At 65.7% G+C, this 57193-nt stretch carries 50 protein-coding genes (2 of these 50 running past the window's edge); 29 read left to right on the forward strand and 21 right to left on the reverse strand.

What is annotated here, in order from left to right; translation table 11 throughout:
- A protein-coding gene (locus ACODS2_RS13500) for an ATP-dependent DNA helicase (RefSeq protein ID WP_488999285.1) crosses the window boundary here: on the reverse strand, window positions 1–873 show its beginning. Its footprint begins 1914 nt before the window's first position; the window shows 873 of its 2787 coding nt (coding positions 1–873); its start codon is at window positions 871–873; its stop codon lies off the left edge, out of view.
- A gap of 181 nt (window positions 874–1054) precedes the next feature.
- Here ACODS2_RS13500 and ACODS2_RS13505 point away from each other — a divergent pair, with 181 nt between their 5' ends.
- Window positions 1055–1936, forward strand: coding sequence for a flagellin N-terminal helical domain-containing protein (locus tag ACODS2_RS13505; protein ID WP_488999286.1), 882 nt, complete (start codon window positions 1055–1057; stop codon window positions 1934–1936).
- Between the two features lie 68 nt (window positions 1937–2004).
- Here the strand turns inward: ACODS2_RS13505 and ACODS2_RS13510 are convergent, their stop codons facing one another.
- Complete coding sequence (locus tag ACODS2_RS13510) at window positions 2005–2589, reverse strand: hypothetical protein (protein ID WP_488999287.1); 585 nt, start codon at window positions 2587–2589, stop codon at window positions 2005–2007.
- A gap of 43 nt (window positions 2590–2632) precedes the next feature.
- Window positions 2633–3307, reverse strand: a complete 675-nt coding sequence (locus ACODS2_RS13515) for a nitroreductase (protein WP_488999288.1) — start codon at window positions 3305–3307, stop codon at window positions 2633–2635.
- A gap of 103 nt (window positions 3308–3410) precedes the next feature.
- On the opposite strand from ACODS2_RS13515, the gene ACODS2_RS13520 reads away from it, so the two are divergent.
- Together ACODS2_RS13520 and ACODS2_RS13525 are read left to right on the forward strand one after the other, a co-directional pair.
- Window positions 3411–5054 carry a lysine--tRNA ligase gene (locus ACODS2_RS13520; protein WP_488999289.1) on the forward strand — a complete coding sequence of 548 codons (1644 nt, stop codon included), beginning with the start codon at window positions 3411–3413 and terminating at the stop codon, window positions 5052–5054.
- Between the two features lie 52 nt (window positions 5055–5106).
- Entirely contained in the window at window positions 5107–5835 is a 729-nt protein-coding gene (locus ACODS2_RS13525) for an energy transducer TonB (protein WP_488999290.1), read from the forward strand.
- A 74-nt stretch (window positions 5836–5909) separates the two neighbouring features.
- On the opposite strand, the gene ACODS2_RS13530 is transcribed toward ACODS2_RS13525, so the two are convergent.
- Entirely contained in the window at window positions 5910–6587 is a 678-nt protein-coding gene (locus tag ACODS2_RS13530; RefSeq protein ID WP_488999291.1) for a prolyl hydroxylase family protein, read from the reverse strand.
- A gap of 322 nt (window positions 6588–6909) precedes the next feature.
- Here ACODS2_RS13530 and ACODS2_RS13535 point away from each other — a divergent pair, with 322 nt between their 5' ends.
- Window positions 6910–7272 (forward strand): winged helix DNA-binding protein, encoded by a 363-nt coding sequence (locus ACODS2_RS13535; RefSeq protein WP_488999292.1) that lies wholly within the window; start codon window positions 6910–6912, stop codon window positions 7270–7272.
- 4 nt (window positions 7273–7276) lie between these two features.
- On the opposite strand, the gene ACODS2_RS13540 is transcribed toward ACODS2_RS13535, so the two are convergent.
- Window positions 7277–8719: a glutamate ligase domain-containing protein gene (locus ACODS2_RS13540; RefSeq protein WP_488999293.1), complete on the reverse strand. Its 1443-nt coding sequence runs from the start codon at window positions 8717–8719 to the stop codon at window positions 7277–7279.
- 54 nt (window positions 8720–8773) lie between these two features.
- Here ACODS2_RS13540 and ACODS2_RS13545 point away from each other — a divergent pair, with 54 nt between their 5' ends.
- The 7 genes from ACODS2_RS13545 to ACODS2_RS13575 all read left to right on the forward strand — a co-directional run bounded on the left by ACODS2_RS13545 (window position 8774) and on the right by ACODS2_RS13575 (window position 15369).
- Window positions 8774–9598 carry an LD-carboxypeptidase gene (locus ACODS2_RS13545; protein ID WP_488999294.1) on the forward strand — a complete coding sequence of 275 codons (825 nt, stop codon included), beginning with the start codon at window positions 8774–8776 and terminating at the stop codon, window positions 9596–9598.
- Window positions 9599–9627: 29 nt separating this feature from the next.
- Complete coding sequence (fabD, locus tag ACODS2_RS13550) at window positions 9628–10563, forward strand: ACP S-malonyltransferase (protein WP_488999295.1); 936 nt, start codon at window positions 9628–9630, stop codon at window positions 10561–10563.
- Between the two features lie 44 nt (window positions 10564–10607).
- On the forward strand, window positions 10608–11000 hold the full coding sequence (locus ACODS2_RS13555; protein ID WP_488999296.1) for a GxxExxY protein: 393 nt from the start codon (window positions 10608–10610) through the stop codon (window positions 10998–11000).
- A 52-nt stretch (window positions 11001–11052) separates the two neighbouring features.
- On the forward strand, window positions 11053–11817 hold the full coding sequence (fabG, locus tag ACODS2_RS13560; RefSeq protein WP_488999297.1) for a 3-oxoacyl-[acyl-carrier-protein] reductase: 765 nt from the start codon (window positions 11053–11055) through the stop codon (window positions 11815–11817).
- A gap of 5 nt (window positions 11818–11822) precedes the next feature.
- A complete protein-coding gene (locus ACODS2_RS13565; protein ID WP_488999298.1) occupies window positions 11823–12359 on the forward strand; it encodes a hypothetical protein in 537 nt (178 codons plus the stop codon).
- A 215-nt stretch (window positions 12360–12574) separates the two neighbouring features.
- Entirely contained in the window at window positions 12575–13702 is a 1128-nt protein-coding gene (gene dnaN, locus ACODS2_RS13570; RefSeq protein ID WP_488999299.1) for a DNA polymerase III subunit beta, read from the forward strand.
- Between the two features lie 251 nt (window positions 13703–13953).
- The gene (locus tag ACODS2_RS13575) at window positions 13954–15369 is read left to right on the forward strand and encodes a methyl-accepting chemotaxis protein (protein WP_488999300.1); all 1416 of its coding nucleotides are present in this window, start codon (window positions 13954–13956) and stop codon (window positions 15367–15369) included.
- Window positions 15370–15374: 5 nt separating this feature from the next.
- Here ACODS2_RS13575 and ACODS2_RS13580 read toward each other — a convergent pair whose 3' ends face one another.
- The 3 genes from ACODS2_RS13580 to ACODS2_RS13590 all read right to left on the reverse strand — a co-directional run bounded on the left by ACODS2_RS13580 (window position 15375) and on the right by ACODS2_RS13590 (window position 19064).
- Window positions 15375–16388, reverse strand: coding sequence for a zinc-dependent alcohol dehydrogenase family protein (locus ACODS2_RS13580; RefSeq protein WP_488999301.1), 1014 nt, complete (start codon window positions 16386–16388; stop codon window positions 15375–15377).
- Window positions 16385–18133 carry an N-acyl-D-amino-acid deacylase family protein gene (locus tag ACODS2_RS13585; RefSeq protein WP_488999302.1) on the reverse strand — a complete coding sequence of 583 codons (1749 nt, stop codon included), beginning with the start codon at window positions 18131–18133 and terminating at the stop codon, window positions 16385–16387. Before ACODS2_RS13585 ends, ACODS2_RS13580 begins: the two co-directional genes overlap by 4 nt.
- 112 nt (window positions 18134–18245) lie before the next feature.
- A complete protein-coding gene (locus tag ACODS2_RS13590) occupies window positions 18246–19064 on the reverse strand; it encodes an alpha/beta fold hydrolase (RefSeq protein WP_488999303.1) in 819 nt (272 codons plus the stop codon).
- Between the two features lie 158 nt (window positions 19065–19222).
- On the opposite strand from ACODS2_RS13590, the gene ACODS2_RS13595 reads away from it, so the two are divergent.
- Window positions 19223–21928, forward strand: a complete 2706-nt coding sequence (locus ACODS2_RS13595; RefSeq protein WP_488999304.1) for an EAL domain-containing protein — start codon at window positions 19223–19225, stop codon at window positions 21926–21928.
- A 9-nt stretch (window positions 21929–21937) separates the two neighbouring features.
- Here the strand turns inward: ACODS2_RS13595 and ACODS2_RS13600 are convergent, their stop codons facing one another.
- Entirely contained in the window at window positions 21938–22705 is a 768-nt protein-coding gene (locus tag ACODS2_RS13600) for a DUF4197 domain-containing protein (protein WP_488999305.1), read from the reverse strand.
- A gap of 122 nt (window positions 22706–22827) precedes the next feature.
- On the opposite strand from ACODS2_RS13600, the gene ACODS2_RS13605 reads away from it, so the two are divergent.
- Complete coding sequence (locus ACODS2_RS13605; protein WP_488999306.1) at window positions 22828–23835, forward strand: NADP-dependent oxidoreductase; 1008 nt, start codon at window positions 22828–22830, stop codon at window positions 23833–23835.
- Window positions 23836–23850: 15 nt separating this feature from the next.
- Here ACODS2_RS13605 and ACODS2_RS13610 read toward each other — a convergent pair whose 3' ends face one another.
- Window positions 23851–25281 carry a M20/M25/M40 family metallo-hydrolase gene (locus ACODS2_RS13610; protein WP_488999307.1) on the reverse strand — a complete coding sequence of 477 codons (1431 nt, stop codon included), beginning with the start codon at window positions 25279–25281 and terminating at the stop codon, window positions 23851–23853.
- 217 nt (window positions 25282–25498) lie between these two features.
- On the opposite strand from ACODS2_RS13610, the gene ACODS2_RS13615 reads away from it, so the two are divergent.
- The gene (locus ACODS2_RS13615) at window positions 25499–27913 is read left to right on the forward strand and encodes a TonB-dependent receptor (protein WP_488999308.1); all 2415 of its coding nucleotides are present in this window, start codon (window positions 25499–25501) and stop codon (window positions 27911–27913) included.
- A 14-nt stretch (window positions 27914–27927) separates the two neighbouring features.
- Window positions 27928–28983, forward strand: a complete 1056-nt coding sequence (locus ACODS2_RS13620) for a hypothetical protein (protein WP_488999309.1) — start codon at window positions 27928–27930, stop codon at window positions 28981–28983.
- Between the two features lie 6 nt (window positions 28984–28989).
- Here the strand turns inward: ACODS2_RS13620 and ACODS2_RS13625 are convergent, their stop codons facing one another.
- Window positions 28990–29517 carry a hypothetical protein gene (locus ACODS2_RS13625; RefSeq protein ID WP_488999310.1) on the reverse strand — a complete coding sequence of 176 codons (528 nt, stop codon included), beginning with the start codon at window positions 29515–29517 and terminating at the stop codon, window positions 28990–28992.
- Window positions 29518–29646: 129 nt separating this feature from the next.
- On the opposite strand from ACODS2_RS13625, the gene ACODS2_RS13630 reads away from it, so the two are divergent.
- Window positions 29647–31533, forward strand: a complete 1887-nt coding sequence (locus tag ACODS2_RS13630; RefSeq protein ID WP_488999311.1) for an NAD(P)-binding protein — start codon at window positions 29647–29649, stop codon at window positions 31531–31533.
- Window positions 31534–31537: 4 nt separating this feature from the next.
- Entirely contained in the window at window positions 31538–32158 is a 621-nt protein-coding gene (locus tag ACODS2_RS13635; protein ID WP_488999312.1) for a glutathione S-transferase family protein, read from the forward strand.
- A 79-nt stretch (window positions 32159–32237) separates the two neighbouring features.
- Here ACODS2_RS13635 and ACODS2_RS13640 read toward each other — a convergent pair whose 3' ends face one another.
- Entirely contained in the window at window positions 32238–34499 is a 2262-nt protein-coding gene (locus ACODS2_RS13640; RefSeq protein ID WP_488999313.1) for a TonB-dependent receptor, read from the reverse strand.
- 365 nt (window positions 34500–34864) lie between these two features.
- On the opposite strand from ACODS2_RS13640, the gene lepA reads away from it, so the two are divergent.
- Window positions 34865–36667 carry a translation elongation factor 4 gene (gene lepA / locus ACODS2_RS13645; RefSeq protein ID WP_488999314.1) on the forward strand — a complete coding sequence of 601 codons (1803 nt, stop codon included), beginning with the start codon at window positions 34865–34867 and terminating at the stop codon, window positions 36665–36667.
- Window positions 36668–36685: 18 nt separating this feature from the next.
- Here the strand turns inward: lepA and ACODS2_RS13650 are convergent, their stop codons facing one another.
- The 5 genes from ACODS2_RS13650 to ACODS2_RS13670 form a co-directional block, all read right to left on the reverse strand.
- Window positions 36686–37459 carry an SDR family NAD(P)-dependent oxidoreductase gene (locus tag ACODS2_RS13650; protein WP_488999315.1) on the reverse strand — a complete coding sequence of 258 codons (774 nt, stop codon included), beginning with the start codon at window positions 37457–37459 and terminating at the stop codon, window positions 36686–36688.
- Between the two features lie 81 nt (window positions 37460–37540).
- A complete protein-coding gene (locus ACODS2_RS13655; protein ID WP_488999316.1) occupies window positions 37541–38890 on the reverse strand; it encodes an MFS transporter in 1350 nt (449 codons plus the stop codon).
- 20 nt (window positions 38891–38910) lie between these two features.
- Complete coding sequence (locus ACODS2_RS13660) at window positions 38911–39903, reverse strand: 5-oxoprolinase subunit C family protein (RefSeq protein ID WP_488999317.1); 993 nt, start codon at window positions 39901–39903, stop codon at window positions 38911–38913.
- Window positions 39904–39906: 3 nt separating this feature from the next.
- Complete coding sequence (gene pxpB / locus ACODS2_RS13665; protein WP_488999318.1) at window positions 39907–40557, reverse strand: 5-oxoprolinase subunit PxpB; 651 nt, start codon at window positions 40555–40557, stop codon at window positions 39907–39909.
- 2 nt (window positions 40558–40559) lie between these two features.
- The gene (locus ACODS2_RS13670; protein ID WP_488999319.1) at window positions 40560–41426 is read right to left on the reverse strand and encodes a LamB/YcsF family protein; all 867 of its coding nucleotides are present in this window, start codon (window positions 41424–41426) and stop codon (window positions 40560–40562) included.
- Window positions 41427–41554: 128 nt separating this feature from the next.
- Between ACODS2_RS13670 and ACODS2_RS13675 the strand changes: the two genes are divergently transcribed.
- The gene (locus ACODS2_RS13675) at window positions 41555–42670 is read left to right on the forward strand and encodes a CaiB/BaiF CoA transferase family protein (RefSeq protein WP_488999320.1); all 1116 of its coding nucleotides are present in this window, start codon (window positions 41555–41557) and stop codon (window positions 42668–42670) included.
- 6 nt (window positions 42671–42676) lie between these two features.
- Here the strand turns inward: ACODS2_RS13675 and ACODS2_RS13680 are convergent, their stop codons facing one another.
- Window positions 42677–43222 (reverse strand): VOC family protein, encoded by a 546-nt coding sequence (locus ACODS2_RS13680; RefSeq protein WP_488999321.1) that lies wholly within the window; start codon window positions 43220–43222, stop codon window positions 42677–42679.
- Entirely contained in the window at window positions 43219–44337 is a 1119-nt protein-coding gene (gene hppD / locus ACODS2_RS13685) for a 4-hydroxyphenylpyruvate dioxygenase (protein ID WP_488999322.1), read from the reverse strand. Before hppD ends, ACODS2_RS13680 begins: the two co-directional genes overlap by 4 nt.
- A gap of 210 nt (window positions 44338–44547) precedes the next feature.
- On the opposite strand from hppD, the gene kynB reads away from it, so the two are divergent.
- The 6 genes from kynB to ACODS2_RS13715 all read left to right on the forward strand — a co-directional run bounded on the left by kynB (window position 44548) and on the right by ACODS2_RS13715 (window position 49967).
- Window positions 44548–45186 (forward strand): arylformamidase, encoded by a 639-nt coding sequence (kynB, locus tag ACODS2_RS13690; RefSeq protein ID WP_488999323.1) that lies wholly within the window; start codon window positions 44548–44550, stop codon window positions 45184–45186.
- Window positions 45183–46424 carry a kynureninase gene (gene kynU / locus ACODS2_RS13695; protein WP_488999324.1) on the forward strand — a complete coding sequence of 414 codons (1242 nt, stop codon included), beginning with the start codon at window positions 45183–45185 and terminating at the stop codon, window positions 46422–46424. The genes kynB and kynU overlap by 4 nt, the downstream gene beginning before the upstream one ends.
- Window positions 46425–46506: 82 nt before the next feature.
- Window positions 46507–47325, forward strand: a complete 819-nt coding sequence (locus ACODS2_RS13700; RefSeq protein WP_488999325.1) for an SDR family NAD(P)-dependent oxidoreductase — start codon at window positions 46507–46509, stop codon at window positions 47323–47325.
- Between the two features lie 65 nt (window positions 47326–47390).
- A complete protein-coding gene (locus ACODS2_RS13705; RefSeq protein ID WP_298171622.1) occupies window positions 47391–47681 on the forward strand; it encodes a DUF1330 domain-containing protein in 291 nt (96 codons plus the stop codon).
- Window positions 47682–47721: 40 nt separating this feature from the next.
- Window positions 47722–49014, forward strand: coding sequence for an MFS transporter (locus ACODS2_RS13710; RefSeq protein WP_488999326.1), 1293 nt, complete (start codon window positions 47722–47724; stop codon window positions 49012–49014).
- A gap of 44 nt (window positions 49015–49058) precedes the next feature.
- Complete coding sequence (locus ACODS2_RS13715; RefSeq protein WP_488999327.1) at window positions 49059–49967, forward strand: CmcJ/NvfI family oxidoreductase; 909 nt, start codon at window positions 49059–49061, stop codon at window positions 49965–49967.
- Between the two features lie 12 nt (window positions 49968–49979).
- On the opposite strand, the gene ACODS2_RS13720 is transcribed toward ACODS2_RS13715, so the two are convergent.
- The gene (locus tag ACODS2_RS13720) at window positions 49980–52049 is read right to left on the reverse strand and encodes a DUF3857 domain-containing protein (protein WP_488999328.1); all 2070 of its coding nucleotides are present in this window, start codon (window positions 52047–52049) and stop codon (window positions 49980–49982) included.
- 140 nt (window positions 52050–52189) lie between these two features.
- Entirely contained in the window at window positions 52190–53278 is a 1089-nt protein-coding gene (locus tag ACODS2_RS13725) for a helix-turn-helix transcriptional regulator (RefSeq protein WP_488999329.1), read from the reverse strand.
- Between the two features lie 65 nt (window positions 53279–53343).
- Here ACODS2_RS13725 and cysD point away from each other — a divergent pair, with 65 nt between their 5' ends.
- The 4 genes in view from cysD to ACODS2_RS13745 are tightly spaced (at most 34 nt apart) and all read left to right on the forward strand, a layout consistent with a single transcriptional unit that may run on beyond the window.
- Complete coding sequence (cysD, locus tag ACODS2_RS13730; protein WP_488999330.1) at window positions 53344–54282, forward strand: sulfate adenylyltransferase subunit CysD; 939 nt, start codon at window positions 53344–53346, stop codon at window positions 54280–54282.
- Window positions 54282–56207, forward strand: a complete 1926-nt coding sequence (gene cysN, locus ACODS2_RS13735) for a sulfate adenylyltransferase subunit CysN (RefSeq protein WP_488999331.1) — start codon at window positions 54282–54284, stop codon at window positions 56205–56207. Before cysD ends, cysN begins: the two co-directional genes overlap by 1 nt.
- 30 nt (window positions 56208–56237) lie before the next feature.
- The gene (locus tag ACODS2_RS13740) at window positions 56238–56972 is read left to right on the forward strand and encodes a 3'(2'),5'-bisphosphate nucleotidase CysQ (protein WP_488999332.1); all 735 of its coding nucleotides are present in this window, start codon (window positions 56238–56240) and stop codon (window positions 56970–56972) included.
- A gap of 34 nt (window positions 56973–57006) precedes the next feature.
- A protein-coding gene (locus ACODS2_RS13745; protein ID WP_298171592.1) for a flavin reductase family protein crosses the window boundary here: on the forward strand, window positions 57007–57193 show its beginning. Its footprint extends 299 nt past the window's final position; the window shows 187 of its 486 coding nt (coding positions 1–187); it begins with the start codon at window positions 57007–57009; the stop codon falls past the right edge of the window.

Genomic DNA, 57193 nt, shown 5'->3' on the forward strand with positions numbered 1-57193 from the left:
CGGGCCGGAGCGTCCGGCCTGCACTGCGCGCTCGGGCGGGAAGGCCGCCCGGCTCTCGCGCCGCAATTGCCGCTGCAGCGCCTTGGTGTAGGTCGAAACCCACACCGTCCCGCCCGATTGCTCGGCCCAGAGCGAGGCGGGCGCGAGATAGCCGAAGGTCTTGCCGGTGCCGGTTCCCGCTTGCGCCAGCACCATGTGTGGCTGGCGCTGGCCCCCACGCGGCGCAAACATCGCGCCCGCCGCCCGTGCATAGGCCTGCTGCGCCGGGCGCGCTTCCGCCCCGCTGCCGGTCAGTTCGGCGAGCCGCGCGGTGATCGCATCCTCATCGAGCGTGATCTGCGCCGGCTGTGGCCGCTCTGGCGCTTCCTCCCATTCCGGCAGGCGCGAGAAGAGCCAGCGTTCGGCGCGCTGCGGCTGCGCAATGCGGGGGCTCAGCAGCCCCGCCCAGGGCCAGCGCAGCCGCACCAGCGATTGCAGCGCGCTCCACGCACCCTCGCGCTCGGGCCAAGCGGGATCCTCGCAGACAGCGAGCAGCGCATCCGCCGCCGCCTGCAGCAACGCGGGCACGCCGTCGTCGCTCGCAGGCTCTGCCAGCCCCAGCGCCTGCGCCAGCCCTTTGGGCGTCGGCACCATGAACCGCGCCGGGTGGATGAAGGCGAACAGCTCCAGCAGATCGAGCCCGGAGAGGTCCGGATAGCCCAGCCGGCTCGCCACCAGCGGCGCATTCAGCAGCAGCAGCGGCGTATCGGCCGCCGCCATGATCGCCTCGCCCTTGCCCACCGGCCGGGTGCCGGCAAAGTCGCGCAGCCAGCAGCCACTGTGGCTGGCGTGGATCGCCGGGACGGGGATCGCGGGGAGGGAAGTGGCAGCCATCGCCCGCGCACTAGAGAGGAAAGCCCGGAGCGGGGCAAGCCGGGGGCTTACGTGCTTTCCCCCATGGACTTCACACCAGCTTGCAGGGCGCTTGCCTTAAACCCGGCAAGGTTCGGCCGTTCTGGCCTATCGGGACATGAACGGAGCCCCACGCTCCGGCCCATAGTGGAGAATGGGAATCATGGCAGTCATCAATACCAATATCAGTGCGATCCGCGCGTCGAACGCCTCGAACAGTGCCTCGAAGATGGCGGGCGTCGCGATGGAGCGTCTCTCGACCGGCAAGCGCATCAACGGCGCCAAGGACGACGCCGCCGGCCTTGCGATCACCACCACCATGACCTCGCAGATCAAGGGCATGAGTCAGGGGATCCGCAATGCCAACGACGGCATCAGCTTCGCGCAGACCGCCGACGGCGCGCTCAACGAAGTGACCGCAATGCTGCAGCGCATCCGCGAGCTTGCCATTCAGGCCAAGTCGGCGACCTACACGGACACTGACCGCACCTCGATGCAGTCGGAAGTCGCCAACCTCACTTCGCAGGTCAGCGAGGTGCTGGAAAAGACCACGTTCAACGGCACCAGACTGTTCACCGTAGTCGGCGCGGCTCCTGCGGCGGATGGCTCGGACGATGCCACGTTCTCGATCCAGACGGGCAGCAACACCACCGACACGGTGGACCTGCGCAGCAAGGCGATCGACGGCACCAAGCTGTTTGGCGGCACCAACACGACTTACGATCCGGCGACGTCCCCGCAGGCCATCGACGTCAGCACCGCCACGGCGGCTGGCACGACCATGGACAACGTCGATGCCTCGCTCACCGCGATCAACGTCGCGCGCGCAGAGTTCGGTTCGGGCCAGAACCGCCTCGAATCGGTAATCAACAACCTCACCGACAACGTGACGAACCTCTCGGACGCGCGCAGCCGGATTCTCGATACCGATTATTCGGCCGAGACGACCGCCATGGCCAAGGCCCAGATCCTCAGCCAGGCCTCGACCGCGATGATTGCGCAGGCCAATCAGGCCCAGCAGAACGTGCTCTCGCTGCTGAAGTAAGCTGCTGCCCTCTCCCCCCTGATCCTGGGCTTGTCGAAGGAATGGGGAGAGGGTGGGAAGAGGGGGGCCTACTGCGCTGACTTCTGCTCCAGCAGCAGGCCTTCGAGCCGGTTCACGCCGGGCACGCCGAGCACCTCGAAGCGTTCGGTCACCTTGTCGCCATCGCTGTCGAGGCGGGTGCCGGTCTGTATGCGCAAGGTCCCATAGCCGTTGGCATCGGCCGTTACGTCGATGGGGCCCATCTGGCCGATCAGCACGCTGGCGCTTTCGCGCTTGGAGCCGGCGGTCACGCGCAGCATTCGCCGATCGGTGAGGCCGTAGATCGTCTGCGCCGCCTTGCGCCGGGCCTTGAAGGGCATCCACAACATGCCAAGGCCGATGCCGATGAAGGGCAGGCCGAACAGCGGGAAGATGATCCCGAAGCTCCACTGGATGCCGAGCGGGGTGTGCGAGCTTGCCATCCACGGCAGCAGGGCCATGGCCTCCCAGAACAGCGCGAAGGCCGTCCACGGCACCGCGAAGAACCAGATCGCGAAGACCGCGCGCAGGCGCGAGGGATCGGGCCTTCCGCTCCACAGCAGGCGTTCACCGGGCAAAAGCTCGCGCCGCAGGATCGAATCGAGCTCGGGCGGCGGCATGGTCTGGGTCTCCATGCGCCCCATTTTGCCACGCGCCGGTTAGGAGTGCGTTACAGCCTCAATCGAACCCCACGAACGTCGCCGCCTCCGCCACGGTCTTGCGCTCGGAAACCACGGCATTGGCGGGGAAGCTCTCGTCCGGCCAGCCGAGTGCGATGCTTTTCATGATCACCTGATCGTCGGCGATCCCGGCATGTTGGCGCACCACTGGCGATTGCATGATGCCCTGGCTGTTGATCACCGTGCCGAGCCCGCGCGACCACGCGGCATTGACCAGCGCGTTGACCACCCCGCCGCAATCGAACGGCGTATCGTCGCTCCCCTGCAGCACTTTGTCATAGGTCACGATCACGCAGACCGGCGCATCGAACTGGCGAAAGCCGCGCAGCACCCAATCCTGCCGCATGGCCGCATCATCGCGCGCGATGCCCATTGCGGAAAACAGCTGCTTCGCCACGCCGATCTGCCGCTCGCGGTGAACGCCCGCAAACGGCTCGCCCTTGCGGAACTCGCGCGAATCCGGCTCCCCGGCAAGAATGCGCTCGGTGTTGCCCTGCCGGATACGCGCCAGCGGTTCGCCGGTGATCACGTAGAAATTCCACGGCTGCGTGTTCATCGAAGTGGGCGCGCGCATCGCGATTGCCAGGATTTCCTCGATCAGCTTCTGCGGCACCGGATCGGGCTTGTAGCCCCGGATGCTGCGGCGCCCGAGCATGACCTCATCGTATTCCATACCGTCTCCCCACATTCTCTTTCCAGTCCGGTAGCGATTGGGCAGCCCAGCGCACAAGCTTTTCCTTGCGCTGGCGGGGGGCATCCGCAAAAGGGACCCCGCTATGGAAACCGCCGAAAACCCCGCACCGCTTGATGTCTTCACCGCCAGCCAGACCTCCAAGGCCTGGCCGTTCGAGGAAGCACGCAAGCTGGTCAAACGCTTCCCCGGCGGCAAGCGCGATGCGAGCGGAGATCTCGTCCCCGTGCTGTTCGAGACGGGCTACGGCCCCTCGGGCCTGCCGCATATCGGCACCTTCCAGGAAGTGCTGCGCACCACGCTGGTCCGCCGCGCCTATGAGACGCTGACTGGCGGCCACCCCACGCGCCTGATCGCCTTCTCCGACGACATGGACGGGTTGCGCAAGGTGCCGGACAACGTCCCCAACAAGCAGGTTCTGGCCGAAAAGCTGGGCCACCCGCTCACCCGCATCCCCGATCCCTTTGGCACGCACGAAAGCTTCGCGCACCACAACAACGGGATGCTGTGCGCGTTTCTAGACCGGTTTGGCTTCGAGTACGAATTCGTCTCGGCGAGCGATCGCTACAACTCCGGCGCGTTTGACGAGGCGTTGAAGAACGTCCTGCGCAAGTTCGATGCGATCATGGGCATCATGCTCCCCACCCTGCGTGAGGAGCGCCGCCGCACTTATTCGCCCGTCCTCCCGATCAGCGACAAGACGGGCGAAGTGCTGCAGGTGCCCGTCGAAGTCGTCGATGCCGAGGCTGGCCTCGTGCGCTTTGAAGATCAGGGCGAGATGGTCGTCCAGTCGATCCTCGGCGGCAAGTCCAAGCTGCAGTGGAAGGTCGATTGGGCCATGCGCTGGACCGCGCTGGGCGTCGATTACGAGATGTGCGGCAAGGATCTGACCGATAGCGTCACCCAGTCTGCCCGCATCACGCAGGTCCTTGGCGGAAAGCGCCCCGAAGGCCTGATCTACGAGCTGTTCCTCGATGAGAACGGCGAGAAGATTTCCAAGTCCAAGGGCAACGGCCTCACCATCGAGCAGTGGCTCGAATACGGCAGCGAGGAAAGCCTCGGCTTCTACCTCTTCCGCGAACCCAAGAGCGCCAAGTCGCTCCACGCCGGGATCATCCCCCGCGCGGTCGATGAATACTGGCAGTTCCGCGAAAAGCTCCTCAGCCAGCCCATCGAACAGCAGCTCGGCAACCCGGTGTGGCACTTGCTACGCGCGAACCGCGGCACCAGCGGGGCAGGGGATACGCTCCCCGTCACCTACGGCCTCCTGCTTAACCTCGTCGGCGTGCTCGGCGCGCAGGCGACGCGGGCGCAGGTCTGGTCCTACCTTGCGAACTACGTCGAAAACGCCGATCCCGCCGCGCACCCCGCGCTCGATACGCTGGTCACCTCGGCGCTCGCCTACAACCGCGATTTCGTCGCCCCGACGCTTAAGCGCCGCAAGCCCGAACCCAATGAGGCCGCCGCCCTCGCCGCGCTCGATGCCGAACTCGCCGCGACCGACGACAGCGCCAGCGCCGAAGACCTCCAGACCATGGTCTACGAGATCGGCAAGGACCCGCACTACGGCATCGGCGCGCTGCGTGATTGGTTCAAGGCGCTCTACGAAACGCTGCTTGGCTCGAGCCAAGGCCCCCGCATGGGCAGCTTCATCGCGCTCTACGGCATTGCGGGGACGCGGCGGTTGATCGCAGAGGCGCTGGAAGGGGTGGAACTGCCGGCGGAGTGACTCAAGCTAAACATGTGCTTAAATTGCGCTCGCTTCTAGATCGAGGTGCTTCATGTCTTTGCGCCACATTTTGGGCTTGGCGGCATGCGTTTCTATCAATTGGATCTTACCCGCAATCGCCGCTGCGAAATCTTGGAATACGACTGAAGGGTATCCAGAAAGAGCGCTAAAGCAAGGTGAACACGGAACGACGATAATTGATCTGACAGTCTCTCTGGATGGCAAGCCAACTAAGTGTGAAGTTTTGCGAAGCTCGCGATCGGCTGAGTTGGACGCAGAAACCTGCGCGAGTTCCATGCAGCGAGCAAAATTTGATCCGGTTTCTCCTGAAAGCATTGGTCGGAATGGACGGCACTCACAGCTTTGGGTTCATTGGATCATGCCGCGCGCTCAACCGACAGACGCTGATTTACCCCTTGTTGGCGGAATACAAATCCGTGTGATCGAAGTTAGCCAAACCCGCCTCGAGTTTCCCGCAAAACCAGCCGGCCTCCCGCAACGACCTTTGAGTGAGCTTACTTCTCCAATCGAAGGGTTGAAATACCCAAAAGCGGCACGGCGCTACGAACTGTCCGGAGTGACGTCCGTAGCGGTCGAGGTCGATGCAGATGGCACTCCAAGGAAATGCAATATTATCCGCACAAGCGGGTACCCAGTGCTTGATGACGCTGTTTGCCCACACATGTTGCAGCAAATGCGTTACCAACCAGCCATCAGCAAAGATGGCCAGTTCGTTGCTGATGTCGATTTAATCTCGGTAAATTGGAAATTCGTTAGATAGGCGGCCTGAAAAAGAAGTGATATTTCCTTGGTGGGTACCAGCAGGCTTTCTCGGCTACAGTCCAGTGTCCCCACCTAACACCAAGGCCGCGCGCGGTACCACTTCGTCACGATATACTTCACGCCCTGCTCCACCGGCCGCCCGGCGTGCAGGGTTAGCGGGTTCGGCTTCCCGTCGCGCCCCATGTTGTTCCACACCAGCAGCGCGCCCTTCTGCGGCGGGACCGAGATCGGCACCTTGGGAAATTCGGTCGCTCCGCCCGCTTCAACGGCTGAGAGATAGCCCATCGCCGTCCACGTCCGCTGCCCGCCGCGGCCTTCCTCGGTCGGCCAGTAGCTCGCCGCAGTATCGAAGTAATCGAAGTGCGCCCGGAACTGCTGGCCGGGTTCATAGCGCTGGCCCTGAATCACCTCGCCATGCGCGTGCTCGATCCCCATGAGATCGTCGATCCTGCGCTCCAGCATGCGGATAAACGGATCATCGGGATCGACATCGCCGGTGTAACTCGTCCGTCCGCTATCGGCATTGCCATGATAGGTGGGGGAGGGCCGCGCGACTGCATCGACCATCCCGATCAGCCGCGCGCATTCTTCCGCAGTGAAGAAATCCGCCACTCCGAAGATCTCGATTGTCTCGACCGGCAGGCGATAGACGCTCGGATCAGCCTCAAGCCGCGCGCGCACCCGCTCGCCCACTTTGGCGAGTGCAGGGGCATCCTGGGTAGCGGGCTTGGGACGGCGAAATCCGATCATGCGCTGCTCATGCCGCAGCGGCCGTTCTCTGCCAAGTGGCAGGTGCTCAAACCCGGTCCGGATTACGTATCACCAACCTGACATCGATGAGTTATGAAAAATAACTAAAGTTGCAACCAATTTGGACCAGATTTCTTGGCGGCAGGCTTACCAATATTGGGCAACATGGTTACATATATAGCCTGATTGATCATAAGAATCCCAAGGGTCGCGTAACGACAAGACTGACCGCGAAAACAGTCAGCGCCATGTTTCCGATAGCCCGGCGGCGGGGGCGAAAGAGCTTGGCGGCGAACGTCCCTTGGCATGCGAGGAGTTGGCATTGGACGGTCATGTCGATTTGGATGCGGAGACACTCCGCATTGCAAAATTGCTTTATGAAGCGCGCCGCCGCCGCGATGCGGCAAGCCCGGTCAAGGGCCTTTTCGGAGAGCCCGGCTGGGATATTCTTCTGGACCTGTTCATTGCCCGCAAGACCCGCACGGCCTTGCAGGTTTCCAGCGTCTGTGCAGGCGCGGGCCTGCCTTCGACCACCATTCTGCGCTGGATAGCCCGGCTTGAGCGTGAGGGGCTGATCGTCCGCGTGGCCGATCAGGAAGATGCCCGCCGCCGCTATGTCAGCCTGACAACGCGGGGCCTCCGGCTCACCACATCGCTGCTCGACGCGGTCGGTCCGCTGGGCTGATGGCCTAGGCCAGTTGCGCCAGCAGGTCGCGGGCGAAGGCCGACAAGGTGTCATCCCGCGCGCCCATGATCACGATGCGGTCACCGGGCGCAGCCAGTTCGGCAATGCGCAGGGCGCAGTCGGCGCGGGCCGGGATGTGCTCGGCAGTGCCGCCGTGGGCGCGGATCATGTCCACGATGCGCTCGCTGCCCACCGATCGGTCCACCGTGCCGCCGAAGTAGACCGGATCGCACAGGATCGCGGTGTCTCCGGCGCCGAGCCGCGTTGCCAGCACTTCCGCCAGTTCCGCCCCCATCTGGCGCAGCGGGCCATAGCCGTGCGGCTGGAAGAACGCGATCACCCGGCCGGGATGTGCTTTCAGCGTGGCCAACGTCGCGGCGATCTTTTCCGGATTATGGCCGAAATCATCGATCACGGTCACACCGGCTGGGCTTGTCCCCACCACGTCGAACCGGCGCGCGAGGCCTGCGTAGGTTCCCAAGGCCTGCACAGCATCGCCCAACGGCACGCCCGCTGCGTGTGCCGCGGCCAGCGCCGCCAGCGCGTTGGAGAGATTGTGCCGGCCCGGTACACCCAGCGCCAGCGCATGGTGTTCGCCGGTGCGGCGCAACTCGATCAAGGCTGAAATCCCGAGGGGCGATTCGGCCACGCTGCCCTCCACCACGCCGAGATCGGCCTCGACCGACCCTATGCCGAAAGTGAGCGCGCCGTCTAACGCCCGGCTGGCCAGTGCGGCGCTTTCCGCGTCGTCGAGATTGACCACTGCCGTACCGGACCGCGCCAGAAAATCGCCAAACAGGCCGCGCAGTTCCTCCAGGCTCTTGTGATCGAGGCTGACGTTGTTCAGCACCGCAATGCTCGGCCGGTATGCGGCGATCGAACCGTCGCTTTCGTCGACCTCCGAGACGAACGGGCCGTCCGAAGCGCCGACCCGCGCGCTGGCAAAGGGCGCGTCGGGCCCCGCGAAGTTCTTCATCACCGCGCCGTTCATGATCGTGGGATCGCGCCCGCAGGCGGTGAGGATCCATCCGAGCATGCCGGTCACGGTCGATTTGCCGCTGGTCCCGCCCACGGCAATGCTCATCGGCGCCGCGTTGAACAGGGTGGAGAGCAGTTCGGCCCGGCGCATGCGGCGGCACCCCAGCTCTGCTGCGCGCACCATTTCCGGCACGGTATCCTCCACCGCGGCGGAGGCGACGAGGATCTGCTCCGCCGACCTGATGCCGCTGCCGTCCTGCGGATGCAGCGTGAAGCCAAGGCTTTCCAGCCAGGCAAACTTTTCCGGCGTGCGCCCCTGATCGCGGCTGCGGTCCGATCCCGCGATCTGCGCGCCCTTGCCTTTCAGGATCAGCGCGAGTGGCAGCATGCCCGAACCGCCAATGCCGCAGAAGAACCAGGGCTGTGCGGTGAGGTTCACACTCTCGTTCGCCGTGTCGTCGATGCTCATGGCGCGAAGCGGTATGCGGCCTTGTGCCCGGGCGCAACCGGGTTAGGAAGCGTCATGCCAAGGATTGCGATCTGCGCGCCGGCCCGGCCGATCACCCATGAAGACGCTGCCGCCGTTTCCGCGCTGGCGGCGGACATTCCGGGCCTTGCGCTTTCGTTTCATCCGCAGTGCTTTCTGGAAGCGGGGCATTTCGCCGGCACCGATGTGCAGCGCCTTGAAGCCTTGCTCGAATGCGCGAACGATCCTTCGTTCGATGCCGTCTGGTTCGCGCGGGGTGGCTATGGCTCCAACCGGATCGCCGCCGCTGCCGTCGCCGGGCTGGGCGAAGCTGCCCGCAGCAAGACGTATCTCGGCTATTCCGATACCGGCTACCTCCTCGCCGCGCTCTATCGTGCGGGGGTGGGACAGTCTGTCCACGCCCCGATGCCCGGTGATATCCGCCGTGAGGGCGGGCATGAGGCCGTGCGGCGCACCTTGCACTGGCTTGCCGGAGACCGCTCCGGCGTCGAGCGGGCGCAGGATGGCCGCCCCCGCGCCGCCTTCAATCTCACCACGCTCGCCATGCTCTGCGGCACGCCGCTGCTGCCCGATCTTTCAGGGCACGTGGTGATGGTCGAGGAAGTCTCCGAGCATCTCTATGCAGTGGACCGGCTGTTCTTCCACGTGACCGCGCAGCTTGGGGGCATAGCCGGGCTGCGGCTTGGCCGCGTCGGCGATGTGCCCGAAAACGATGTCCCCTTCGGCGCCGGCGAGGAGGCGATTGCGCGCGATTGGTGCGCCCGCAGCGGCATTCCCTATCTGGGCCGCGCCGATATCGGGCATGATGTTGATAACAAGATTGTCGCATTCGGGCTTGAGGGCACCCCCGCGAATCACTAGGCGCGCTCCGTCACAGCAGGAGTGTGTTGATGCGGGCATTCGTTTTTCCGGGGCAGGGCAGCCAGAAGCTGGGCATGGGCGCAGACCTCGCCGCCGCCAGCGCCGCCGCGCGTGAAGTTTTCGAGGAAGTCGACGACGCGCTCGGCCAGAAGCTCTTTGCGCTGATGACCGAGGGACCGGAAGACGAGCTGACCCTCACCGCCAATGCCCAGCCTGCGATCATGGCCAATGCCATCGCCGTGCTGCGTGTGCTGGAAAAGGAATGCGGCCTAGTCCTGGCTGACAAGGCGCAGTTCGTCGCCGGCCACAGCCTCGGCGAGTACACCGCGCTCTGCGCCGCCGGAGCCTTCAGCCTCGCCGATACTGCCCGCCTGCTGCGCCTGCGCGGGTCCGCGATGCAGGCCGCCGTGCCGGTGGGCGAGGGTGCGATGTGCGCGCTGCTTGGCGCCGAGATCGATCAGGCCGCCGCGCTGGCTGAAGCCGCCGCGCAAGGTGAGGTTTGCACCGTCGCCAATGACAACGCGCCCGGCCAGGTCGTGCTTTCGGGCCACACTGCCGCGATCGAGCGCGCCATCGGCATGGTCAAGGAGCACGGCATCAAGCGCGGCATGCTTCTCCCCGTTTCCGCGCCCTTCCACTGTCCGCTGATGCAGCCCGCCGCCGATGCCATGGCAGAGGCGCTGGCGCAGACCCCGCCGGGCCCTTTGCGCGTCACCCTCATGGCCAATGTCACCGCTGCCGCCGTGACCGACCCTGAAGAGGTCCGCCGCCTCCTCGTCGAGCAGGTCACCGGCCGCGTCCGCTGGCGCGAGAGCATGGTCGCACTGGGCGCTGCGGGCGTGGAGCACTTCGTCGAGCTTGGCGGCAAGGTCGTCGGCCCGATGATCACCCGCACCGTCAGCGATGTCGCAGTTGCCAGCCTCATCGGCATGGCCGATATCGAAGCCTTCGCGAAGGAGCTTTGAGATTAGGGTTCGCGCAGAGTTCGCAGAGATCGCAGAGGAAAAAGGTGCCAGCGATTGACGACATCAGCGCAAGAGTGGTTGGCGAAGCCATCAAGATTCATCGGGAACTTGGCCCCGGGCTCCTTGAAAGTGTTTACGAAGCAATTCTTGCAGCAAGCCTTGAGCGATCTGGCTACAAGGTGCAGCGTCAGGTACCAGTTTCCATCGAATACGACGGCATGAGGCTTGAGGGAGCGTTCAGGATCGACTTGCTAGTGGAAGAGTGTTTGATCGTCGAAATCAAAGCGGTCGAAACTTTGACCAAGGTGCATGCAAAGCAATTGCTGACCTATCTCAGGTTGATGAAGCAGCCCGTTGGGCTGTTGCTCAATTTTTCAGGGCTCACCATGAAAGAAGGCATCCGGCGGCTCGTGAACAACTACCAGCCCCCGTCCTGACTCTCTGCGATCTCTGCGAACTCTGCGCGAACCAAATTTACCGGAGCAACCCATGGAACACCGCCTCTTCGATCTCACCGGCATGACCGCCCTCGTCACCGGCGCCGCCGGCGGCATTGGCTCGGCGATCAGCCATGCCCTCGCAAAGCAGGGCGCACGCCTCGCGCTTTCGGGAACCAACCCGTCCAAGCTGCGTTCGTTCCGCGAGGAACTGAACGACACCTATGGTCATGACCACGTCGAGATCACCTGCGATCTATCGAACACCGAGCAGGTCGAGCATCTGGTGCCTGCCGCGATCGATACGCTCGGCAAGGTCGATATCCTCGTCAACAACGCCGGCATCACGCGCGATAACCTCGCCATGCGGATGAAGGACGAGGAATGGGACCCCGTGATCCGCGTCAATCTCGAAGCCGCCTTCCGCCTGATGCGCGCGGCGTCCAAGCCGATGATGAAGGCACGCTTCGGGCGCATCATCACCATCACCAGCGTGGTTGGTGCCACTGGCAATCCGGGGCAGGTCAACTACGCCGCGGCCAAGGCGGGGCTTGTCGGCATGTCGAAGAGCCTTGCGCAGGAGCTCGCCACGCGCGGCATCACCGTGAACTGCGTCGCCCCCGGTTTCATCCGCACCGCGATGACCGATGTGCTCCCCGATGCACAGAAGGACGCGCTCAACGCGCGCATCCCGATGGGCCGCATGGGCGAGGGCAGCGATATCGGCGCGGCGGTCGCCTATCTCGCCAGCCGCGATGCAGGCTACATGACCGGGCAGACGTTGCACGTGAATGGCGGCATGGCGATGCTCTCCTGATCGCCATGCGGCGCCCGTTGGCCTTTCTGGCGCCGCTTCTGCTTGCGCTGGCGGCCATGCCCTTTGCAGCGCAGGCCCGCGCGCCCCAGGCGCTCGCCTGCGCGGTGATTGCCGCGCCCGAGGGGCTCGATGCGCAGCTCGCCGACAGCATGCTCACGCTGGATGAGGCGCGCAGCAAGCCCGCGCTCGATGCGCTCCATGCCCTCGTCGATCGCTGCGCGGCAGACCAGTTCCTCGGCGAGAAGGAGCGCGATGCCTATTTCGGCTACGTGCTCGGCCGGATGGCGCGCGATGGGCTCGATTCCCGGCTGAAGGCTGAGGGCATTCCGTCCGACCTCATCGACAAGGCGCTCGATATCGGCCCCGGCAATGCCAACAACCCGGCCACGCAAGTCACGCAGGGAGACCTGCGGCGCGTCTCCACTGCGCTCAGTGAGTCCGGCCGCGATCCGGCCAAGGTAACCCCTGTCGGCTGGGGCCTGATTACCGCGTGGATTGCCGCCACCGCGCAGATGTTCGATGCGTTGCGGGTGCTCGATTGAGGTTGCGGAGCAAGCCCGCCGTTTTCGCTGCATTTATGCACAGCTTCGCCGCTGCGAAGGCGGCTTGCGCTTGCCCGTGGCGGGGCGTGCGTTAAGGAAGATAGTCCAGTAACAACCCGTCTTCGCCCGCGATTCCTTAGGCGCGGAGACGCCAGCTACACAGCCCTCAACGGTCCCCTGCCGGGACTCGCAAGGGCGGGGGACACGAGACGAGAATGAAGGCCACGATCGAACGCGCGACCTTGCTACGCTGCCTGTCCCATGTGCAATCGGTGGTGGAGCGTCGCAATACCATCCCGATCCTCTCGAACGTGCTGATCGAGGCTTCGCCCGATGGCTCGGTCCGCCTCATGGCAACCGACCTTGATCTCCAGATCATCGAGACGATGCCCGCGCGGGAAGTGGAGCGTGGCGGCGCGATCACGGTTTCCGCGCACCTCCTCTTCGATATCGCACGCAAGCTGCCCGATGGCAGCCAGGTCAGCCTTGATGCCGCCGATGGCCGCATGGTCGTAAAGGCCGGACGCAGCCGCTTCCAGCTGCCCACGCTGCCGCGCGATGATTTCCCGGTGATCGTCGAAGGCGACTTGCCGACGAGCTTCGAAGTGCCCGCGCGCGTCCTCGCCGAACTGATCGACCGCACCCGCTTCGCGATCTCGACCGAGGAAACCCGCTACTACCTCAACGGCATCTTCCTCCACGTGGCGGATGAAGCGACGCCGGTACTCAAGGCCGCCGCAACCGACGGCCACCGCCTTGCACGCTACACCATTGCCCGGCCCGACGGCGCTGAGGGCATGCCGGACGTGATCGTGCCGCGCAAATGCGTGGGCGAGCTGCGCAAGCTGCTTGATGATGTGCTCGAAACCGCAGTGCTGCTTGATCTTTCGGCCAGCAAGGTGCGCTTCACGCTGGGCGGTGAACACGGCGTTGTGCTCACCAGCAAGCTGATCGACGGCACCTTCCCGGACTACAGCCGCGTGATCCCCACCGGGAACGACAAGCTGCTCCGCCTCGATCCGCGCAGCTTCTTCGAAGGCGTGGACCGCGTTGCCACGATCGCCACCGAGAAGACCCGCGCGGTCAAGATGGCGCTCGAGAACGACAAGGTCACGCTCTCCGTCACCAGCCCGGAAAACGGCACCGCGGCGGAAGAGATCGCCGCCGAATACCGCGCCGCGGGCTTCGAGATCGGGTTCAACGCCAATTATCTCAAGGACATCCTCAGCCAGATCGACGGGGACATGGTGGAACTCCACCTCGCCGATGCTGGCGCGCCGACGTTGATCCGCAAGGACGACAAGTCGGCCGCGCTTTATGTGCTGATGCCGATGCGGGTGTGATCGCGGGCGGTGCAGGGGCTTCCTCAAGGCTCCCTGCACGGGCCCTGATCACGCGAACCTGCCCCAAAGGGCAGGCCTGGCCGATGGATGTAACTCTTAATCGATAAAATCGCTGAATTTCGCGGGCAATTCGCCGGTCGTCGACTGGCTGCTTCCATGGCCCGCTAGGCATTGGCGCGTAGCTGCCATTTTGGCGTTTCGAAGTGTTGCCAGTTTATCCGAACCGGACACAAACCGGATGGATAACGACGATGGACAACCGCGACATCGCAAAAAAGCTGGCCTTCTTCTCTATCGGCCCGGACGACACGGTCCGTCTTCCAGGAGTGGGTAAAGCCGTCGCCAGCGCGGGACCGGCTGCGCTTGACAAGCTTTACGACCGGATCGCCGCCACGCCCGAGACGGCCGGCTTCTTTGCTTCGAAAGCGGCCATGGGATCGGCCAAGGCCAAGCAGATCGCCCATTGGCAGGCCCTCTTCGCGGGCGGTGCGACGGCCGATTATTTCCAGCGCGCCGAACGGGTCGGCAAAGTCCACGCGCGCATCGGCCTTTCCCCGCAGTGGTACATCGGGGCCTATGCCAGCGTGCTCGAACCCATCATCGGCGCAATGGTCGGCCCGCTCTCGCGCGGCACGGCAAAGCGGATCGCCACCCTTATCAAGATGGCGCTGCTCGACATGGAAATCGCGGTCGAGACCTACTTCGCGGTGGAGGAGGAGCGCCGGCGCGCGGTTATCGATGCCCTAGGTGCGGCACTCCAGCGCATGACCGATGGCAACTTCAGCACGCCGCTCGAAGCGCTGCCGCCCGAATTCGCTGCGATCCAGAATGATTTCGAGACGATGCGCGCCCAGGTTGGCACCGCGCTCGGCGATGTCGCACAGACTTCCCGCGCGGTCGACGTCGGCGCGCAGGAGATCCGGCAGGCGTCGGACGACCTCGCCCGGCGCACCGAGCAGCAGGCCGCAAGCCTCGAGGAAGCCTCTGCCGCGATGACCGCGCTGGCGGCCAGTGTCGGCAGTACGGCGGGCGATGCCGCGCATCTCCACGATTCCGTGCAGGCCGCGCATGGCGACGCGCAGGCTGGCGGCGGCGTGGTCGACGAAGCGGTCCAGGCGATGACCGACATTTCCGTTTCCGCGCAGGAGATCGGCAAGATCATCAGCGTGATCGATGGCATCGCCTTTCAGACCAATCTCCTCGCGCTCAACGCCGGAGTCGAGGCGGCGCGCGCCGGGGATGCCGGGCGCGGGTTCGCGGTCGTCGCGAATGAAGTGCGCGCGCTCGCCCAGCGCTCTGCCGAAGCTGCGCTCGATATCAAGACGCTGATTGGGCAAAGCTCGGTGCAAGTGGAACGCGGCGTCGCGCTTGTCGGCCAGACCGGCGATTCCTTCGCGAGGATCGTGCGCAAAGTCGGCGAAATCGCGCAGCTTGCCAGCAACATCGCCTCAGCCGCCAGCGCGCAGGCCACCAACATCGGCCACGTCCGCGAGACCGTGCGCGAGCTTGACGTCATGACCCAGCAGAACGCCGCGATGGTCGAGGAGGCGACCGCCGCCTCGCGCAATCTGGCGGGCGAGGCGGATCGTATGGCGGCGCTCGTCGGCCGTTTTGCGCTGGCGGATGCCGGTCAGGTCGGCGCGGCGGAGTTTCGCCGCGCCGCTTGAACCCGTCAGATATCGACGACGATCTTGCCGAAGTGGGTGTTGCTCGCCTGATGGCGGAACGCATCGGCGAGGCCCGCCAGCGGGAAGTGGCTGTCGATGATCGGGCGGATGCCATTGGCTTCCACTCCGGCGATCATATCGAGCTGCATCGCCCGGCTGCCCACGGTAAGCCCCTGCACGCGCAGGTTCTTGGCCATCAGCAGCGCGGTCTGCACCGGCCCGGCAAAGCCTGCCAGCACGCCGATCAGTGCGACATGGCCGCCCACGCGAGTCGCCATCATCGATTGGTCGAGCGTGCCAGCGCCGCCGATCTCGACCACGCAATCCACACCCCCGCCGCCGGTCAGTTCCAGCGCCTTGAGGCCCCAGGCGGGCACCTCCTTGTAGTTGATCAGCTCGTCCGCCCCCAGCGCGCGCATCCGCTCCAGCTTGGCGTCCGACGAACTGGTTGCGATCACCCGCGCCCCCGCCGCCTTGGCGAACTGCAGCGCGAAGATCGAAACGCCGCCGCTGCCTTGCACCAGCACGGTCGAACCCGGCTTCACCGCGCCATCGAAAAACAGCGCGCGCCACGCGGTCAGGCCCGCGCATGTCAGCGTCGCCGCTTCGGCAGCGGAATAGCCCTTGGGCACGCGAGTAAACCAGCCCTGCGGCGCGACGATTTCCTCGCGCGCATAGCCGTCGATGCCATCCCCCGGCACCGTGGTGAAGGCGGTTGCGGGCGGAGTGCCGTCATCCCAGTTGGTGAAGAAGGTCGAGACGACAAGATCGCCCGGCGCATAAGCCGTGACGCCATCGCCCACCGCCACAACTTCGCCCGCGCCGTCCGACATCGGAATGCGCCCGGCGGGAGCTGGCAGCATGCCTGTCACCACCGCGAAGTCATGGAAATTGAGCGAGGAGGCGCGCAGGCGCACGCGGATCTCGCCCGGACCGGGATCGCCGCAATCGGGCAGCTGATCGAGGTAGAGGCTGTCGAGCGTCGCCGGGGCGCCGATACGGATCGCTGCATTGCTCATTCTGCGGCCTCCAGCATTTCGGCCTGTTGCGGCCCGCGCACGAGCACACCCGGCACCGCACCCGTCCAGGTGCCCTGCTCGAAGGTCACCTCGCCCGATTTGATCGTGTAGAGATAGCCGTCCGCCTTCTGCAGCAGCCGCTTGCCGCCCGCCGGCAGATCGAACGCCAGCCAAGGCTTGCCCAGCTTCAGCGCGTCCATGTCGATCACGTTGATATCTGCGAGCGCGCCGGGCGCGATCACGCCGCGATCGTTCATGCCATAGAGCCGCGCCGTATCGTGGCACTGGCGCTTCACCGCCTGCTCAAGGCTGAGCCGCCCACCGCGTTTGCGATCACGCACCCAGTGCTGGAGCATGAAGGTGGGCGAAGCCGCATCGCAGATCGTGCCGCAATGCGCGCCGCCGTCCGAAAGCGAGTTCACGCAATCATCGCGCGACTGGAGTTCCTCAAGGAAATCAAGGTTTCCGTCAGCGTAGTTGAGGATCGGCAGATAGATAAACCCGGTGCCGCCATCCGCCAGCATCAGGTCATAGGCATAGCTTTCCGGCGTCACACCAGCCGCCGCCGCGCGTGCCGCAATGCTCGCGTCCGCCTGCGGCTCGTAGTCGAAGCCTTCGTCCATCTCGTACTGGTTCGCCCAGCCTTCGCCGATCACGCGGTAGAGGTGGACGATGTCGCTTTCGGGATAGACGTTGCTTTCCGAAAGGATGATCTTCTTGAACACTGGATCGGCAAGGTGGGTGAGCTGGTCTTCCCACGGCATCGCCGCAAGCGCGGCCCAGGTTGGGCGGAACATGAAGGGATGCACCGTCCCGCGCCAGTTCATCACGATGCCGTTGCCGCGCAGCGCGATCTGCGCAACGATGTTTGCGCCCGCCGCGTTCTGGCGGGTCATTTCCTCGATCTGTTCGGACAGCGGCAGTTCCTTGGCGATCGACTGCAGCGCGGCGAAGGTGACGGGGAGGCCCGTCTCGCGGCTCATCGCGCCCATCCAGCCGAACTCGTCCCATTCGCGCTTCATGTCGCTCGCCATCTCGAACACGCCGTGGCCCACGCGGCCCATGGCGCGGCCGATGCGGATCAGCTCCTCGGCGGTGGCGGTCGTGCCCGGCACCACTTCGCCGTCGATCGACTTGTGGATCACCGTGCGGCTCGTCGAGAAGCCGAGCGCGCCCGCGCGCACGCCTTCTTCGACAATTTTGGCCATGGCGTCGATGTCTTCGTCGGTCGGAATCGCACCCGGCTTTTCGCGGTCACCCAGCACATAGGCGCGCACCGCGCCGTGCGGGACATGCGTCGCCACGTCCACACTGCGCGGCAACCGCTCCAGCGCATCGAGGTATTCGGGGAAGCTCTCCCAGTCCCACTTGAGCCCTTCGGCCAGCGCGGTGCCGGGGATATCCTCCACGCCTTCCATCAACCCGATCAGCCATTCATGCCGGTCCGGTGCGGCAGGTGCAAAGCCCACGCCGCAGTTGCCCATGACCACCGTGGTCACGCCATGCCACGAGCTCGGCGCCATTTCCTGATCCCAGGTTGCCTGCCCGTCATAATGCGTGTGAATGTCGACCCAGCCCGGCGCGACGACCTTGCCGCCCGCGTCGATCTCGCGCTTCGCGGTGCCGGAGACCTTGCCCACGGCGGCGATCAGGCCGCCCTGCACGGCCACATCGCCGGTAAAGCGCGGACGGCCGGTGCCATCAACGATGGTTCCTCCCCGGATGATGAGATCATAGGTCGGCATCAGCAGGCTCCTCTATCCCCGCGCAGCCGACTCATCGCGGAGGGCCGTCGCGTTTAACTGGCCGATTAAGTCAGAGGATCGTGCCGGGGTCAACGCCCGCGGCTATTCGCGGTTACGCGTCGAGAAACCCTGTCAGCTTTTTGATGAAAGCATCGGGGCGGGCCAGCATGAACAGGTGCCCGCCGCCCTCGCTCATCTCCAGCTTGCTGCCGGGGATCGCGTTGTGGAGGAAATGCAGGTTGGCGGGCGGGATGAGCTGGTCGTCTTCATCGCCCATGACCATGACCGGCATGCTCAGCAGCGGCAGGAACGGCGCGCTGCTCCAGCCCGCATAGGCCGCCAGCTGGCAGCTCCAGCCCAGCGGCGAGGGCGCCGTTGCGGCATTGAGCGAGACCCGGTCCGCTCCCCCGCCGTTGTAGAACATCGCAAGGTTGCGGCGCAGTGCCTTCTCGACAGAATATTCCATCGGATCAAGCATCTGGCTAAGCATGGAGGCATTGCCGGGGATCATCGTGCCCCCGGCCGAGGTTGCCGCAAGCACCAGCTTGCCGGTGCGCGCGCGGTGCTGGAAAGCGAACTGCTGCACCACCGCGCCGCCCCAGCTGATGCCGAGCAGATCGACCGAATCGATCCGCAGCCGGTCGAGCAGTGCGGCGAGTGTCAGCGCCATGTGCGGGATCGTGTAGGGGAAGATCGGATCGGGCGACTGGCCGATTCCCGGCATGTCGAAGCTGATGATGCGGCGATCGGGCAGGCGGCTCGCAATCGGCTCGAGCATTTCCATGTTCATGCCGATGCCGCTCAGGATCACGAGCGGGCGCGGCGCGGGGCGCGCGGTCTTGCTCTGGGCCGCAGGCTGGACATGCCATTGCCCCACCCGCAGCCGCCGCCCGGCGACGCCGATCATCGTAAAGCTGGCAGTCGTGGCCACGCGAATTCCTTGGTAATCAGGTAAATCAAAGCGTTGCCAGCGCCCTAGCACCGCACGGTGACGAGCAAAAGCAAACCTAAGGAATTCTGCGGAAAAAAGGTCCGATCTGGGTGGGTGCTTAACGGTTTCTCAAAGCAGTTAAGCGCAATTGACGGATGATGAGCCAATCGCCCGAGGACAATGCCGCATCGCAGGCCGAACCGACGCGCGCCGCGCGCGATTTCGCGCGTACGCAGCGTCGCCGCGAGCGCGTGCCGACCGCGCCCGTCAGCCGGGCCGATGTCGCCGGGGCGGCGTTCCTGTTCGGCACGGGGCCCGGCCGCGGCCTGATCGCCCGTGAATGGCCGCACATGGCGCTGCCGATGGTGCTCGGCGTCTTGGGTCTTGCCCTTGCCAACTTCTCGATCCGCCCGATCATCGCGCCGCTTCTCGCGCTGCTGGCCTCCGCGCTGCTGTTCGTCGCGCGCTTCACCTCGACCTACGAGGAAAGCCGCGATCACTCGACCGCCGTGCGCATGGCGCTGATGGCGGCCTCGATTGGCATTCCGCTGTTCATTTATGGTTATGCCATCGGCATTTGGGCAAGCAGCGGCGTGGTTCCCTGGGTGCAGGCACTGGCGCTGCTGGTCACCATCTCGCTCCTCGCCACAGTGACCGAATCGGGCCGCCTTGCCGGCATGCTTACCGCCCAGGTCGCGATGTGGTCCGGCGTTACCTGGGTCTCCCATTTCGGGGCCGGCATCCTGTCGCTGCTCATTGGCGGCGTGATCGCTGTCGCCGCCTACCTGCGCCAGCGCGAGATCGATCTCAAGGTCCGCCTCGCGGTGGAAGAAGGCGTCCGCATCCAGACCCGCGCCGAGGAGATCCTCGCCGATTATGAGGAGACGGGGCAGGGCTGGTTCTGGGAAACCGACCGCCGCGGCCTCATCACCTACATATCGCGGCCGGTTGCGGACGTGCTCGGCCGCAAGGTCGATGATTTCATCGGCCGCCCCTTTGCGGAGCTGTTCAACCTCTCCGAGAAATCGGGCGAGGGTGAACGCACGTTGGCCTTCCATCTCTCGGCGCGGTCCAGCTTCTCCGAACTGGCGGTGCGCGCTGCGGTCTATGACGAGGAACGCTGGTGGTCGGTCACCGGACGTCCGACCTACGACGCCTTCAACAACTTCCAGGGCTTCCGCGGCTCGGGCACCGATCTCACCGAAAAGCGCCGCTCGCAGGAACATGCTTCGCGCCTCGCGCATTTCGATTCGCTCACCGGCCTCTCGAACCGCTTCCAGATGTCGCAGACGCTGGAGAAGATTCTCACCGCGCCCAACGAGCAGAACCGCGCCTGCGCGGTGTTCCTGCTCGATCTCGACCGGTTCAAGCAGGTCAACGATACGCTCGGCCACCCCGCCGGCGATGCGCTGCTCAAGCAGGTCGCGCAGCGGCTTGAGCGCGTCATCGGCACCGTCGGCCGCGTCGGGCGTCTGGGCGGCGACGAGTTCCAGGTCATCCTTGCCGGCAAGATCGCGCGCGAACAGCTCGCCCATCTGGCCGAACGCATCATCGAACAGCTCAGTCAGGCCTATTCGATCGATGGCAGCCGCGTGATGATCGGCGCCTCCGTCGGCATCGCGCTCGCGCCCGATGATGGCGTCACCAGCGAGGCGCTGATCCGCAACGCGGACCTTGCGCTCTATGCCGCCAAGGATGGTGGACGCGGGCGTTTCCACTTCTACGCCGCAGATCTCCACAGCGATGCGGAAGAACGCCGCCAGCTGGAAGAAGACCTGCGCGATGCGATCACGCAAGGCGATCTTGAGCTCTATTACCAGCCCGTCGTGCAGACCGCGACCGAGCGGATCACGGGCTTCGAAGCGTTGCTGCGCTGGAACCACCCGCAGCACGGCTTCATCTCGCCCGCCAAGTTCGTGCCGATTGCGGAAGACGCCGGCCTCATCGTCTCGATCGGCGAATGGGCGCTGCGCACCGCCTGTCAGGATCTCGCCAAGTGGCCTTCGGACGTGCGGGTCGCGGTCAACGTCTCACCGCTGCAGTTTGCCAATCCGGCGCTGCCCTCGATGGTCACGAGCGCGCTGGCTTCGGCTGGGGTCGAGCCCGACCGGCTCGAGCTTGAGATCACCGAAAGCGTCTTCCTCGGCGATGATACCGGGACCGAGGCCATGTTCCGCTCGCTCAAGGGGATCGGCGTCCGCCTCGCGCTCGATGATTTCGGCACCGGCTATTCCTCGCTCGGCTATCTGAAGCGCGCGCCGTTCGACAAGATCAAGATCGACCAGTCCTTCGTGCGCGGCGCGACGCAGGCCGGCAGCCGCAATGGCGCGATCATCGCCTCGATCGTCAGCCTTGCCGAAGCGCTCGGCATGGAAACGACCGCCGAGGGCGTCGAGACCCTCGACGAGCTCGATCTCGTGCGCATGCTCGGCTGCAGCCATGTGCAGGGCTATATCTACGAACGCCCGCTCTCCGCGCCTGCCACGCTGACCCGCCTTGCCACAGGCCTCATGGCCATCGCGCGCGGCCCCCGCTCGGCCCGCGCCGCGCGCCAGGCCATGCTTCGCCGCGTGGTGCTCGATCACGCCGGGCACCGCTACAACGGCACCGTGCGCAACATGTCGCTCACCGGCGCGCTGATCGAGGGGCTGTGGAACGTACCGGCCGGCACGATCTTCCGCATCCAGCTTTCAGACGGCCACATTGTCACCGCCACCTGCCGCTGGGCGAGCGACGACCGCATGGGTGTCGAATTCTCGCAGCCCCTTCGCCTCGACGAGGACGGCCGCATTGCTGCCGTGGCGATCAAGTCCACCTTGGCACCGCTGCCCGATCCCCTCGCGAACCAGCGCAAGGTTGGGTGAAGCCAGACTTCAACCGCGCCCGAATATCTTCGCAATCAGCTTGCTGCCTGTCCCCAGCGGATTGCGCCGGATCTCGCGCTCCTGCTCGCCAAGGTAGAGGAACACCCCGTCGCTCGCCTTCTGGGTGACATAGCCAGTAAGGTCCCGCGCGCCGAACTGGCCCGCGATCAGGCTGTTCTTCGCACTGAACCGGTCGAGCGCCTGAAACGCCTTCACGCCCGACAGGGACTTTGCAACCACCGGCGTCATCGTCTGCTGCAGGTCCGGCCCCATCGTGCGGCGGAAGTAATCGGTGGCAGAGGTATCGCCGCCGGTCACGATCCCCATCGCGTCTGTCACCGTCATCCGCGTGATCGCACTCCTCAGCAGCGGCAGCGCCTTGCCTACCGCGCCTTCCGCTGCAGCGTTGAGCTTGCCCGAAAGTCCATCAGTCACGCCCGCACGGTCGAGCGCCCCGAGCAGCCCGTTGAGGCGGCCCAGCGGACCCGGCAAGCCGATACGCACGCGCGGATCATCGGCAAACCCGCCCGGCCGGCCCAGCTGTGCAACCACCCGCTCCGCCGCTTTGCCCAGCGCCAGCTTGAGCCCGCCCGAAGCCTCGCTGCTGGTCACCCCAGGCGGCGGCGCGGTGTTGGCCGCAGTGCTCGCCGGCGCGGACGGGCCGAGAATGCGCCCCAGCAAGGCACCCGCATCCTGCGCCGATTGTGCCGCTGCGGTTCCCGCCATCAGCGCCGCGATGGCCGCCCCCAGCCAGACTGTCCTCGTGCGCATGATCATGGTTCCCTCCTTCAGCCGCGCCCCCAGTCTGCGCCGCCGGGGCGAGCTAGTCAAAATGGCAATGGCGATGCCAGCGCCCGCCACCTAGCCAGAAGCTTCGTCCACCCGCCACGGAGTTTCCCATGCCGCACACCAACCGCCGCGTCTTCATCCGGCAGTACCGCGAGGGGATGCCGCTGCTCGAAGATTTCGGCATCGAGGATGTCGAGATCGCCGATGTGCCCGCAGGCCACGCGGTGGTGAAGGTCGATACGCTTTCGATGGACGCATGGATCCGCACCACGCTCACTCCGGGCAGCTTCCACGAGACCGCGCCGATCGGCTCGACTGTCCGCGCGCTCGGCGTCGGGCAGGTCGTGGAAAGCGCCGATCCATCGCTCGCTGCGGGGGACTGGGTCTATGGCATGCTCGCCGCGCAGACCCGTACGCTGGTGCCCGCTGCCGCGCTCACCAAGCTCGATCTTTCAAACAGCCTCAAGCCTGCGGACTATGTCGGCCCGCTCGGCCTCACCACCGGCCTCACCGCATGGGTCGGCCTCATTGCGGTGGCGGAGGTCAAGGCGGGCGACACGGTCCTCGTGTCCGGCGCTGCGGGCGCGGTAGGCTCGATGGTGGTGATGCTCGCCAAGGCGCGCGGGTGCCGGGTGATCGGCATTGCCGGCGGGCCGGACAAGTGCCGCTTCCTCACCGAAAGGCTCGGCGCCGATGTCGCCATCGACTACAAGAATGCCGACCTCGCCGCCGAAGTGGCAGCGGCAGCCCCCGGCGGAATCGACGTGTTCTTCGACAATGTCGGCGGCGAGATCCTCGATGTCGCGCTGGCAAACCTTGCGCCCGCCGATGCGCGCCTCGCCATCTGCGGCGCGATCTCGCAGTATTCGGACCTTGGCAATGTGCGCGGCCCGAAGAACTACCTCAAGCTCGCCGAGCGTAACGCCACGATGCGGGGCTTCGTCGTCACCCACCACGCCGCCCGCTTCCCCGAGGCGAAGGCGGAAATCGCCGCGCTGATGCAGGAGGGCAAGATCGATCTGCCCGAGCACGTCGTGGAAGGCATCGACCATTTCGCCGAGGCGCTGCTGCTGCTCTTCGCTGGCGGCCACACCGGCAATCTGCTGGTGCGGCCCTAGCGCGGGGGCTGCGGCTCAATCCTGCGCGGCGTAGACCTTCACCAGATCGTGCACGAAATCGCGCGCCAGGTAGAGCCCGGCAACTGACTGCCGCTCGTCGTGGCCGTGAGCATTGTTGCCATCGGGATCGGTATAGAGCCCGGGCACGCCATACGCCGGGATGCCAAGCGGGCCAAGGAACGCCGCATCCGTGCTCGTGAGCGATAGCCCGGGAACCAACCGCATGCCGGGAAAATAACGGGCGACGAGCCTTTCTGCCGGGCGCAGGATGCGCGGATCAAGCGGCGGCGTAACTGGCGCCGGCCGCACCCCGCCAAGGGGGGAAATGACCAGTTCGGGATTGCCGGTCGCTTTCACCAGGGCATCGCGCGTTGTCTCGGCATCCTCGCCGGGCAGGACGTAGCAATTGATCGAAGTCTTGGCGGTCTGCGGCAGTGCCGTGAGGATGTAGCCGCCCAGAACCAGCGTTGCGGCGCAGGTGGTATGCAGCAGGGCGTTGTAGGTGCGGTCGGCCGAAACCATCGCCTCGGCCGCGCTGTCGGTGGGATCGGCGGCAAGGCGGACCATCGCCGCGCCTAGCGCATCGCCGCGCTGGGCTCCGACCTGCGCGAAGTAGCTTTGGGTTGCTGCGTTGAAACGCAGGGGGAACTTCAAGGCGCGGATCTTCTGGATCGCGTCGGCAATCTTGTAGATGGCGTTGTTATCGATCGGTATCGAACCGGGACCGCCCGGGCTGAACGCCTCGATATCGAAATTGGCCATCGTCATTTCGCCAACCGCGATGGTCTGGCTGATGACCTTGCCGTGGCCATCGGTTTCGCCGCCGCCGCTTTCATTGAGCGCGAATTCGGCTGCAAGCAGCTCGGGCCGGTTGCGGGCCAGCCACTGCACGCCGTTGAGCCGCCCGCCGGTTTCTCCGCCGCAGGTCAGCGCCAGCTTGATCGTGCGCTTCGGCTTGAAGCCTTCTGCGCGCAGGCGCAGCAAGGTGTCGACCCAGATCGCATCGAGCGACTTCATTTCGGCCGTCCCGCGCCCGTAGAAGTAGCCATCCTTCTCGACGAGCTTGAACGGATCGGTCTTCCAGTGCTGCGCCCTCGCATTCACGGTATCGAGATGCCCCAGCAGCAGCATCGGTTTCGCCTTGGCAGACGTGCCCGGCACGGTGACAACCAGCCCGCCATCGAGCGGAAAGTCCTCGTCGCGGAACAGCGTGATCTGATCCTCGGCAAACCCAGCCCCCCGAAACCGCTCGGCAATCTTCTGCGCAAGGAGGGTGCAACTGCCCGTCGCCACCGAGGTGTCGGTTTCCACTAGTTCGCGGAAGAGATCGCGGAAGGCCTGCTGTCCTGCACTCGGCGGCGCGGCTGGGGCGGGCGCGGCGGCAAAGGAAGGTGCGGGAACCATAGCGAGTGCCAATGCGGCGCCCAGAACGGTCAAGCTTCTCACGAATGTGGTCTCCAGCGCGGGTTAGTGGTTAATGCTTAATCCCTCCATATCGGACCACAGTCCACTCGCATTGATCTGGAACAAGTGACAGATCCTCGGAAAATGGCCCGCCGCCCTGCCGCCCAAACGGTCTGCGGTCGCTTCGCAATTGCCCTGTAATCGCACCGTCATCACGGTTAGTTAATCCCGTTAGGGCCCGGCAAGGGGGAATGCGGCGATGATGGACAGGCGGATCTTGGCTGGCGGTGTTTCGCTGCTGGCGCTCGCTTCGGCAGTAACGGTGCGGGCGCAAGGTGTTAACGCCCTGCCGCCGGAGAATGCGGCCTTGTCCGCCGCGCCCGGCGAGATCGTCGTCACCGCGCAGAAGCGTGAGCAAAAACTGCAGGATGTGCCGCTTTCGATCGTCGCGCTCACCACCGAAGCGCTGGCCGAACGCAACGTGCGCAATTTCAACGATTACGCCAAGTTCCTGCCCAGCCTCTCCTACACGAGCTATGGCCCGGGGCAGGCGGAGGCCTATTTCCGCGGCCTTTCCAACGGCAACCGGCTCTCCACCGGCTCGCTCCCCACCGTCGGCGTCTATCTCGATGAGCAGCCCGTCACCACGATCGGCTCGACCATCGACGTCCATATCTACGACATCGCCCGGGTCGAGGCGCTGTCCGGCCCGCAAGGCACGCTGTTCGGCGCGAGCAGCGAGGCGGGTACGCTGCGGATCATCACCAACAAGCCCGATACCAAGGCCTTCTCGGGCTCGGTCGATCTCACCGCCAACACGGTCGCGCACGGCAAGGCCGGCGGGATTGCTGAAAGCTATCTCAACATCCCGCTCTCCAGCCGCGCCGCGCTGCGTGTCGTCGGCTTCTACCAATACGATGGCGGCTACATCGACAATGTCCGCGCCCCCGGCGGCGTCACCTATCCCACCTCGGGCGTGGTCCGCGACAACAAGGCGCTCGTTGGCCGGGACCAGAATTCGATCGAGGCCTACGGCGGCCGCGCCGCGCTCAAGGTCGATCTCGACGACAACTGGACGGCCACAGCCAGTGTCATGGGCCAGCGGCAGACCTCGAACGGAAACTTCGCGTTCAAGCCCTCGGTCGGCGATCTCAAGACCACCCGGTTCTTTCCCGAGGCACAGAAGGACGAATGGTATCAGGCCAGCCTCGCCATCGAAGGCAAGCTTGGCTCCTTCGACCTCACCTATGCGGGCGCATATTTCGAACGGAAGGCGGCCTATACCTCCGACTATTCGGATTATGCCTATCTCTACGATAGCTACTATGCCAGCACGCCCGATTATTTCGGCAATAATTTCAGGAACAACGCTGGCGATCTGATCAATCCGGCGCAGATCGTCAGCCAGGACGAGCGCTTCACCAAGCAGAGCCACGAGCTGCGCATCGCCTCGCCCTCGAGCGACCGGCTGCGGATCGTGGCAGGCCTGTTCTACCAGCGCCAGACCAACAACTGGCGCAATCTCTATACCGTGCCGGGTCTTGCCGATGCGCAGTCGGTCACCGGCCTGCCCGGGGTCAACTACGCCAACATCCAGTTCCGCACGGACCGCGACTATGCCGCCTTCGCCGAGGCCGCGTTCGATATCGTGCCCACGCTCACGCTCACCGGCGGCCTGCGCGCCTACAAGTACGACAACAACGTGATCGGCTTCTTCGGCTTCAACGGCACCCGCAGCGCGGTCGGCGAAGCGCTGTGCTTCCCCGGTACGGTCGGCGCCTATGGCACGCCCAATGGCTCTGGGCGCCCGTGCGACAACATCGACGCCAAGGCCACCGGCTCGGGCGTGCGCCACAAGCTGAACCTCAGCTGGAAGGCCGCGCCCGGCAAGCTGCTCTACGCCACCTGGTCCACCGGCTTTCGCCCCGGCGGCATCAACCGCCGCCCCACCGCACCGGCCTATGCGGTCGAGCAGCTCACCAATTACGAGATCGGCTGGAAGACGAGCTGGCTCGGCGGCAAGGTGCTGTTCAACGGTGCGCTGTTCCTTGAAAAGCTCAATCAGGCGCAGTTCGCCGTCACCAGCGATCAGAACGGCATCACCGATATCGTCAATGCCGGCCGCGCGCGGTCGAAGGGTATCGAGGCAGACCTGACCGTCCGCCCCGCGCAAGGGCTCTCGTTTCAGGTCTCGGGCACGTATGCCGATGCCCAGATCACCACGGACCTTTGCAAATACACCAATGCCGCGTTCGATTGCACGATCCCCAGCGCATCGGGCAATCCCAACGCCCTGCGCGCGCCGGCCGGAACGCGCTTTGCCGGCAGTCCGCGCTTCAAGCTATCCGGCCTGATGCGCTACGAGTTTACCCTCGGCAAATTCGACTACTTCCTGCAGGCCGCCGCGTTCCACCAGTCCAGCGTCTCCTCCTCGCTCGACGTCGACGAGGCGCGCCTGATCGGCCTCCAGCCCGGCTACAGCACGGTCGACCTCTCGGCCGGCATCAGCCGCGACACCTGGTCGGCCTCGCTCACCGTGGAGAACCTGGGTGACAAGCGCGCGCAACAGAGCCGCACGGCCACTTGCGCGATTTCGATTTGCGGGCGGGGCTCGGTGGTGGTCTACCCGCTGCGCCCCCGCTTCGTGAGCTTTCGCGTCGGGCGGCGCTTCTGATGGGAGACTTGGGTATGATCCGTTCGCTGATGGCGCTTGTGCTGCTCTTCGTCCCCACGCTCGTGCGCGCCGAAGCCCCTGCAGATGGTCAGCGCCTCATCCTCGTCACCATGGACGGCACGCGCTGGCAGGACGTCTTCCGCGGGCCGGACAAGGCGCTGGTCGCAGACCCGAAGTTCACCCATCCCGATTGGAAGGAAACGGTCGAGAAGGCGTGGGGGACCGGGCCTGCGGTCATGCCCTTCGTCCACAGCCTGCCCACACAGGGCGGCGTGCTCCATGGCAACCGCGATGCGGGCCAGTGCATGCGTGTCACCAACCTGATGTGGTTCTCCTACCCCGGCTACAACGAACTGCTCACCGGCCGCCCTGATCCTGCGATCACCACCAACGACAAGAACTGGAACCGCAACGTCACCTTCCTCGAATGGCTGAACCGCCGTCCGGGCTTCGCCGGCAAGGTGCGCATGTACGGTACGTGGGACGTGTTCCCCTACATCATCAACGACAAGCGCAGCGGCGTGCCGATAAACGGGGAAAGCCCCGGCGCGCATCCCACCGAAACCCGCACAATGCGCGATGCGCAGGCGGCACTGCGCTCCGCGGCTGATATGCGCGTGCTCTATGTCGCGCTCGGCGATACCGACGAGTTCGCGCACGAGGGTGACTATGCGCAGTACCTCGCCTCAATGAACCGCGACGATGATTTCATCGCCGAGCTCTGGCGCATGGCGCAGGCAGACCCGGCGTGGCGCGGGCGCACCACGCTGATCGTGACCACCGACCACGGTCGCGGCGCCAAGCCCGGCGCGGCCTGGACCGAACACGGCAGCGCCGCCGCGTGGAAGCTTGCTCCGGCTGACTACACGATTGCCGATCCGGAAGGCTTCCCCGGCTCGGACGCGATCTGGCTCGCCGCTATCGGCCCCGGCGTCCACGCCGCTGCGCCCGGCAGCGCTTGCCTCACCCAAAGCCAGATCGCCGCCAGCGCGCTCACCGCGCTGGGCGAGGACTGGAAAGCCTTCGACGCCGGGGCAGGGGCGCCGTTGCCATTCTTCGCGGGGCGCTGAAGCCGGTTACTTCCGCCGCACCCACTTCAGGTCATAATCCGTCGTCCACGTCGTCCCGCCATCCTCGGTGCCGATGGCCAGTTCGCGGACGGTGCCATCCGGCATCGCATAAAGCGTCCAGTGGCGCAGCCGCACCTTTCCCCCCGGCAGCGGCTTCTCGGTCACGTAGCGCATCTCGCCCGGCTTCACGAGATTGCCGCGAAACACCGTGGCCGCGCCATCATCGGTCGCCCAGGTATAGCCCCACGAGCCCAGCAGCCGCGAATAGTTGAACAGGCCGATGCCGTTGCCGGTGGGGTGGCCGTCGGTCTTCTTCCAATGCTCCTCGATCGCACAATCATTGAGGATCAGGCTCATCGTCACTTCGTCGGTCTTCTTCTCGCCGGTATAGACGTCCCAGCTGCCCAACGTGAAATCCAGCTCGCGGAACTTGGGGTCGCTGCGGCAGGTATCGGCAGGCGATGCCGGCGCTTGGGCCACAGCGGGCGCGGCGATCATCAAGGCAAGGGCGGCGGCGATAAGCGGGCGGTGCATGGACGGTCCTCCTGAACGGCTCGGCACGATCAGGCCGCAATTTGTCCGATTGCGCAAGAGCGCATGATGATTACAAATCGTGGCATGAGAGGCCCGCGCACCGGGCCGTATGCATTTGGGGGACAGCGGATGGCGGAATGGACTGACAAGGAACTGGGGCTCCATCTGCCTATCGCGCGGCGGGATTTCATCGGCGGGGTTGCGGCCGGCGCCGCACTCGCCACAGCACCCGGCGCGCTCGCGCAGGCGGCCACTGCGGCACCCATCGCCGCCAGCACAGACTATCCCCCCGCGCTCACCGGCCTGCGCGGCCAGTATCCCGGCTCGTTCGAAGCCGCCCACATGGCGCGCGACGGCGATTTCACCGGCAACCTCGCGGCGGATGACAGCGGCGAACACTATGATCTCGTCATCGTCGGCGGCGGCATCTCGGGCCTCTCTGCCGCCTGGTTCTACCGGCAGGCGCTGGGCGACGACCGCAAGATCCTCATCCTCGACAACCACGACGATTTCGGCGGCCACGCCAAGCGCAACGAGTTCCATTACGAAGGCCGCACCATCCTTGCCTACGGCGGCACGATGAGCATCGAATCGCCGTTCCCCTATAGCTTCACCTCGAAGAAGCTCATGGCGGACCTCGGCGTCGATCTCACCAGCTACCACCGCTATGAAACCAAGGCCTACGATGGCCTCGGCTCGGCCACCTTCTTCGACAAGGAGCACTTCCTTGCCGACAAGCTCGTCACCGGTACGGGCCAAAAGCCCTGGCCGCAGTTCTTCGCCGAAGCCCCGCTGACGGGCGCGGTGCGCGCAGACCTCAGCCGGATCTACACCGAAAAGGTCAACTACCTGCCGAACCTGACGCCCGAGGCGCGCGCCGAATACCTGCGCCACATCAGCTATCAGGATTACCTCCTCAAGCACGCGAAGATGCTGCCCGAAAGCCTGCCGTTCTTCCTCGGCCACTATTTCCGCAACAACAAGCGCGTCGATACGCTCCCCGCGTGGGAAGCCGCGCTTGGCGGCCGCATGCCGGGCTTTTCGGGCATGGACCTGCCCGCGCAGATCACCGCCGAAGCGCAGCATTTCCACTGGCCCGATGGCAACGCCACCGTCGCGCGCCTGCTTGTCAGCCGGCTCATTCCCGGTGCATTCCCGTCAGACAAGCTCGATCAGGAAAGCGTCGTCCTCGCCCCTGCGCGCTACGCCGCGCTCGATAATCCGGCCAACCCCACGCGCATCCGCCTCTCCAGCATGGTCATCCGCGCCGAACATATCGGCAAGCCCGCGCGCCAGACCGAAAAGGCCGTGCGCGTAATCTATGTGAAGGATGGCAAGCGCGTCTCCGTCACCGGCGCGAACGTCATCATGGCCTGCTTCAACATGGTGATCCCGTTCATCGTGCCCGACCTGCCGGCGGCGCAGAAGGAAGCGCTGCACTATGCATCCAAGGTGCCGATGCAGTACACCAACGTGCTGGTGAAGAACTGGCGCCCCTGGGCCAAGCTCGGCGTCAAGTCGATCGGCGCGCCCAACGGCTACCATATCGGCGCCTCGCTCGACACGCCGATGAACATCGGCGGCTATGCCAGCGCGCTCACGCCGGATGAGCCGGTCGTGATCCACATGGTCCGCAATCCCAACCAGCCGGGCCTGCCGCGCAAGGAGCAGAACCGCCTCGGCCGCGCCGCCATGCTGGCGGAGGAATACCCCACCATCGAGCGCGAGATCCGCAGCCAGCTCCAGCGCATGCTCGGCGGCGCTGGCTTCAACGCCGCGCGCGATATTGCCGCGATCACGGTCAACCGCTGGCCCCACGGCTATGCCTATACCTATGATACGCTGGGCGATCCCGATGTGCCCGATGAACTGCGCCCCCACGTGATCGGCCGCCAGACTTTCGGCCGCATCGCCATCGCCAATGCGGACGCGGCGGGCAGCGCCTTCACCAACACCGCGATCGACATGGGCGAACGCGCCGTGCAGGAATGCCTCATCAGCCGCGGCCTGATCTAGGGCCATGATCGAACTCTACCACTGCAAAGACGCGCGCTCCTTCCGCGCGCTCTGGGCGCTCGAAGAGCTGGGTCTGCCCTACAAGCTCCATACCATGCCGTTCCCACCGCGCGTGCGGGTGCCCGAATATCTCGAGCAGAACCCGCTCGGCACGATCCCGCTGCTGGTCGACGGCACAACGCGGATGACAGAATCCAGCGCGATCCCGCAGTATCTCGCCACGCGCTACGGCCCGACGCCGCTGGCAGTATCGCCCGAGGAAGCGGACTACGGCCTCTGGCTTGACTGGATGCACCGCAGCGAGGCGACGCTCACGTTCCCGCAGACCATCGTCCTGCGCTACACCCGCTTCGAACCCGACGAGCGCAAGCTGCAACAAGCCGCAGACGACTACACCCAGTGGTTCTTCTCGCGCCTCAAACACCTCACCCGCGCGCTGGAGGACGGCCGGGAATGGCTCTGCGCCGGGCGCTTCACGATGGCGGACGTCTGCACGGCCTACGCCCTGCTCCTCGCGATCGACCTCGGGCTCGACTACAAGTTCAGCCCTGAAATCGCGGCCTACTGGCAGCGCGCCAGCACCCGACCCGCCTTCCTTGCGGCCAAGGCAGCGCAACAAGCCTGAATCGCACTTGCTGAAAACGCAAAGCGGGGCGGCGACCCCTCAGCCGCCGCCCCGTTTTCAGCCCGGCAGCTTCAGCCGATCAGAACTTCACGCTGCCACGCACACCAAATGTGCGCGGGGCCTGGAACTGATAGGTATTGGCGCCCGCGTTGAAGTTCTGCGTCGCATAGGCCAGCACCTGCTTGTCAAACACGTTGCGCACGTAGGCCTGCACTTCCCAGAAGCTGTTTTCCGGCGCGAACTTGAGGCTGGCATTGGCCAGCACGTATTCCGGGCTTTGCGTGTCGGCAGTGTTGAACACCGAGTAATAGAATGCCGAGGAATACTTGGCATCGATGCGGGCCGTGAACGTGCCGAACGAGACCGGGAGCTCCTGCTCGATCCCGCCCGATGCCGTGAAGCCGGGCGCGTTGGGCAGGCGGTTGCCGCCGATGCTGATTGCTGCAGGCGGGGTCGCGCCGTTGTTGATCGTGATGCCATCGCCGAACTTCGTGTGCAGGTACGTTGCGTTGAAGTTGATCCGCGTGGCCTTGCCGACCAGCGCGACCGCACTGCCTTCGATGCCGAAAATCGAGGCATTGCCGACGTTGAACACGCCGGAACCGCTGCTCGTTGCCGCAGTGAACTGGCTGCCCTGATAGCCCTTGTACTTGAAGTAAAACGCCGAGGCGTTGAGCTGCAGGGTGTTGCCCATCAACGAGTTCTTGGTGCCGATCTCGAAAGAATCCAGCCGTTCTGGGCCGTAATCGACCGAAGGCGCGCTGCCGTTGGAGTTGAACCCGCCCGATTTGTAGCCGCGGTCATACTTGGCATAGATCAGCGAGCCCGCAGCGGGGCGGTAGTTGAGCCCCACATGCCAGGTCGGCTCGCCCTTGCTGAGGTTGCCGTTGCCGGGCGTGGTCAGCGGGAAGGGCGGGCACGTGCCCGGCGCGGGGAAGCCGTTGCCACACAGCGGGAAGGCGAGCGCGGGCAGGCTGAGCACGGCATTGCCGGTGCGCACCTTCTTGTCCCAGGTATAGCGGCCACCCAGGCTGAGCTGCAGCTTGTCGGTCAGGTCGTACTCGACCTGACCGAACAGCGCCTGCGAACGGGTGAGGATGTTGTAATCGAACTTGATGCCGTAGCGGTTCGACTGGTCGGCGTTGGGCACGCCAGTCAGGAAGCCGCCGGGGCCGAACAGCGGGCCGGTCATGTCGAGGTTGAAGATCCCCGAATTGACGACGTTCTTTTCCTGGAAATAGAAATAGCCCGCCTGGAAAAACAGCTTGCCGCCCTTGTCGTTGCTCACGCGGAATTCGTGGTTCCAGGTCTTGGGCGTTTCCTGCTGGCGGAACTGGCGGTTGGCCGGATAGCCGCCGGTGGCATCGAGCTGGTTGCGCCAGTTGGCGCTGTCATAGCCGCCCGAGTAGATGAAGTTGAGGCCCATGTCGGCGCTATAAGCGAGCTCCCAGCGCGCACGGTCGCTTGTCAGCTTGGTCATGGTCGGCGCGTCGCTGGTGAAAAGCTTGGCCTTGCCGAAGTCCGGCGTCGGCCCGCCCAGCGGCCCGCGGAACTGCGCATCGCCGTTCACGTCACGGCTGTCATGCTGGTACGAAACCCACGCTGAAAGACCATTGTCGCCCTTGTAGAGCGCCTGAATGCGGCCCGACTTGAAGTTCTCGTCGTCGCCGTCGAAGGCGGGGCCGGTCGAAGTACGGTAGCCCTTGTGGCTCAGCACGGTGCCAGAGGCGCGGACCGCGAAGCCCGGCGCGAGCAGCACGTTGACGCCCGCTTCTCCGTTGAAGGTCTTGTAGTTGCCCGCCTCGGCGCTTGCATAGCCGCCTGTGCGCAGCTCCGGGCGGACGGTGACGATGCTGACAAGACCGCCGGTCGAGTTGCGGCCCTGCAGCGTGCCTTGCGGCCCCTTCAGCACTTCGATGCGCGCCACGTCATAGAACGAGGAACTGATGGCGAACGAGCGGTTGGTGAAGAACCCGTCGCGCGTGATCGGCACCGAAGGATCGCCGATTTCGGTCACGTCGGTCGAGGCGATGCCGCGCACCGCGACATAGGCCGAGCCGGTCGAGTTGGTGACGTTGACGCTGGGATCGATCTGCGAAAGATCGCGGACCGTGTTGACGCCTTGATCCGCGAGCGCAGTGCCCGTGTAGACGTTGAGCGCGATCGGCGTGTCCTGCGCGCTCGAGGCGACGCGGTTGGCGGTGACGACGATTTCGCCAAGGCCTTCAGCGGGCTTGGTCGCATCGGTGGCGGCGGCACCGCTGTCCTGCGCCAGGGCAGGCGCGGCGAGCGCGAACAGGCTCGCGCCCAGCAGGAATGCAGCAGCAGTGGTAGACTTCATGGCTCTCCCCTTGAATTGGAATCTTTTGACGGAATTAGATTAGTAATGATCATTCTAATATTAGGAACCAAAGCCGACGTCAATATCGCCCCGAAATGGTGGGTTATCGGGCGGACAGGGGGCGCCGCCCCGCATCAACCTGTCCTACACGCCGCGAATCTGTCAGGGTTCGCGCATGGTCCCGAAGCTGCCCTGTCTCGAAGCAACAAGCCTGAGGTGGCTGATCGCCCTGATCGATCAAAGGCGCTCTATTGATCGATTGCAATTATTGCTCAGGACAGTGTCAACTGTGTCAACTTGCCGCCCGGCCCCCCGTCCGATTGGCCCTGATGACACCGCGCGCCTGCGCTGCTAACGGCGGGCGCATGACCGAACTCTCGTTGATCCGCAATTTCAGCATTATTGCTCACATCGACCACGGCAAGTCCACGCTGGCCGACCGCCTGATCCAGTTCACCGGCGGCCTCTCGGCGCGCGAGATGAGCGAGCAAGTCCTTGACAATATGGACATCGAGCGCGAGCGCGGGATCACGATCAAGGCGCAGACCGTCCGGCTCGACTACACCGGCAAGGACGGCAAGACCTATCAGCTCAACCTGATGGACACGCCGGGGCACGTCGATTTCGCCTACGAAGTCAGCCGCAGCCTCGCCGCCTGCGAGGGCGCGCTGCTGGTGGTCGATGCGGCGCAGGGCGTCGAGGCGCAGACGCTTGCCAACGTCTACCAGTCGATCGAGCATGACCACGAGATCGTGCCCGTCATCAACAAGATCGACCTGCCCGCCGCCGAGCCCGAAAAGGTGCGGCACGAGATCGAGGAAGTCATCGGCATCGACGCAAGCCAGGCGGTGCTGACCAGCGCCAAGTCCGGCATCGGCATCGAGGAAGTGCTCGACGCCATCGTCGCGCGCATCCCCCCGCCGGGCGGCGACCGTGCCAAGCCGCTCAAGGCCATGCTGGTCGACTCATGGTACGATCCCTACCTCGGCGTCGTCATTCTGGTCCGCGTGATCGACGGGGTCATCAAGAAGGGCCTCTCGGTCAAGTTCATGGCCGGCGGCACCGAACACCTGATCGACCGTGTCGGCTGCATGCGCCCCAAGCTGCAAGTGCTCGACGAACTGGGTCCGGGCGAAATCGGCATCATCACGGCGCAGATCAAGGAAGTCGCGCAGGCCCGCGTGGGTGACACGATCACGACGGTGAAGCAGGGCGCGACCGAGGCCTTGGCGGGCTTCAAGGAAGTGCAGCCGGTGGTCTTCTGCGGCCTGTTCCCGGTCGATGCGGCAGACTTTGAAAAGCTGCGCGAAAGCATCGGCAAGCTGCGCCTCAACGACGCCAGCTTCTCGTTCGAGATGGAAAGTTCGGCCGCGCTCGGCTTCGGCTTCCGCTGCGGGTTCCTCGGCCTGCTCCATCTGGAAATCATCCAGGAGCGCCTCAGCCGCGAATACGATCTCGATCTCATCACCACCGCGCCTTCGGTTGTCTATCGCCTCTCCATGACCGACGGCACGGTGAAGGAGCTCCACAACCCCTCCGACATGCCCGATCCGGTCAAGATTGCGGAAATGGAAGAGCCGTGGATCAAGGCGACGATCTACACGCCCGACGAATACCTCGGCTCGATCCTCAAGCTCTGCCAGGATCGGCGCGGCATCCAGACTGGCCTGACCTACGTCGGCGGCCGCGCGCAGGTGACCTATGAACTGCCGCTCAACGAAGTGGTGTTCGATTTCTACGACCGCCTCAAGTCGATCAGCCGCGGCTACGCAAGCTTCGATTACGAACAGATCGGCCTGCGCGAAGGCGATCTCGTGATGATGAACATCCTCGTCAACAACGAGCCGGTCGACGCGCTATCCATGGTCGTCCACCGCAGCCAGGCCGATCCGCGCGGGCGCCACTTGGTGGAGCGCCTCAAGGACCTTATCCCGCGCCACATGTTCAAGATCCCGATCCAGGCCGCCATCGGCGCGAAGGTCATCGCGCGCGAGACAATCAGCGCGATGCGCAAGGACGTCACCGCCAAGTGCTATGGCGGCGACATCAGCCGCAAGAAGAAGCTCCTCGACAAGCAGAAAGAAGGCAAAAAGCGGATGCGGGAATACGGCAACGTGACCATCCCGCAGGAGGCGTTCATCGCGGCGCTCAGGATGGGTGAGGAGTGACGAGCGCCTGCGCGCCCTTCAGCTTGCGGTGAAGCCCCCGTCGACCACCAGTTCCGAACCGGTCATGAAGGCGGCGCGGTCAGAGGCGAGGAAGGCGACGGCGTCGGCCACGTTGTGCGGTACGCCGAAGTGGCCCAGCGGGTGGAGGTTGGAGAAGTTGGCGCGGGTGTCGTTTTCGCCGGTGCCGGTGGCGGCCGCGAACTGGGAGACGAGATCGCGGCCCATGTCGGTTTCGATGATCCCGGGGTGGACCGAATTGCAGCGGATGCGCAAGGGCGCGACTTCCATGGCCACACCCTTGGTGAAGAGGCGGACTGCGCCCTTGGTCGCGTTGTAGCAGCTGACCAGCGCGGTGCCGACCAGACCGGCGACCGAGGAGAGATTGATGATCGAGGCCCCGCCGGGCCATTGGATCGCGCGCTCGGCCATGAGCGGGACGGCGTGCTTGCAGCCGAGGAACACACCTTCGACATTGACGCTGTGGAGGCGGCGCCAATCTTCGAGCGTGGTTTCGGTGAGGGGCCTCGCCATGAACAGCCCGGCGTTGTTGACCAGAATATCGAGCCCGCCGGCGGCTTCGCGGGCGAAGGCCATCGTATCGATCCAGCTCTGCTCATCGGTGACGTCATGCGCGCGGGCGAGGCCGCCGAGCTGCTCCGCGAGGGCCTCGGGCGCGGCAAGATCGGTGACGATGACGCGCGCGCCAAGCGCAGCGAGGGCGCGGGCGCAGGCCTCGCCTATGCCGCGCGAGGCGCCGGTGACGAGGGCAATGCGGCCGGCTAGTTCAGTCATGGGCGTCTCTCTCCATCGGTTCTGTTTGCGCAGCATCCTAGCGCCGATTTTGCCGATGGCTACTGGTATGGGGAGGACTGATCAGGCGCTCTTTCGTGGGCGCACTGCCAGGACCGCGATGCCGATGGCCAGGCAGGACAGGCCGAGCACGGCGAAGAACGGCACGATTCCGGCCGCCACGATCACCGCGCCCATGCCGGAACCGGCGACTGCGCCGATGCGGCCGAGCGATAGCGTGATGCCCACCCCCTGCGCGCGGATGGGGGCGGGAAAGGCGTTGACGGCGAGCGAGAACAGCATGATCTGGAGCCCGGACATGAAGACACCGGCAGCGGCGAAGCCCAGCACGACCAGCGAAGTCGCGTGCAGGCCGCCGGACAAAATCGGGCCGATCGCGAAAGTGCAGGCGGTGCCGAGGATCGCCATCACCACCATGGGCATGCGCGGGCCGAAGCGGTCCATCATCCGCGAGCCGACCAGTGCGCCGACGATGCCGCCCAGATTGAATGCACCGGCGCCAAACGAGGCAACCGCCAGATCATAGCCAAGCGCCGCGAGCATGGTCGGGCCCCAGTTGAACACGAGGTAATTGCCGAGCAGGCCGAACAGGAACGCCGCCGAGAGCGCGAGCGTATCGCCAAGCAGCGGGGGGCGGAACAGCGCCTTGATGCCGATCGCAGGTTCGGAAGCGGCAGATGTTTCGGGCGCAAAGCGGGCCGGAACATCGAAGCCCGACGCGCGCAGCACGCGCCCTAGCTCTGCGCGGCGGCGCGGGCGGTGCATGAGGAACCGCGGCGATTCCGGCAGAAGTGCGAGGAGGGCGCCGGTCACCACGATGGTCAGCCCACCAGCGGTGAGGAACAGCGCGCGCCAGCCATAAACCGGCAGCAGCCACGCGGACAATGCTCCGCCGACGAGACCGCCGAGCACGACCGCGAGCATGCTGATCGAGACCGAAAGGCTGCGGCGATGCGCCGGGGAGAATTCGGAGACCAGCGCGGTCGCGTTCGGCAGCGCGGCGCCCAGCGCAAGGGTGGAGATGAAGCGGCAGGTGGCCAGCATGGGCAGGCTATCGGCAAAGGCCGAGGCGGCTGTCGCCAGACCAAACAGGCCCGCCGCGCTGACCAGCGTGGGGCGCCGCCCGGCGCGATCACCCAGCCAGCCGCCAAGACCGCTGCCGATCGACATGATGAGCAGGCCCGCGACCACCACCGGCACGAAGCTTTCACGCGGGAGGTGCCACGCCTTCATCAGCGCGGGCATGGCAAAGCCGAGGATCTGGTTATCCAGCCCATCGAGCAGGATCGCGGCGGTGCACAGTGCGAGCACGCGCTTCTGGTAACCGCTCCAGCCCCCCCCATCGATCAGTTGCTCGATGTCGATGCGCGGAAGATCGGCGTCCATGTCGTCTGGCATGGGTTCAGCGTCCAATTCCAATCTCCTCCTCGCCCTCAGGCCCCGTTTGCATCGATCACGCCATCGACGAGATTGCTGGACCACAAGCGCTCGTCCAGCCGCCCGGGCGCGGTGAGACTGCGCAGCCAGGCTGCGTTGGCCGCTGCGGCGGTGCGGCTGCGGCGCAGGGCTTCGTGGGGATCGATGAGGTTGAAGCGGAACGTGTGCCCGGCCGGCATCTGTGCCAGCCGATCCACATCAGGGCCGATCAGGGTGGCGATTTTCGGGTAGCCGCTGGTGGTCTGGTGATCGGCGAGGAGGACGGTGAGGCCGCCATCGCCATCGGCCTGCAGGCAGCCGCGCAGCGCCGGTTCGCTGGGCATCGAGATCGAGGTTGGCACGAGTGGCGGGCCGCCGAGTACGCGGCCCATCCGGTCGAAGCGGGACGTCGCGGTGAAGCGCGCCTGCTCAAACTGGCTGACAGCATCAGCCGGGAAGTGGCGATCTTGCGGCCCGAGCACCACGGCAAAGCTGTCCGGCGGTCCGGCTGGGGGAGGCGGTGCCAGCGTGCGGGGTTCAAGCGTACGCGGGGCATTGAACGCGAAGGTCGATCCCGCCTCGATCAGGCCGCCGCCGAGCCCGGACGAGGCATGAGTCGCGCTGCTGCCGAGCCAGCGCGGCGCGGCATGCTCGCCGGCAAAGGCGAGGTAGGCCCAGTTGCCCGATCCAGCGCGGATACGCAGGCTCTGGCCGGCGTGCAGCGTGCCCACGCGCAAGGCCTTTGGTTCATCGCCGTCGATATCGGCGAGGAACCCGCCGCCGCACAGCGCGAAGCCGATTGCGCCTTCGTGGCAGGTGATGAGGCATCCGCCGTGCGAGAGTTCGAAGGCCCAGCCATCGGCAGCCCCGGTCGCGGCGAGCGCGGCGGCGAAGCCGAGGCGGTCGACCGGGCCGGACGGCGGCACGCCGAAGCGCATCGCGCCGGTGCGGCCGCGATCCTGGATCGTGGTCAGCGGCCCGGCGGCTTCGAAGAGGATGCGCGCCTGCATCAGCTAGCGGTCCCGCTCGAAGCGGATCACATCACCGGGATCGAACAGGAAGGGCTGCGCGCGGGCGGGATCGAGGATCACTTGCGCGGTGTGGCCGATCACCCACCAGCCAGTCGGCATCGGCAGGGTGGTGATCAGGCACTGCGCGCCCGCGATGATCACGCTACCGGCGGGGTGGCCGCGCTCGGCGCGGGGCTTGCGCGGCAGGTGCAGCGCGGGCGGCACGCCGCCGAGATAAGCGTAGCCGGGCGCGAAACCGTACATGAAGACGCGGTATTCCCCGGCGAGGTGCTGGGCGACGACCTCGTCCGCTGTGAGGCCGGTTGCCTTGGCCACGGCTTCCAGATCGGGGGCCGAGGCGGCGTCATAGCGGACCGGGATCACGTGTTCGCGCGCTGGCCGCGTCTCGATCGCGGCGCTTTCTAGCAGCGCGAGGGCGTGGGCGGCGATCCGGTCTCCGCCGGTTTGCAGCGGATCGAACACGATCATCAGCGAGACATAGGCCGGCACGGTTTCGATCATGCCCTGCGGCGGCTGTCCGGCCAGCGCACGATCGAGCGCCACGACGCGTTCATTGGTTGCGGTGCTGATTTCTCCGCCGAAATCGATGAGGACGGCGCTCTCGCCGATCGGCCGGACGGATACCGCGCTCATGCTCACCGCAGGAAGGGCGCGACCGTGACCCCGCGTCCGCCGAGCGCGACGCGGATCGCGCGGGCCATGACCACGGCATGGGGATCATCGCCGTGCACGCAGATCGAATGGCCTGCCAGCCTCACCGGTTCGCCCCCTACGGTTGGCATCAGCGCGGTTTCGAGCCAGCTGAGCAAGCGTGCGGCGGCGGCGCCATAATCATCGATCATCGCGCCGGGCTGGCCGCGCGGGACAAGGTTGCCGGTGGGCGTGTAGCCACGGTCGGCGTAGATCTCGCTGAACACTTGGCAGCCCGCATCGCGCGCCACCTGTTCCAGCACGGTGCCGGAGATGGCGAGCACGGCAAGCTTGCTGTCGATCGCGCGCACCGCGCGCACGATGGCTTCGGCGATGGCGCGGTCTTCGCTCGCGACATTGGCGAGCGCGCCGTGCGGCTTCACATAGGACACGCGCGTGCCCGCCAGCGCGGCGATGGCCATGAGCGCGCCGGTCTGCGCGGCGACAAAGCGCTCCACCTCGGGCGGCGGGAAGGGCAGGCGGCGGCGGCCAAAGCCTTCCTTGTCGGGGTAGCTCGGGTGCGCGCCCACGGTGATCCCGCGCTCACGTGCAAAGGTGAGCGTGCGGAACATCGTCTCCGGATCGCTGGCGTGGCCGCCGCAGGCAATGTTGGCGCTGGTGACGATCTCCAGCATGGCCTTGTCATCGCCCATCACCCACGGGCCATAGCCCTCGCCAAGGTCGGAATTGAGATCGATCATGCGGAGCTTGAGATCAGGCATCAGCGCTTTTCCGGACTTCGAGGACGACACCGCAGCAGGGGCCGCATCGAAATAGGTGAAGCCGCTGCCATTGTCTCGCCTTGCGCGCATCAAGGGGAGGAAATCCCGCTGAGCTTGCGCTAAAGCCTCTCTGATATGAACGCCGATCGCACCAGTAAGCCCAAATGGCCCAGCCCGCGCGCCTGCCGGTTTGCGGGTGATCGAGAGGTCTGTTCCTGATGGCGGGCGCGCTGGACGGCCTGCTGGTGGTGGCGCTGGAGCAGGCAGTGGCGGCGCCGCTGTGTACGCGCCAGTTGGCCGATGGCGGCGCGCGGGTGATCAAGCTGGAGCGCGCCGGCGGCGAGACGGCGCGGCACTATGACACTACCGTCCACGGCGCATCGGCCTATTTTGCCTGGCTCAACCGGGGCAAGCAGAGCGTCGTGATCGATGTGAAGGACGCAGGTGACCGGGCCATGGTCGAGCGCATGGTGGGCAAGGCGGATGTCTTCATCCAGAACCTGGCGCCGGGAGCGGCGGCGCGGCTGGGGCTGGATGCGGCCGCACTGGTGGAGCGCCATCCCCGTCTCATCGCGGTCGACATCTGCGGTTACGGTCAGTCCACCGCGGCCCACGCGATGCGCGCCTATGACATGCTGGTGCAGGCCGAAGCGGGCATTTGCGCCGTTACCGGCACGCCCGAAGCCATGGCCAAGGTGGGTGTTTCGATTGCCGACATCGCGACGGGCATGAACGCGCATGCTGCCATCCTGGAAGCGCTGATCGGGCGGGGGAGGACCGGCCGGGGAGCGGCCATCGAGATTGCGATGTTCGATGCGATGGCGGACTGGATGGCGGTGCCGCTGCTGCATCTGGCGCATGCCGGGCGGGTTACCGGGCGGCACGGCCTCGAACATGCGGCGATCTATCCTTATGCCGCCTATGCCTGCCTTGACGGCTCGTTGATGATCTCGATCCAAGCGCCGGATGAATGGCGGCGGTTTTGCGCTGGCGTGCTGGGCGATTCCGCGCTGGCGGATGATCCGCGCTTTGCGACCAACCCTGACCGCGTGGTCAACCGCGAGACACTGGGGCGCATCGTGGGCGATGTGCTCGCCGCCATGACAATTGCTGACGCCAGCGCGCTGCTTGATCGGCACCGTATCGCCTGGGGCCGCGTATCGACCGTGGCGGACGTTTCCGCCCATGCCGCGCTGCGCCGCGTGCCCGCCGAAGTGGGCGGAGAGGCGTTTGATCTGCCGCGCCCGCCGGGGCGTTCCGGCGCGCTGCCGACTGCTATCCCCGCGCTCGACGCCAACGGGGCCGACCTGCGCCGAGAGTTCGGCGAAGGCTGAAGCGCCTCAGGCGTTTGCGGCGGGATCCTTGTGCAGCCATTCGGCATGGCGCGGCGCGCGCTTGGTGCGGCTCCATTCCTCGAGCATCACGGGGGCGAGTGTCTCAAGCTCCTCATACTGCGCGGCCGTGCCGATATTGCAGGCGAGTTCGAGCCGGTGGCCGTTGGGATCGAAGAAATAGATCGAGCGGAAAATGCCGTGGTATGTCGGGCCGAGGACGTCGATGCCTTCCGCTTCGAGATGCGCCTTGGCCGCATGGAGCGCGGCTTCGTCCGCCACTTCGAAGGCAAGGTGCTGCACCCAGGCGGGGGTGTTGGGGTCGCGGCCCATTTCCGGCTGGTTCGGCAGCTCGAAGAAAGCGAGCACATTGCCGCCACCGCAATCGAGGAAAACATGCATGTAGGGATCATGCTCGCCGGTGGAGGGCACGGTGTCTTCGGCAAAGGCGGTTGTGTAGCGCATGCCCATCACGCTCTCGTACCACGCGACGGTCTCCTTCGCGTCGCGGCAGCGATAGGCGACGTGGTGGATGCGCTTGATCTGGGGGATCATGCGGCGGCTCCTTCCACATTCAGCACGCCGCGGCGCATCTGGTCGCGTTCCATCGACTGGAAGAGGGCGGTGAAGTTGCCTTCGCCGAAGCCCTCGTCCTTCTTGCGCTGGATGAATTCGAAGAACACCGGGCCGATCTGCGTTTCGGAAAAGATCTGCAGCAGCAGGCGCGGGTCGCCCGCCTCGGTTGAACCGTCGAGCAGGATGCCGCGCTTTTGCAGTTCCTCCACCGGTTCGCCGTGGCCGGGCAGGCGCTCGGCCAGCATCTCGTAATAGGTCGCGGGCGGCGCGGTCATGAAGGGGGTGCCGAGCGCCTTGAGGCGGTCCCATGCGCCGAGCAGATCGTCGCAGGCGAAGGCGATGTGCTGGATGCCCTCGCCATTGTAGGCGCGCAGGAATTCCTCGATCTGGCCGCCGCCCGCCTTTGCTTCCTCGTTAAGCGGAATGCGGATCTTGCCATCGGGCGCGGTCATCGCGCGGCTGGTGAGGCCGGTGTATTCGCCCTTGATGTCGAAATAGCGGATCTCGCGGAAGTTGAAGATCCGTTCGTAGAACGCGGCCCAGTGCGCCATGCGGCCGCCGTAGACGTTGTGGGTGAGGTGGTCGATCGTGTGGAAGCCCGCGCCTTTGGGCTGGCGGTCGATGCCCGGCAGGTAGACGAAATCGATGTCGTAGATCGAGAGATCGCCCAGCGGTGAGCCTTCATAGCGGTCGATCAGATAGATGATCGCGCCGCCGATGCCGCGGATCGCGGGGAGGCTGAGTTCCATCGGGCCGGTGCGCACCTCGACGGGCTCTGCGCCGCGTTCGAGCGCCTTGGCGTAGGCTTCGGCGGCATTGCGCACGCGCCAGCCCATGCCGCATGCCGAAGGGCCATGCTCGGCCGCGAACCAGGCTGCGGGGCTTTTGGGCTCATAGTTGGCGATGAGGTTGATGCCGCCCTGCCGCCAGAGCTGCACCGCCTTGGAGCGGTGGTTGGCGATATGGGTGAAGCCCATCGCGGCGAACACGGGTTCGAGCAGGCCCGGTTGGGGCGCGGAAAATTCGATGAATTCGAAGCCATCGAGGCCCAGCGGATTTTCGAACAGATCGGTTGTCTTCGCCACTGCGTTCACCGCGTGTCTCCCATGGTTCCGGTTGCGGGCATAATAGCGCAAGGGGCACGCGCTGTCCGCGCAAAGTGCGCGCGATAAGCGCTTTTATATGCGTATAAAGAGCGATATTCCGCAGTTCTATGCATGATTGTGGCATATTGCGGGGCCGCAGAGGGCACATGCCCCATAATTCCGGTGCATTGTTCTCCGCGCTTGGCGATAAGGCGGGGCATGAGGATTTTCGACATTACCCAGCGGCTCGATGCGCGGACGCCGCTCTGGCCCGGCGAGCCGCCTTTCGTGCTGAGCCACCATGCGGTGATCTCTGCACAGTGCCCGGTGAACGTGGGTGCGCTCTCGTTTCCGCTCCACGCCGGAACGCATGCCGATGCGCCGTTTCATTATGACGCGGCGGGGCAGACGAGCGCCGAGACGGCGCTGGAGCCTTATATCGGGCGCTGCGTTGTGGTCGATGTGCGCCATGCCTCCGGGCTGGCGGTGCAGGTGGATGATATCGACTGGGCGGCGCTGGAGGCGGCTGGCGCGCAGCGGGTGCTGCTGAGGACCTACGAGCGCTTTCCGCATGAGGCGTGGGATAGCGAATTTCGCGCCGTTTCTGCTACGGTGATCGCGCGGCTGGCGGCGCTGGGTGTGGTGCTGATCGGCACCGATGCGGCCTCGCTCGATCCCGAAACCTCGAAGACGATGGATGCGCACCATGCCGTGCGCGCAGCCGACATGCGCATTCTGGAGGGGCTGGTGCTCGATGCGGTGCCGCCGGGAATCTACGAGTTGATCGCGCTGCCGCTGCCGCTGGGCGGGGCGGACGCGAGCCCGGTGCGCGCAGTGCTGCGGGAGATCGCGGCATGAGCGCGTGGAGCCGCACGGCGCTGGAAGCGCTCGATGACAGCGATCCGCTCGCGTCCTTCCGCGCGGCCTTCCAGCTGCGCGAGGGGCTGATCTACCTCGACGGCAATTCGCTCGGCGCGCTGCCCCGCCGCACCACGGCGCGGCTGGAGCGGGCGGTGGCGCAGGAGTGGGGCGAAGGGCTGATCACCTCGTGGCTCGGCGCGGACTGGATGAATGCCCCGCGCCGGGTGGGTGACAAGATCGGCCGCCTGCTGGGTGCAGCGCCCGGCGAGGTGATCGTGGCGGATTCCACCTCGATCAACCTGTTCAAGGCCATGACGGCGGCGCTATCCTTGCGGCCGGAGCGATCGGTGATCCTTTCCGAGACCGGCAATTTCCCCACCGATCTCTACATGATGCAGGGGATCGCGGCGCTTTCGGGCGGGCGGGTGCGGGCCGAGGCGGTGCCGGGCGACATGGTGCTCGACCGGCTCGGCGAGGATGTCGCGGTGCTGCTGCTGACGCAGGTGCACTACAAGACCGGAAGGTCACGCGACATGGCGGAGGTGACCCGGCGCGCGCATGAAGTGGGCGCGCTGGTGGTGTGGGACCTCAGCCACAGCGCGGGGGCGATACCGGTTGACCTCAACGCGGCGCATGCGGATTTCGCGGTGGGCTGCGGGTACAAGTTTCTGAATGGCGGGCCGGGTGCGCCGGCGTACATCTTTGCGGCGCAGCGGCATCAGGCGGCGGCTGTGCCGGTGCTTTCAGGCTGGTTTGGCCATGCCGAGCCGTTCGCCTTTGAAGATCGTTACCGCGCGGCCGAGGGGATCGAGCGCTTCCTCTGCGGTACACCATCGGTGCTCGGATTGACTGCGCTGGAATGCGGGGTGGACCTGATGGCCGAGGCCGACATGGCGGCCGTGCGTGCGAAATCGCTCCAGCTCGGCCGCGTGTTCATGGACCTGATGGACGAACTGTGCGGCGGCCACGGCTTCACGCTCGTAAGCCCGCGCGAGGATGCGCAGCGAGGGAGCCATGTCTCCTATGCGCACCCCGAAGGTTACGGGATCATGCAGGCGCTGAAGGAGCGCGGCGTGATCGGCGATTTCCGCGATCCCGATGTGCTGCGCTTCGGCCTGACGCCGCTCTATCTGCGCCATGTCGACATGCTGGAGGCTGTCCTCGCGATCCGCGAGGTGTGCGAGACGCGTGCCTGGGACGATCCGCGCTGGGCGGTGCGCGCTGCCGTGACCTGAAGCTGGCCTATCACTTTTACCTGATGAGGCGCAGGCGGCGAGAGGCCATGCTTCGGGCCGTGTGAGGCGAGGGGAAACGGGCATGGGTGAGCTTTCGGGCAAAGTGGCAATCGTGACAGGCGCGGCGCGCGGGCAGGGGCGGGCGATGGCGCTGGCCTTGGCTGGCGCGGGAGCCGATGTTGCGATCTGCGACGTGGGCGAACCGGCGATGCCGAGCGTGGGCTATGCCCTTGGCGGCGCGCTCGATGCCGTGGCGCGCGAGATCGAGGCGTTTGGAGTTCGCGCGCTTTATGCCACTTGCGACATCCGCCGGCAGGCCGAGATCGACGTCTTCGTCGGGCGGGTGCTGGGTGAACTGGGCCGGATCGACATTCTGGTGAACAATGCGGGCATCCTCACCGGCAACACGCCGATGCACTTGCTCGATGACGAGACCTTCGAGACGACCATCGCGGTCAACCTCACCGGCAGCTGGCGGATGAGCCGGGCGGTGGTTCCGGCGATGATCGCGGGCGGCAACGGCGGGCGCATCATCAATATCGCCTCGGTCGCGGGGCTGATCGGCACGCCGGGCTTCGGCCACTATAGCGCGACCAAGCACGGCCTGATCGGGATGACGAAGACGATGGCGGCTGAATTGGGCGCTTATGGCATCACCGTGAATGCGGTCTGTCCGGGGTTCCTGCCGACCAGGATGGTCGAGCATACCGCCAGCGAGATCGGTGCGCGGGCCGGGCTGACGCAGGACGAAGTCTATGCGCAGTACCTCAGCGTGGCGCATGTGAAGGAGCCGATCCAGCCCGAGCAGACCGCCGCGTCCGTGCTCTATCTGGCGAGCGAAGCGGCGCGGGTGGTGACGGGATCGAACCTCGTGATCGATGCCGGATGGTCGGCCACGTGAAAGCCTTGCGCGGCGCGGGATTGCGATCCTAGGCTGCAAATTCATAAAACGGAGGGAATGCCCGCATGACTGCATATGTTGTTTTCATCAAGGATGGCGTGAACGATCAGGCCGAGCTGGATCAGTACAACGCCAAGGCGGGCGCTTCGATTGCGGGCCATCCGCTGAAGCCGTTGGCATTCTATGGCCCCAACGAGACGTGGGAAGGACCGACCGCAGAAGGCCTCGTGATCATCGAGTTTCCCGACATCGACGCGGCAAAGGCCTGGTACAACAGCCCGGCCTATCAGGACGCCAAGGTGCACCGCCTCAAGGGCGCGTCGTACCGCGTTATGGTGACCGAAGGGGTCGGCTGAAAGCTGTTGCAGAGCGCCGCCGTTACGGCATGATGGTGTGATGGCGGCAGCCCACCAGACTATTTCGTATCGCTCGATGCTGATCGCGGGCTTCTCGACCGTCGTCGAGTGGTACGATTTCACGCTCTACATCTATGTCGCGACGATCCTTTCGCGCGTGATGTTCGGCGGCGGCGAGGGCTCGCTGGCAGCGGTGCTGGCGGGCTTTGCGGTGTCCTACCTGATGCGACCGCTGGGCGCGATTGCCATGGGCCACTATGGCGACCGGCACGGGCGGCGGCGCGCGATGCTGCTTTCGATGGCGGTGATGACCGCGGCGATGCTGGGCTGCGCCTTGCTGCCCACGCACGCGCAGATCGGCCCGGCGGCGGGCTTCCTGCTGCTCGCGCTGCGCTGCGTGATGGCCTTCGCGGTGGGCGGCGAATATACCGGCGTGGTCGCCTATCTCATCGAAGGCGCGGGGCCGCACCGGCGCGGCCTGATCACCAGCTGCGCTTCGGCGGCGAGCGAGATCGGCGCGCTGCTTGCCGTGGGCGTGGCGGCGGTGACGACCTGGGCCATGCCAGCGGAGACGCTCGATGCCTGGGGCTGGCGCATTCCTTTCTTTGTCGGCGCGGCGCTCGCGGGCGGGGTGCTGCTGGCCCGCGCAAACATGGACGAATCGCCCGAGTTCGAGCGCCAGCGCGCGGCAGGGACGGTGCCGGAGAACCCGCTGCGCCATGCGATCACCCACCAGCGCGCAGGCATTATCCGGGGCTTTGCGATCTCGGCGCTGGGCTCGATCAGCTACTACGTCGGGATTACCTATGTGCCCGCCTTCCTCGCCTCGGTCGGCGCGGTGGGCGAGGGCGCGGCGCTGACGCTTTCGACCGTGGCTGCCTTCGTGGTGATCGCGGTGACACCGCTGGTTGGCGCGCTTTCGGATCATGTCGGGCGGCGGCCAGTGCTGATCGGGATTGCGATTGCCTGCGCGGCGGGTCCGATCACGCTGTTTTCGCTGATGGCGCATGGCGGGGTCTGGCCGGCGCTGGTGGGCGCGGTGCTGCTCGCGGCGCTCGGCGGCGCATGGAGCGCGGTGGGCGCGGTGGCGACGGCCGAACAGTTTTCCGGCGAGGCACGGCTTTCCGGCCTCGCGCTGGGCGTGACGAGCGCGACCGCGCTGTTTGGCGGGGTCACGCCGCTGGTGGCGCAGATGCTGCTCGAAGGGACCGGCTGGCCGGCGGTTCCCGGCGCCATGATCGCGGTGGTCGCGCTGGTGATCCTGCCGGTGCTCTGGCGCATTCCCGAAACCGCGCCGCGCGCGGGGTGGACAGCGGAGCCGCAGCCGATATAGTTCGCCAACCTAACTATCTGGCCTAACTATAATCGGAGAGAGCGATGGCAACCGCTGCGCTGGACGACATCGAGGATACCGCGCGGCAGGCTCCGGCGCTGATCCGCTATCTCGACGAAGGCGAGTTCGTCACCCGGCGCTACGTGAGCCAGGGCGCGGAGATGAACACCGGCGACTACCGCGACTATGCTGTCGTAGTGCGCGACGGGATGCCGCTGCGCGATCATTTCAGCCTCGACGCGCACGGTTTTGTGATCGCCAAGCATGAGACGGCGATTGCCGATTTCCATGACAAGGCGGCGGTTGATGCCAGCTACCAGCGCGAGGTCGAGGCGCTGGTCGCGCGGCTGACGGGTGCGGACAAGGTTTCGACGCAGGGCTGGATGATCCGCACTTCGGGCGACCTTTCCAGCCGTGCGCAGGAGAAGGTGGCAGGCTATGTCCATTCGGGCGGTATCCAGCCGCCGGCGGGCGAGGCGCATGTCGATTACAACGAACTGACCGGCAAGCGCGCCGCAGCGCGGGTCTATGGGCAGGCGTTTCCAGACGGACCAGGGTACAAGCGGTACATCTGCTTCTCGCTGTGGCGCACGTTCTCACCCGGCCCGCAGGACTGGCCGCTGGCGGTGTGTGACGGGCGCACGGTGAGCGATGAAGAGACCGCATCCAACACCCTGTTCGTGGTCGATGAATTCCCCATCGGCGACGCGCTGACTGCACCGGTCGAGGGCGAGGACCAGATGATCGCGGCGACGATCTTCCGCCACCGGGAGCGCCACCGCTGGTGGTATTTCTCCAACATGGCGGCGGACGATGTGCTGCTGTTCAAGTTTCAGGACAGCGACCATGCGGTCACCTGGCGCTGCCCGCATACCGCGTTCCACGATACCAGCCTGCCGGATGCGAAAATCCGGGAGAGCATCGAAGTGCGCGGGGTGGCGTTCTTCGAGTAAAACTGGGGGCCGCTAAGGCATGATCTTCCGTGAAGGGAGGCACGGAACGTCGGGAGCCAGCCAGTCTATCTCGTCGGCCGCGGGGACTTTCGTGCCGCCGAAGATGCGGCCTTTGACCTTGCTCGGCTCGTAGAAAACGTAGCCCATGCTATTATCGAAATCGGAGATGCGCGCGTTGTCGGCGCGGGCACGCGCGGCGGTGATCTCACGGGCTTCGATGCGTGAGCCGCGCACCATGCGGATCGCGCCGTCGCGGAATTCGAACGCGCGGAAGTAATGCCGACCGAACATGGTGACGTCGAACCCGGCTTTGGATGTCCATTCGCCTGGCCCGGTGGTCGTCGGGACGCGCAAGGTCGTGACGTAGCAATCGTAGTCCGGTTGCAAGGACCACGGCGTTTCCTGATCCTGATCTGGCGGCCGCACGCGCTTTTCGGGCGGACTGAAGCCGCCGCCCGCCAGCGCGAGCCGGTGTCCGCCGCCGCCGGTGTTTTCCCATTCGACAATCCCCGAACCGACGACCTTGAGCACGCTGGCGCCCGCCTTCTCGTCATAATGCCACTGCACGTCGTCGATGGTCTGCCAGACATCGCCGGTCAGGCGCTGGCGCATGGCATCGATGAGCTGGGCGGGCGGCACGGAGGAGAACTGCTGTTGCAGTTGCAGCCCCTGCAGCCCGCGTACGATGGCTGTGCTTGTGATGTGTGCGGGCTTGTCGAACCCGGCGCGGGCATCGACATCGAAAAGGGTGATCTCATCGGGCCGTACGGGCGGATGCCAAGGAACGGCCACGATCGGGCTTCCCTGCGCCGTTACCGGCAACACGGCGCGCAGCGGGAGGACAGGATCGAGCGCGGGGCCGGCTACCGGGGGCAGTGTGCCATCGAGCCAGTAATCCTGGCCGCCGATTTGCGCGCGCACAAAGACGTGATCGAACAGTTTTACGCTGGGCAGGCGCTTTTCGAACCCGTCGTCAATGCCTTGCGTGTTCGCCAGCACCGGTTCGGCCGTGATCCCGAGTTCGCCGAGGAGAGCCAGCAGCAGCGCCGTCTTGGCCTTGCAATCGCCATATCGGCGCTGCCACGTCTCGTCCGCACTGGCGGGGGTAAGGTTGCCGCCATTCAGCCCGACATAGATGTAGCGTACGTCCCGCTGCACCAGCTTGAGCGCAGCCGCCGCGCGGGCCACCGGATCGGCGTTGGCGGCAGCTATTCGCGCGGCTTCCTTGCGCAGCGGTGATCCCGGCGCGAGCGTGGCGGCGCGGGCGAAGAGCGGGGCGAACTGGCGCGAGAGCGCGGGCCAATCGGCAAAGGTGGTGTATTCGACGGCGCGCTGCCATTGATAGCGCGGCGGCGCGTCCTTCAGCGGCTGGCGCACCTGGGGATTGTCGAAGCGCAAGGTGACCCGATCGGCGCTTTCGCCGCTTGCCGCGCGTATATCGGGTGCGATCGCGTAGAGCGGCTTGCGGTCCTTGTCCCAGCCGAGTTCGAGCCGATAGCGGCCGGGCGGCGGCGTAGGGCCGAGGTATAGCAGGCCCGAAACGTTGCGCCCCAGCGTGGGATCGGACACCGCCGTTGTCAGCGCAACCTCCAGTTCGTCCCCCACCCGCAGGTCCGGCACATGCAGCACGGCGGTGAGCATGCCATCGAGCGTCGCGGTCTCGAGCTGGTCTTCGCGGCGCAGGATCTCGAACTTCGCCGTTTCGAGGACATCGATCACCTGTCCTTCGCGGTAGACCCGGATAGTATGGACGGTGGTGGGACCGTTGGCCGGATTCCAGGCAATGGCGAGATTGCCCATGGGAAGGGCGGTGGAATTGAGGATGCGCGCACGGTAGGCCGTGAACTGCGCCTCGCCCTTGCCATCAACATGGATGATCACATCCTGATAGCGCATGAAATAGGGGCCGCCGGCATTGTCCGGCACGGCCAGTGGGTCCGATACGGTCACCCAGGCGGGCGGCGGGCTGCGCAGGATTTCCGAGTTCCGCGCCGATGCGGAGGCTGAGGCGGACGCTGGGGTTGGGGGAGACGGGGCTGCAAGCGCCGGGGCGGCGAGCGCAAGGCTGGCCAATACCATCATTCCATGCCGCAAAGTGCCGCTCCATTCGTCACGGCTTCGATGCGCCGGGTAACGAGGATAATGACGCTGTTTCCGGACGTTGCAAGCAGCAGACGCGCGCCGTGGCGGATGATTTGTGCCAGATCGGCGAGGGACGCCGATCAGCCCAGCGCGGCAAGGCCGCCGAGCACGAGCGCGACAAGCTGGGCCTGCCCTGAGGTGCCCGTCTTGGCATAGAGGCGCTTCGAATAGTTGCGCGCGGTTTCCGGGGTGAGGCCAAGGCGCCGGCCGGCTTCGAGGATCGTTTCCCCTTGCGCGAGGCCGATGGCGAGCGCCGCTTCGCGTGGGGACAGGCCGTGAACAGCGGCCAGCACCCTTGCCGCGTGGGGCCGGGTGCCGTGCGCTGTGCTGCGGACGAGACCGATCACCGCCGCCGGGCCAAGGCCTTGCGGGGCAGGCCGGAGCAGCAGGTGGCGCGGGTTTCGCTCGCCGAGCGGGATCAGGCGGCGCTCATCCGGTGCGGCCCCGGCCAGTACACTGCAGGCGGCTTCGAGCGTGCGGGCGGTTTCGGGCAGGAGCTGCAGGCGGCGCAGCGGGCCGGGATCGGCGGTGAAAGCAAGCTGGCGTTCGGCCACCGGATCGGCGGCGAGGACAGCTGCGCTGGCGGTAAGCGCAATCTCGCCAGTGCCGAGGAGGGCCAGCGTGCTTTCCGCCATCGCGGCGCGCATTCCGGCCTTGCCGAGTGCGGCGCGCACGGCAAGGCCGGCGGCGAGATGTGGGGCCAATGCAGCAAGGAGCGCGCTGTCGGCCGCGCCGAGGTCTTCGCGCTCGCGGGTGAGGAGAAGCCAGGCCTCGCCGGTGCCGGCACTGCCGACGCGGACGGCACGCGCGTGGTTGATCCGCATCGCGCCGAGCGCGGACCGCTGCGCGCCGAGGCGGGCGGGTGCGTCGAAATCGAGCATCTCGCCCAGCGTGTAGACGCGGCCCGTGCGCATCGCGGTGCCGGGGAACAGACCGAGTGCGGCGAGGCGCGCCAGATCGAGCGGGGGATCTAGCGCGGCGCGGGCGGCGTCGGCGCGGACGGTGAGCGTGGGCTCCGGCGATCCCGGCTGCGCGAGCGCCAGCGCCGCCCGCCGCGCGCCGGTGCGCTGGAGTAGATTGCCGAGGAAGCGCTGCCACGGCGGGTCCTCCAGCAGGCCCTCCATGAGCGGCAGGTAAAGCTCGCGTTGATCGGTCGAAAGGAATGCCATGGCGTTGTGCTCCCATATGGGAGCTTTGCGCCAGTGCGCAAGAGGTCATCTGGAGCCCGCAATCCATGAGGCGCGAGAACGCGATGTCTGAACTGTCCACCCTGACCCATATCCAGCGGCTCGAAGCCGAGGCGATCCATATCATGCGCGAGGTGGTGGCCGAGGCGACCAATCCGGTGATGCTCTATTCGGTGGGCAAGGACAGCGCGGTCATGCTGCATCTTGCGCGCAAGGCCTTCTACCCGAGCCCGCCGCCGTTCCCGCTGCTCCATGTCGATACCACGTGGAAGTTCCAGGCGATGTACGAACTGCGCGAGCAGATGGCGAAGGAGAGCGGGATGGAGCTGCTCGTCTACCAGAACCCGGAAGCGGCGGAGCGCGGGATCAATCCGTTCGATCACGGCGCACTCCACACCGACATGTGGAAGACCGAAGGGCTGAAGCAGGCCCTCGACAAGTGGGGTTTCGACGCGGCCTTCGGCGGCGCGCGGCGCGATGAGGAGAAGAGCCGCGCGAAGGAGCGCATCTTCAGTTTCCGCACTGCCAGCCATGGCTGGGACCCCAAGAACCAGCGGCCCGAGCTCTGGAACATCTACAACGCCCGCAAGAACAAGGGCGAGAGCATCCGCGTGTTCCCGATCTCGAACTGGACCGAGCTCGATATCTGGCAGTACATCCGGCTGAACGATGTGCCGATCGTGCCGCTCTACTTTGCGGCGAAGCGGCCGACCTTCGAGTGGGAAGGCGGCCTGTTCATGGCCGACGACTTGCCCCGGCTCGAGAAGGTGCTGGGCTATCGTCCTGAAATCACGGAACGTTCGATCCGCTTCCGCACGCTGGGCTGCTTCCCGCTGACGGGTGCGGTGGAGAGCAATGCGACCACGCTCAACGAAGTGATCCAGGAAACGCTACTGACGACCACCAGCGAGCGGCAGGGCCGCGTGATCGACAAGGATGCCGGCGGCGCGGGCATGGAAGTCAAGAAGCAGCAGGGGTACTTCTGATGTCCGGCGATGATGTGATCTATCAGACCGAGGCCCTGATTGCCGAGGACATCGAGGCCTACCTCGATCTGCACCAGCACAAGTCGATGCTGCGCTTCATCACCTGCGGCAGCGTGGATGATGGAAAATCGACGCTGATCGGGCGTTTGCTTTACGATTCGAAGATGATCTTCGAAGATCAACTCGCAGCGCTTGAGAATGACAGCAAGAAAGTGGGCACGCAAGGCGGCGAGATCGACTTCGCGCTGCTGGTCGATGGCCTCGCGGCGGAGCGCGAGCAGGGCATCACCATCGACGTTGCCTACCGCTTCTTCAGCACGGAAAAGCGCAAGTTCATCGTGGCGGATTGCCCGGGGCACGAACAGTATACCCGCAACATGGTGACCGGCGCGAGCACGGCCGACCTTGCCGTGATCCTGATCGACGCGCGCAAGGGCGTGCTGACGCAGACGCGGCGGCATTCCTACCTCGCGCACCTTATCGGCATCCGCCATATCGTGCTCGCGGTGAACAAGATGGACCTGATCGGCTACGATCAGGCGCGCTACGATGCGATCGTGGCGGATTATTCCGCGTTCGCCGCCAGCATCGGGATCGCGGGCTTCACCGCGATGCCGATCTCGGGCTTCAAGGGCGACAATATCACCGCGCCGAGCGCGAATACGCCGTGGTATTCCGGCCCGACGCTGATGGGGCATCTGGAAGCCGTGGACGTGAACACCGCGGCCGAGGCGGCGGGCGTGTTTCGCATGCCGGTGCAGTGGGTGAACCGCCCGAACCTCGATTTCCGGGGTTTTTCGGGCCTGATCGCCAATGGCACCGTGAAGCCGGGCGATGCGGTGCGCGTGCTGCCTTCGGGCAAGACCAGCACCGTCACGCGCATCGTCACGCTGGATGGCGATCTTGAGGAAGCGGTGGCGGGCCAGTCGGTCACGCTCTGCCTGGCGGACGAGATCGACTGCTCGCGCGGGGACGTGCTCGCGGCGTCCGACGCCCCGCCGCAGGTGGCCGACCAGTTCGAGGCGAACCTCGTGTGGATGGCCGACGAGCCGCTGGTGCCGGGCCGCGCCTATTGGCTCAAGCTGGCCAGCCAGACCGTTTCGGTCACCGTCTCGCAGCCAAAATGCACCATCAATGTCAATACGATGGAGCGGCTTGCGGCCAAGACGCTTGAACTCAATGCGATCGGTCTGGCCGAAATCACCACCGATCGCCCGATCGTGTTCGAGCCCTACACCGAGAGCCGGACATTGGGCGGCTTCATCCTGATCGACAAGATCAGCAACGCGACTGTCGCTGCTGGCATGCTCAACTTCAGCCTGCGCCGTGCGCAGAATGTGCACTGGCAGGCGCTGGATGTGACGCGTGAGGCCCATGCGCGGATGAAGGGGCAGAGCCCCGCCGTGCTGTGGTTCACCGGGCTCTCGGGTTCGGGCAAATCGACCATCGCCAATCTGGTCGAGAAAAAGCTCCATGCGCTTGGCAAGCACACGTTCCTGCTCGATGGCGATAACGTGCGCCACGGGCTCAACAAGGATCTGGGCTTTACCGAGGCGGACCGGATCGAGAATATCCGTCGCGTTGCGGAAGTTGCGAAGCTGATGACCGATGCCGGCCTCATCGTGCTGACCGCGTTCATCAGCCCGTTCCGCGCAGAGCGCGACATGGTGCGCGCGTTGCTTCCGGAAGGCGAGTTCTTCGAGATCTTCGTCGATACGCCGCTGGAAGAGGCTGAACGGCGCGATGTGAAAGGCCTCTACAAGAAGGCCCGTAGCGGCACGCTCAAGAACTTCACCGGGATCGACAGCCCCTATGAAGCGCCGGAAGAACCCGAAATCCGCGTGGACACGATGGGCGAAAGCCCCGAAGAAGCGGCGGAACGCATCGTGGCGCTGATCATCGGCGACTGGATGCCGGTGATCTGAAGACGTGATTTGACGAGCTTAGGGGCGTTGATGGACGATATCGAACTGGCGCGGCATCTGGCGGCGGGCGCGGCGCGGATCCTGATGGACTTGCGCGGCGCAGGTACGCACGAGGGCAAGGCGCTGGGCGCGGAGGGCGACCTTCGTGCCAATGCCTGGCTTATGGCCGAAGTTGCCGCGCACCGGCCAGATGACGGCGTCCTTTCCGAAGAGACGCAGGATACGCCCGAGCGCCTCGGCAAATCCCGCGTGTGGATCATCGATCCGCTCGATGGCACGCGCGAATATGGCGAGGGGCGCAGCGACTGGGCGGTGCATATCGGCCTCGCGGTGGACGGCGTGGCGACGCTGGGCGCGGTGGCGCTGCCGGGGCTCGATCTCCTGCTCGACAGCGGCGCGCCGCAGCCCCTGCCGCCGATGGCCACGCCGCCGCGCCTGCTGGTAAGCCGCACCCGGCCCGCGCATGAAGCGGTCGAAGTTGCGAAGATGCTTGGCGGCGAACTGGTGCCGATGGGGTCGGCCGGCGCCAAGGCCATGGCGGTGGTGCGCGGGGAGGCGGAAATCTACCTCCATTCGGGCGGGCAATACGAGTGGGACAATTGCGCGCCGGTGGCCGTGGCTGCTGCTGCGGGCCTGCATGTGTCCCGCATGGACGGGTCGCCGCTGGTCTACAACAACCGCGACACCTACTTGCCGGACCTCCTCATCTGCCGCCAGGAATGGGCGGAGCAAGTCCTTGGTGCCGTTGCGGCAATCGAGGCTTGACCCTGTTTCGGTTTGCAGACACGGGTAGGAGGCAATGATCGATCCCCGCTTGTTCCGTGATGTGCTCGGCGCCTACCCGACCGGCGTCTGTGTGGTGACTGCGCTTGCCGCCGGTGGCGAGCGGCACGGCCTCGTCGTTGGCTCGTTCACCTCGATTTCGCTCGATCCCCCGCTCGTCGGCTTCTTTCCGGACAAGCGTTCCGGCACATGGCCGCGGATCG

This window comes from Novosphingobium sp. FG137 (assembly GCF_057809735.1).

What these genes read in the sequence shown, in the direction of transcription:
- ACODS2_RS13505 (WP_488999286.1), top strand. Translation starts at nt 1,055, where the DNA reads ATGGCAGTCATCAATACCAATATCAGTGCGATCCGCGCGTCGAACGCC.
- ACODS2_RS13510 (WP_488999287.1), bottom strand. Translation starts at nt 2,589, where the DNA reads ATGGAGACCCAGACCATGCCGCCGCCCGAGCTCGATTCGATCCTGCGG.
- ACODS2_RS13515 (WP_488999288.1), bottom strand. Translation starts at nt 3,307, where the DNA reads ATGGAATACGATGAGGTCATGCTCGGGCGCCGCAGCATCCGGGGCTAC.
- ACODS2_RS13520 (WP_488999289.1), top strand. Translation starts at nt 3,411, where the DNA reads ATGGAAACCGCCGAAAACCCCGCACCGCTTGATGTCTTCACCGCCAGC.
- ACODS2_RS13525 (WP_488999290.1), top strand. Translation starts at nt 5,107, where the DNA reads ATGTCTTTGCGCCACATTTTGGGCTTGGCGGCATGCGTTTCTATCAAT.
- ACODS2_RS13530 (WP_488999291.1), bottom strand. Translation starts at nt 6,587, where the DNA reads ATGATCGGATTTCGCCGTCCCAAGCCCGCTACCCAGGATGCCCCTGCA.
- ACODS2_RS13540 (WP_488999293.1), bottom strand. Translation starts at nt 8,719, where the DNA reads ATGAGCATCGACGACACGGCGAACGAGAGTGTGAACCTCACCGCACAG.
- ACODS2_RS13545 (WP_488999294.1), top strand. Translation starts at nt 8,774, where the DNA reads ATGCCAAGGATTGCGATCTGCGCGCCGGCCCGGCCGATCACCCATGAA.
- fabD (WP_488999295.1), top strand. Translation starts at nt 9,628, where the DNA reads ATGCGGGCATTCGTTTTTCCGGGGCAGGGCAGCCAGAAGCTGGGCATG.
- fabG (WP_488999297.1), top strand. Translation starts at nt 11,053, where the DNA reads ATGGAACACCGCCTCTTCGATCTCACCGGCATGACCGCCCTCGTCACC.
- ACODS2_RS13565 (WP_488999298.1), top strand. Translation starts at nt 11,823, where the DNA reads ATGCGGCGCCCGTTGGCCTTTCTGGCGCCGCTTCTGCTTGCGCTGGCG.
- dnaN (WP_488999299.1), top strand. Translation starts at nt 12,575, where the DNA reads ATGAAGGCCACGATCGAACGCGCGACCTTGCTACGCTGCCTGTCCCAT.
- ACODS2_RS13575 (WP_488999300.1), top strand. Translation starts at nt 13,954, where the DNA reads ATGGACAACCGCGACATCGCAAAAAAGCTGGCCTTCTTCTCTATCGGC.
- ACODS2_RS13580 (WP_488999301.1), bottom strand. Translation starts at nt 16,388, where the DNA reads ATGAGCAATGCAGCGATCCGTATCGGCGCCCCGGCGACGCTCGACAGC.
- ACODS2_RS13585 (WP_488999302.1), bottom strand. Translation starts at nt 18,133, where the DNA reads ATGCCGACCTATGATCTCATCATCCGGGGAGGAACCATCGTTGATGGC.
- ACODS2_RS13595 (WP_488999304.1), top strand. Translation starts at nt 19,223, where the DNA reads ATGAGCCAATCGCCCGAGGACAATGCCGCATCGCAGGCCGAACCGACG.
- ACODS2_RS13600 (WP_488999305.1), bottom strand. Translation starts at nt 22,705, where the DNA reads ATGATCATGCGCACGAGGACAGTCTGGCTGGGGGCGGCCATCGCGGCG.
- ACODS2_RS13605 (WP_488999306.1), top strand. Translation starts at nt 22,828, where the DNA reads ATGCCGCACACCAACCGCCGCGTCTTCATCCGGCAGTACCGCGAGGGG.
- ACODS2_RS13615 (WP_488999308.1), top strand. Translation starts at nt 25,499, where the DNA reads ATGATGGACAGGCGGATCTTGGCTGGCGGTGTTTCGCTGCTGGCGCTC.
- ACODS2_RS13620 (WP_488999309.1), top strand. Translation starts at nt 27,928, where the DNA reads ATGATCCGTTCGCTGATGGCGCTTGTGCTGCTCTTCGTCCCCACGCTC.
- ACODS2_RS13625 (WP_488999310.1), bottom strand. Translation starts at nt 29,517, where the DNA reads ATGCACCGCCCGCTTATCGCCGCCGCCCTTGCCTTGATGATCGCCGCG.
- ACODS2_RS13630 (WP_488999311.1), top strand. Translation starts at nt 29,647, where the DNA reads ATGGCGGAATGGACTGACAAGGAACTGGGGCTCCATCTGCCTATCGCG.
- ACODS2_RS13635 (WP_488999312.1), top strand. Translation starts at nt 31,538, where the DNA reads ATGATCGAACTCTACCACTGCAAAGACGCGCGCTCCTTCCGCGCGCTC.
- ACODS2_RS13640 (WP_488999313.1), bottom strand. Translation starts at nt 34,499, where the DNA reads ATGAAGTCTACCACTGCTGCTGCATTCCTGCTGGGCGCGAGCCTGTTC.
- lepA (WP_488999314.1), top strand. Translation starts at nt 34,865, where the DNA reads ATGACCGAACTCTCGTTGATCCGCAATTTCAGCATTATTGCTCACATC.
- ACODS2_RS13650 (WP_488999315.1), bottom strand. Translation starts at nt 37,459, where the DNA reads ATGACTGAACTAGCCGGCCGCATTGCCCTCGTCACCGGCGCCTCGCGC.
- ACODS2_RS13660 (WP_488999317.1), bottom strand. Translation starts at nt 39,903, where the DNA reads ATGCAGGCGCGCATCCTCTTCGAAGCCGCCGGGCCGCTGACCACGATC.
- pxpB (WP_488999318.1), bottom strand. Translation starts at nt 40,557, where the DNA reads ATGAGCGCGGTATCCGTCCGGCCGATCGGCGAGAGCGCCGTCCTCATC.
- ACODS2_RS13670 (WP_488999319.1), bottom strand. Translation starts at nt 41,426, where the DNA reads ATGCGCGCAAGGCGAGACAATGGCAGCGGCTTCACCTATTTCGATGCG.
- ACODS2_RS13675 (WP_488999320.1), top strand. Translation starts at nt 41,555, where the DNA reads ATGGCGGGCGCGCTGGACGGCCTGCTGGTGGTGGCGCTGGAGCAGGCA.
- ACODS2_RS13680 (WP_488999321.1), bottom strand. Translation starts at nt 43,222, where the DNA reads ATGATCCCCCAGATCAAGCGCATCCACCACGTCGCCTATCGCTGCCGC.
- kynB (WP_488999323.1), top strand. Translation starts at nt 44,548, where the DNA reads ATGAGGATTTTCGACATTACCCAGCGGCTCGATGCGCGGACGCCGCTC.
- kynU (WP_488999324.1), top strand. Translation starts at nt 45,183, where the DNA reads ATGAGCGCGTGGAGCCGCACGGCGCTGGAAGCGCTCGATGACAGCGAT.
- ACODS2_RS13700 (WP_488999325.1), top strand. Translation starts at nt 46,507, where the DNA reads ATGGGTGAGCTTTCGGGCAAAGTGGCAATCGTGACAGGCGCGGCGCGC.
- ACODS2_RS13705 (WP_298171622.1), top strand. Translation starts at nt 47,391, where the DNA reads ATGACTGCATATGTTGTTTTCATCAAGGATGGCGTGAACGATCAGGCC.
- ACODS2_RS13710 (WP_488999326.1), top strand. Translation starts at nt 47,722, where the DNA reads ATGGCGGCAGCCCACCAGACTATTTCGTATCGCTCGATGCTGATCGCG.
- ACODS2_RS13715 (WP_488999327.1), top strand. Translation starts at nt 49,059, where the DNA reads ATGGCAACCGCTGCGCTGGACGACATCGAGGATACCGCGCGGCAGGCT.
- ACODS2_RS13720 (WP_488999328.1), bottom strand. Translation starts at nt 52,049, where the DNA reads ATGATGGTATTGGCCAGCCTTGCGCTCGCCGCCCCGGCGCTTGCAGCC.
- ACODS2_RS13725 (WP_488999329.1), bottom strand. Translation starts at nt 53,278, where the DNA reads ATGGCATTCCTTTCGACCGATCAACGCGAGCTTTACCTGCCGCTCATG.
- cysD (WP_488999330.1), top strand. Translation starts at nt 53,344, where the DNA reads ATGAGGCGCGAGAACGCGATGTCTGAACTGTCCACCCTGACCCATATC.
- cysN (WP_488999331.1), top strand. Translation starts at nt 54,282, where the DNA reads ATGTCCGGCGATGATGTGATCTATCAGACCGAGGCCCTGATTGCCGAG.
- ACODS2_RS13740 (WP_488999332.1), top strand. Translation starts at nt 56,238, where the DNA reads ATGGACGATATCGAACTGGCGCGGCATCTGGCGGCGGGCGCGGCGCGG.